Origin of the sequence: Salegentibacter salarius, assembly GCF_900168265.1 — a bacterium.
GTDB classification, from domain to species: Bacteria; Bacteroidota; Bacteroidia; order Flavobacteriales; family Flavobacteriaceae; genus Salegentibacter; species Salegentibacter salarius.
Window position 1 is genome coordinate 1 of record NZ_FVZF01000016.1, and the last position, 57,671, is coordinate 57,671.

The 57,671-nt window shown below is 37.5% G+C and carries 57 protein-coding genes and 1 tRNA gene (1 of these 58 running past the window's edge); 25 read left to right on the plus strand and 33 right to left on the minus strand.

Features of this window, described 5'->3' with window-relative positions:
- From B5440_RS15485 to B5440_RS09810, 5 genes are all read right to left on the minus strand, one after another.
- Positions 1–249 (minus strand): transposase (locus tag B5440_RS15485; protein WP_143533302.1); only part of this gene is annotated, 249 nt, incomplete at its 3' end.
- 192 nt (positions 250–441) lie between these two features.
- Positions 442–972, minus strand: coding sequence for a ferritin (locus B5440_RS09795; protein WP_070053511.1), 531 nt, complete (start codon positions 970–972; stop codon positions 442–444).
- 83 nt (positions 973–1,055) lie between these two features.
- On the minus strand, positions 1,056–1,370 hold the full coding sequence (locus tag B5440_RS09800; protein ID WP_070053510.1) for a hypothetical protein: 315 nt from the start codon (positions 1,368–1,370) through the stop codon (positions 1,056–1,058).
- 42 nt (positions 1,371–1,412) lie between these two features.
- A complete protein-coding gene (locus tag B5440_RS09805; protein ID WP_057482583.1) occupies positions 1,413–1,883 on the minus strand; it encodes an Lrp/AsnC ligand binding domain-containing protein in 471 nt (156 codons plus the stop codon).
- A gap of 53 nt (positions 1,884–1,936) precedes the next feature.
- Complete coding sequence (locus B5440_RS09810) at positions 1,937–3,310, minus strand: saccharopine dehydrogenase family protein (protein ID WP_070053509.1); 1,374 nt, start codon at positions 3,308–3,310, stop codon at positions 1,937–1,939.
- 68 nt (positions 3,311–3,378) lie between these two features.
- Between B5440_RS09810 and B5440_RS09815 the strand changes: the two genes are divergently transcribed.
- Complete coding sequence (locus B5440_RS09815) at positions 3,379–3,768, plus strand: DUF423 domain-containing protein (RefSeq protein WP_070053508.1); 390 nt, start codon at positions 3,379–3,381, stop codon at positions 3,766–3,768.
- Positions 3,769–3,844: 76 nt separating this feature from the next.
- The gene (gene pckA / locus B5440_RS09820; RefSeq protein ID WP_070053507.1) at positions 3,845–5,446 is read left to right on the plus strand and encodes a phosphoenolpyruvate carboxykinase (ATP); all 1,602 of its coding nucleotides are present in this window, start codon (positions 3,845–3,847) and stop codon (positions 5,444–5,446) included.
- A 126-nt stretch (positions 5,447–5,572) separates the two neighbouring features.
- On the opposite strand, the gene B5440_RS09825 is transcribed toward pckA, so the two are convergent.
- Together B5440_RS09825 and B5440_RS09830 are read right to left on the minus strand one after the other, a co-directional pair.
- Positions 5,573–6,319 carry a uroporphyrinogen-III synthase gene (locus B5440_RS09825; protein WP_070053506.1) on the minus strand — a complete coding sequence of 249 codons (747 nt, stop codon included), beginning with the start codon at positions 6,317–6,319 and terminating at the stop codon, positions 5,573–5,575.
- A 28-nt stretch (positions 6,320–6,347) separates the two neighbouring features.
- A complete protein-coding gene (locus B5440_RS09830; protein WP_317042158.1) occupies positions 6,348–7,025 on the minus strand; it encodes a DUF4271 domain-containing protein in 678 nt (225 codons plus the stop codon).
- Positions 7,026–7,110: 85 nt separating this feature from the next.
- Between B5440_RS09830 and B5440_RS09835 the strand changes: the two genes are divergently transcribed.
- Genes B5440_RS09835 through B5440_RS09845 form a run of 3 tightly spaced genes read left to right on the plus strand, consistent with a single transcriptional unit; the run spans position 7,111 to position 9,720 of the window.
- The gene (locus B5440_RS09835; protein WP_070053504.1) at positions 7,111–7,845 is read left to right on the plus strand and encodes a polyprenol monophosphomannose synthase; all 735 of its coding nucleotides are present in this window, start codon (positions 7,111–7,113) and stop codon (positions 7,843–7,845) included.
- The gene (locus tag B5440_RS09840) at positions 7,842–9,185 is read left to right on the plus strand and encodes a dihydroorotase (RefSeq protein ID WP_070053503.1); all 1,344 of its coding nucleotides are present in this window, start codon (positions 7,842–7,844) and stop codon (positions 9,183–9,185) included. The genes B5440_RS09835 and B5440_RS09840 overlap by 4 nt, the downstream gene beginning before the upstream one ends.
- Position 9,186: 1 nt before the next feature.
- Positions 9,187–9,720: a DUF4296 domain-containing protein gene (locus B5440_RS09845; protein ID WP_070053502.1), complete on the plus strand. Its 534-nt coding sequence runs from the start codon at positions 9,187–9,189 to the stop codon at positions 9,718–9,720.
- Here B5440_RS09845 and B5440_RS09850 read toward each other — a convergent pair.
- Positions 9,717–10,730, minus strand: a complete 1,014-nt coding sequence (locus B5440_RS09850) for an NAD-dependent epimerase/dehydratase family protein (RefSeq protein WP_070053501.1) — start codon at positions 10,728–10,730, stop codon at positions 9,717–9,719. The two genes, B5440_RS09845 and B5440_RS09850, sit on opposite strands and share 4 nt — an antisense overlap.
- A gap of 268 nt (positions 10,731–10,998) precedes the next feature.
- Between B5440_RS09850 and tyrS the strand changes: the two genes are divergently transcribed.
- A complete protein-coding gene (gene tyrS, locus B5440_RS09855) occupies positions 10,999–12,294 on the plus strand; it encodes a tyrosine--tRNA ligase (protein ID WP_070053500.1) in 1,296 nt (431 codons plus the stop codon).
- Between the two features lie 239 nt (positions 12,295–12,533).
- Here the strand turns inward: tyrS and B5440_RS09860 are convergent, their stop codons facing one another.
- The 4 genes from B5440_RS09860 to B5440_RS09875 form a co-directional block, all read right to left on the minus strand.
- Positions 12,534–13,511 (minus strand): LuxE/PaaK family acyltransferase, encoded by a 978-nt coding sequence (locus B5440_RS09860; RefSeq protein WP_070053499.1) that lies wholly within the window; start codon positions 13,509–13,511, stop codon positions 12,534–12,536.
- 57 nt (positions 13,512–13,568) lie between these two features.
- Positions 13,569–13,913 carry a T9SS type A sorting domain-containing protein gene (locus tag B5440_RS09865; RefSeq protein WP_070053498.1) on the minus strand — a complete coding sequence of 115 codons (345 nt, stop codon included), beginning with the start codon at positions 13,911–13,913 and terminating at the stop codon, positions 13,569–13,571.
- 153 nt (positions 13,914–14,066) lie between these two features.
- Positions 14,067–16,037, minus strand: coding sequence for a hypothetical protein (locus B5440_RS09870; RefSeq protein ID WP_070053497.1), 1,971 nt, complete (start codon positions 16,035–16,037; stop codon positions 14,067–14,069).
- A 51-nt stretch (positions 16,038–16,088) separates the two neighbouring features.
- Positions 16,089–18,890 carry a TonB-dependent receptor gene (locus B5440_RS09875; RefSeq protein ID WP_070053496.1) on the minus strand — a complete coding sequence of 934 codons (2,802 nt, stop codon included), beginning with the start codon at positions 18,888–18,890 and terminating at the stop codon, positions 16,089–16,091.
- Between the two features lie 175 nt (positions 18,891–19,065).
- Between B5440_RS09875 and B5440_RS09880 the strand changes: the two genes are divergently transcribed.
- Together B5440_RS09880 and B5440_RS09885 are read left to right on the plus strand one after the other, a co-directional pair.
- Positions 19,066–19,749, plus strand: a complete 684-nt coding sequence (locus B5440_RS09880) for a response regulator transcription factor (RefSeq protein WP_070053495.1) — start codon at positions 19,066–19,068, stop codon at positions 19,747–19,749.
- A gap of 110 nt (positions 19,750–19,859) precedes the next feature.
- Positions 19,860–20,819, plus strand: coding sequence for a sensor histidine kinase (locus B5440_RS09885; protein WP_394330409.1), 960 nt, complete (start codon positions 19,860–19,862; stop codon positions 20,817–20,819).
- On the opposite strand, the gene B5440_RS09890 is transcribed toward B5440_RS09885, so the two are convergent.
- Positions 20,766–21,824: a glycosyltransferase gene (locus tag B5440_RS09890; RefSeq protein WP_070053493.1), complete on the minus strand. Its 1,059-nt coding sequence runs from the start codon at positions 21,822–21,824 to the stop codon at positions 20,766–20,768. The genes B5440_RS09885 and B5440_RS09890 overlap by 54 nt on opposite strands.
- Before the next feature lie 68 nt (positions 21,825–21,892).
- On the opposite strand from B5440_RS09890, the gene trmB reads away from it, so the two are divergent.
- From trmB to B5440_RS09925, 7 genes are all read left to right on the plus strand, one after another.
- The gene (trmB, locus tag B5440_RS09895; protein ID WP_070053492.1) at positions 21,893–22,567 is read left to right on the plus strand and encodes a tRNA (guanosine(46)-N7)-methyltransferase TrmB; all 675 of its coding nucleotides are present in this window, start codon (positions 21,893–21,895) and stop codon (positions 22,565–22,567) included.
- Positions 22,568–22,574: 7 nt separating this feature from the next.
- A complete protein-coding gene (locus tag B5440_RS09900) occupies positions 22,575–23,198 on the plus strand; it encodes a LysE family translocator (protein ID WP_070053491.1) in 624 nt (207 codons plus the stop codon).
- 2 nt (positions 23,199–23,200) lie between these two features.
- Positions 23,201–23,530, plus strand: coding sequence for an MGMT family protein (locus B5440_RS09905; RefSeq protein ID WP_070053490.1), 330 nt, complete (start codon positions 23,201–23,203; stop codon positions 23,528–23,530).
- A 198-nt stretch (positions 23,531–23,728) separates the two neighbouring features.
- Positions 23,729–24,862 (plus strand): Mrp/NBP35 family ATP-binding protein, encoded by a 1,134-nt coding sequence (locus B5440_RS09910; protein ID WP_070053489.1) that lies wholly within the window; start codon positions 23,729–23,731, stop codon positions 24,860–24,862.
- A complete protein-coding gene (locus tag B5440_RS09915; RefSeq protein ID WP_070053488.1) occupies positions 24,863–25,105 on the plus strand; it encodes a NifU family protein in 243 nt (80 codons plus the stop codon).
- Between the two features lie 31 nt (positions 25,106–25,136).
- The gene (locus B5440_RS09920) at positions 25,137–26,198 is read left to right on the plus strand and encodes an NAD(P)/FAD-dependent oxidoreductase (protein WP_070053487.1); all 1,062 of its coding nucleotides are present in this window, start codon (positions 25,137–25,139) and stop codon (positions 26,196–26,198) included.
- 117 nt (positions 26,199–26,315) lie between these two features.
- A complete protein-coding gene (locus B5440_RS09925; protein ID WP_070053486.1) occupies positions 26,316–26,651 on the plus strand; it encodes a 2Fe-2S iron-sulfur cluster-binding protein in 336 nt (111 codons plus the stop codon).
- Positions 26,652–26,812: 161 nt separating this feature from the next.
- Here B5440_RS09925 and B5440_RS09930 read toward each other — a convergent pair whose 3' ends face one another.
- Positions 26,813–27,622, minus strand: coding sequence for a DUF3050 domain-containing protein (locus tag B5440_RS09930; protein ID WP_070053485.1), 810 nt, complete (start codon positions 27,620–27,622; stop codon positions 26,813–26,815).
- 99 nt (positions 27,623–27,721) lie between these two features.
- Between B5440_RS09930 and B5440_RS09935 the strand changes: the two genes are divergently transcribed.
- On the plus strand, positions 27,722–27,901 hold the full coding sequence (locus B5440_RS09935; protein ID WP_037318993.1) for a hypothetical protein: 180 nt from the start codon (positions 27,722–27,724) through the stop codon (positions 27,899–27,901).
- Between the two features lie 119 nt (positions 27,902–28,020).
- Here B5440_RS09935 and B5440_RS09940 read toward each other — a convergent pair whose 3' ends face one another.
- From B5440_RS09940 to rplM, 6 genes are all read right to left on the minus strand, one after another.
- Positions 28,021–29,199, minus strand: a complete 1,179-nt coding sequence (locus B5440_RS09940; protein WP_070053484.1) for an acyl-CoA dehydrogenase family protein — start codon at positions 29,197–29,199, stop codon at positions 28,021–28,023.
- Between the two features lie 56 nt (positions 29,200–29,255).
- The gene (locus B5440_RS09945) at positions 29,256–29,978 is read right to left on the minus strand and encodes a tRNA1(Val) (adenine(37)-N6)-methyltransferase (protein WP_070053483.1); all 723 of its coding nucleotides are present in this window, start codon (positions 29,976–29,978) and stop codon (positions 29,256–29,258) included.
- Positions 29,979–30,066: 88 nt separating this feature from the next.
- Positions 30,067–30,894, minus strand: a complete 828-nt coding sequence (tsf, locus tag B5440_RS09950) for a translation elongation factor Ts (RefSeq protein ID WP_070053482.1) — start codon at positions 30,892–30,894, stop codon at positions 30,067–30,069.
- Positions 30,895–30,982: 88 nt separating this feature from the next.
- A complete protein-coding gene (gene rpsB / locus B5440_RS09955; protein ID WP_070053481.1) occupies positions 30,983–31,876 on the minus strand; it encodes a 30S ribosomal protein S2 in 894 nt (297 codons plus the stop codon).
- Between the two features lie 166 nt (positions 31,877–32,042).
- On the minus strand, positions 32,043–32,429 hold the full coding sequence (gene rpsI, locus B5440_RS09960) for a 30S ribosomal protein S9 (RefSeq protein WP_057482614.1): 387 nt from the start codon (positions 32,427–32,429) through the stop codon (positions 32,043–32,045).
- Entirely contained in the window at positions 32,429–32,884 is a 456-nt protein-coding gene (gene rplM, locus B5440_RS09965) for a 50S ribosomal protein L13 (RefSeq protein WP_070053480.1), read from the minus strand. The genes rpsI and rplM overlap by 1 nt, the downstream gene beginning before the upstream one ends.
- 341 nt (positions 32,885–33,225) lie before the next feature.
- Here rplM and B5440_RS09970 point away from each other — a divergent pair, with 341 nt between their 5' ends.
- Positions 33,226–33,813 carry a DUF5004 domain-containing protein gene (locus B5440_RS09970; protein WP_100970630.1) on the plus strand — a complete coding sequence of 196 codons (588 nt, stop codon included), beginning with the start codon at positions 33,226–33,228 and terminating at the stop codon, positions 33,811–33,813.
- A 208-nt stretch (positions 33,814–34,021) separates the two neighbouring features.
- On the opposite strand, the gene polA is transcribed toward B5440_RS09970, so the two are convergent.
- From polA to B5440_RS09985, 3 genes are all read right to left on the minus strand, one after another.
- Positions 34,022–36,853, minus strand: coding sequence for a DNA polymerase I (gene polA, locus B5440_RS09975; protein WP_070053478.1), 2,832 nt, complete (start codon positions 36,851–36,853; stop codon positions 34,022–34,024).
- Positions 36,854–36,966: 113 nt separating this feature from the next.
- A complete protein-coding gene (gene fucP, locus B5440_RS09980) occupies positions 36,967–38,280 on the minus strand; it encodes an L-fucose:H+ symporter permease (protein WP_070053477.1) in 1,314 nt (437 codons plus the stop codon).
- On the minus strand, positions 38,281–39,252 hold the full coding sequence (locus B5440_RS09985) for a glycosylasparaginase (protein WP_070053476.1): 972 nt from the start codon (positions 39,250–39,252) through the stop codon (positions 38,281–38,283).
- 203 nt (positions 39,253–39,455) lie between these two features.
- On the opposite strand from B5440_RS09985, the gene B5440_RS09990 reads away from it, so the two are divergent.
- Entirely contained in the window at positions 39,456–40,682 is a 1,227-nt protein-coding gene (locus tag B5440_RS09990) for a metallophosphoesterase (RefSeq protein WP_070053475.1), read from the plus strand.
- Positions 40,683–40,808: 126 nt separating this feature from the next.
- Positions 40,809–41,105, plus strand: coding sequence for a thioredoxin family protein (locus B5440_RS09995; RefSeq protein ID WP_070053474.1), 297 nt, complete (start codon positions 40,809–40,811; stop codon positions 41,103–41,105).
- Here B5440_RS09995 and B5440_RS10000 read toward each other — a convergent pair.
- Both B5440_RS10000 and B5440_RS10005 read right to left on the minus strand, forming a co-directional pair.
- A complete protein-coding gene (locus B5440_RS10000; protein WP_070053473.1) occupies positions 41,102–41,734 on the minus strand; it encodes a polysaccharide deacetylase family protein in 633 nt (210 codons plus the stop codon). The two genes, B5440_RS09995 and B5440_RS10000, sit on opposite strands and share 4 nt — an antisense overlap.
- A 107-nt stretch (positions 41,735–41,841) precedes the next feature.
- Positions 41,842–45,141 (minus strand): DUF2723 domain-containing protein, encoded by a 3,300-nt coding sequence (locus B5440_RS10005; protein ID WP_070053472.1) that lies wholly within the window; start codon positions 45,139–45,141, stop codon positions 41,842–41,844.
- 236 nt (positions 45,142–45,377) lie between these two features.
- On the opposite strand from B5440_RS10005, the gene B5440_RS10010 reads away from it, so the two are divergent.
- Positions 45,378–45,450, plus strand: a tRNA-Gln gene (locus B5440_RS10010).
- Positions 45,451–45,612: 162 nt separating this feature from the next.
- Here B5440_RS10010 and B5440_RS10015 read toward each other — a convergent pair.
- Positions 45,613–46,371 (minus strand): DUF481 domain-containing protein, encoded by a 759-nt coding sequence (locus tag B5440_RS10015; protein WP_070053471.1) that lies wholly within the window; start codon positions 46,369–46,371, stop codon positions 45,613–45,615.
- A gap of 194 nt (positions 46,372–46,565) precedes the next feature.
- Between B5440_RS10015 and B5440_RS10020 the strand changes: the two genes are divergently transcribed.
- The 4 genes from B5440_RS10020 to B5440_RS10035 all read left to right on the plus strand — a co-directional run bounded on the left by B5440_RS10020 (position 46,566) and on the right by B5440_RS10035 (position 50,556).
- Positions 46,566–47,798, plus strand: coding sequence for a PAS domain-containing sensor histidine kinase (locus B5440_RS10020; protein ID WP_070053470.1), 1,233 nt, complete (start codon positions 46,566–46,568; stop codon positions 47,796–47,798).
- A gap of 39 nt (positions 47,799–47,837) precedes the next feature.
- Positions 47,838–48,869: a response regulator gene (locus B5440_RS10025; protein WP_070053469.1), complete on the plus strand. Its 1,032-nt coding sequence runs from the start codon at positions 47,838–47,840 to the stop codon at positions 48,867–48,869.
- 85 nt (positions 48,870–48,954) lie between these two features.
- Positions 48,955–49,698 (plus strand): universal stress protein, encoded by a 744-nt coding sequence (locus B5440_RS10030; protein WP_070053468.1) that lies wholly within the window; start codon positions 48,955–48,957, stop codon positions 49,696–49,698.
- Positions 49,699–49,989: 291 nt separating this feature from the next.
- Complete coding sequence (locus B5440_RS10035) at positions 49,990–50,556, plus strand: carbonic anhydrase (protein WP_070053467.1); 567 nt, start codon at positions 49,990–49,992, stop codon at positions 50,554–50,556.
- 175 nt (positions 50,557–50,731) lie between these two features.
- Here B5440_RS10035 and B5440_RS10040 read toward each other — a convergent pair whose 3' ends face one another.
- The 7 genes from B5440_RS10040 to B5440_RS10070 form a co-directional block, all read right to left on the minus strand.
- On the minus strand, positions 50,732–51,115 hold the full coding sequence (locus B5440_RS10040) for a group III truncated hemoglobin (protein WP_070053466.1): 384 nt from the start codon (positions 51,113–51,115) through the stop codon (positions 50,732–50,734).
- 9 nt (positions 51,116–51,124) lie between these two features.
- Positions 51,125–51,406: a hypothetical protein gene (locus tag B5440_RS10045; RefSeq protein WP_070053465.1), complete on the minus strand. Its 282-nt coding sequence runs from the start codon at positions 51,404–51,406 to the stop codon at positions 51,125–51,127.
- Positions 51,407–51,532: 126 nt separating this feature from the next.
- Positions 51,533–52,807: an acetyl-CoA hydrolase/transferase family protein gene (locus tag B5440_RS10050; RefSeq protein WP_070053464.1), complete on the minus strand. Its 1,275-nt coding sequence runs from the start codon at positions 52,805–52,807 to the stop codon at positions 51,533–51,535.
- 4 nt (positions 52,808–52,811) lie between these two features.
- Positions 52,812–53,390: a YceI family protein gene (locus B5440_RS10055; RefSeq protein ID WP_070053463.1), complete on the minus strand. Its 579-nt coding sequence runs from the start codon at positions 53,388–53,390 to the stop codon at positions 52,812–52,814.
- 217 nt (positions 53,391–53,607) lie between these two features.
- Positions 53,608–54,912 (minus strand): hypothetical protein, encoded by a 1,305-nt coding sequence (locus B5440_RS10060; RefSeq protein WP_070053462.1) that lies wholly within the window; start codon positions 54,910–54,912, stop codon positions 53,608–53,610.
- A 24-nt stretch (positions 54,913–54,936) separates the two neighbouring features.
- A complete protein-coding gene (locus B5440_RS10065; RefSeq protein WP_070053461.1) occupies positions 54,937–55,524 on the minus strand; it encodes a YceI family protein in 588 nt (195 codons plus the stop codon).
- A gap of 267 nt (positions 55,525–55,791) precedes the next feature.
- On the minus strand, positions 55,792–56,670 hold the full coding sequence (locus B5440_RS10070) for a cell division protein FtsX (RefSeq protein ID WP_070053460.1): 879 nt from the start codon (positions 56,668–56,670) through the stop codon (positions 55,792–55,794).
- 251 nt (positions 56,671–56,921) lie between these two features.
- Here B5440_RS10070 and B5440_RS10075 point away from each other — a divergent pair, with 251 nt between their 5' ends.
- Positions 56,922–57,671: the 5' portion of a ketopantoate reductase family protein gene (locus tag B5440_RS10075; protein ID WP_070053459.1), read on the plus strand. It continues 177 nt past the right edge of the window; 750 of the gene's 927 nt are visible here — the first part of the coding sequence; the start codon lies at positions 56,922–56,924; the stop codon falls past the right edge of the window.

Consider the following 57,671-nt stretch of genomic DNA (forward strand, 5'->3'; position numbering starts at 1 on the left):
CTCAATTTTACGAGAGGAATACATATTGCGAAGGTACGCATAGATGGTCACCTTGAGCAACATCCGGGGATGGTAACTGGAGGTACCTCCTCCTTTATAACTTCGCTCCAGGTCAGCGATGTCGATTTGATCAATAATCGTATTGACGATCCTAACGGGATGATGGGCAGGGACCAGATCATCATAACTGGGAGGTAAAAGACTTAACTGCGACTGGTCATAGGTCTTAAATACTGCTTTGGCTTTCATTACATGAAAATACTAAAAACCAGAAAATAATACAACAAAAAAGGCTGCCTTTTCAGACAGCCTCTTTTTATTTAGTATATATAATTAGAAAGCCTTTATTCGTCAAGCTGAACTAATTTCAGCTTCTAACATGTTTTGATAATGAACAACTTAGATTCTGAAACTAGTTCAGAATGACGTCTATTAAAGGTCTTATTCTGGACGTTTGTCTCTAATTTGTGGAATGCGTTCGTCCAGTAACTTAAGTCCTAGACCATCGGTTCCCATAAGGTCAAACAACTCAAGCGCACGGCGCATGGTTTGTTCTTCTTCCATTTGTTCCTGGATAAACCAGTGCAGAAAATACTCTGTAGTATAATCGTTTACCTTTCGGCATTTTCCTACCAGGTTATGTATTGATTTGGTGATAGCAATTTCCTGGTCTAAAGCAGTTTCAAATATTTCTTCCAAAGATTTAAAATCGTGGTTTACACCACCCACTTCAGGAGAAAAAGCAGTACCGCCGTTATCAGTAATGTATCTAAAGATCTTCATCATATGCTCTCTTTCTTCGGCAGCCTGTTCGTAGAAAAAATCTGCGCTATAAGAAAGGGCATTATGGTCACACCAGGATGCCATTGCTAAATAAGCTGATGAGGAGTGGGCTTCTTTTTCAATTTGCTTATTTAAAAGATCCATGACATCTACATGGATACTTAATTTTTGTCTTACTAAATCTTTCATGGGTCATTTTTTATAAAATTAGCCAAATAGCAAGTAAGAACCTAATTGTGAATTGAATTTAGAAGTAATCTAAAGTGAAGAAATTATACTGAAGTTGCTAACAGCGAATTGAGTTCGAGCATAGCAAAAGTTCCTGTGACGAATTCTTTAAGATCTATGCATTCTAAAGTATTGAACACAAAAAAATGCTGACGGTTACAAAGCATAAGCATTTCCATCCCGTGATTGTTTTGCCCGTTAAAATGTGCTTCCAGATCAATTTCTTTAACCTGTTGCCTAAAAGCCAGCAACTGGCAAAAACCAAGCTTAATGGTTTTATGCGGAAATTCAATGAAAAAGCATCTTTGCTTATCGCACTGATAAGAAATAAAGAATTGGGACTGGTGTAATACTTTCATCTTGTGGCAAAATTAATCCTTATTTAGAATAAATCCAAAGAATTAAATTTTGATTTGCCTTTTTATTTGTTGATTTAACGAAATAAAAGTTTCTGTTCGCGAAACACCTTCTATAGCCTGGATATTTTTGTTCAAAACATTCATTAAATGCTCGTTGTCTTTACATAAGATCTTTATAAAAATAGACCAGTTTCCAGTGGTGTAATGGCATTCTATAACTTCTGGGATTTGGCTAAGTTGCTTTACCGCTTGCGGGTTACTTACCGCTTTATCTAAATAAACCCCCACAAAGGCCATGGTTTTATAGCCAAGCAAGCGGGGGTTAATCATAAGTTTTGAGCCTTCAATTAAACCGGCCTTTTCCAATTTTCGTAAACGTTGATGAACTGCCGCCCCGGTAATCCCAATATTCCGGGCAATTTCAAGGATAGATTTCTTAGCATCTTCCATTAAGAAATTTAAAATGGTCTTATCTATACCATCTATAACTACATTTTCGTTTACAACTTTCATTGGGGGTGGTTTGTTTAATTAAAAAGCTAAAGTAGGGAATTGAATTCAAAAATTTAATTTCCTACTTCGCCAAACGGATTGTATCCTAAATATTCTGTTTCGTTTTCTTTAAAAATAATATCGTGTTCTTCTAATTCTTTCAGGATTGGTCCGTAAACTTCTTTCTTTATAGGAAGCTGAACGCCCGGTGTGGTTATTTCACCTTTTAAAATCTTTAAAGTGGCTATCGCTACAGGAAGTCCTACGGTTTTGGCCATAGCAGTTTCTTTTTGATCTTTCCCAATATGTACCATGGTGGCGTCTATCTGTTTTTTCTTGCCATTTAATTCGTAGCCGAATTTATGGTACATCACGATCATATCTTTATCGTCTGCAGCAAGGCTCCATTTATCCATTAATATTTTTTGAAGAGCCTGGGCAGGGGTAGCTTCTTTAATGCCAATCTTTTTATTTTGATTGAAGATATCCAGTTCTAAAAGCTTTTCCCACATAAGATCGTCCTGATCTATTTTTAGGTTATGCCGAAGTTTGAGCTCTACCGTATCGGTAGGAGAGTAGGGAAGAAACGAATTTACAAAATCGCGATAGCTCATATCTTCTGAATCTTTAATAGTAAAGCTATCATCTGTCATTCCCAACTGAACAAACATATTCCACGCGCGGCTGAAACCAACTCTTCTAATTGTACCACGATAAAGTGTAAGTACATCTTCCAGACCGTAAATACTCATATAATCCAATGAGTTTCTATTGGCGTAACCTTCAAATTTTCCATAACCTTCTACTTGTAAAAGCTCTGTTCTTCTAAAGAGTCTGTGATATGGAATGTATTTGTATTTTCCTTCCTGGATAAATTTGGCAACACCACCCTGGCCTGCAACGACCACATTTCTTGGGTTCCAGGTGAATTTGTAGTTCCAGAGGTTGGTATCACTTTCTGGGGCAACGAGCCCGCCGGTAAAAGATTCAAATAAGAGCATTTTCCCGCCTTTATCGCGAATTCTGTCTATTACTTGCATGGCGCTCATATGGTCAATGCCGGGATCTACCCCAATTTCATTCATAAAAATGAGTTCGTTTTTCTTTACTTCTTCATCTAAAGCTTTCATTTCTTTGCTGATGTAAGAAGCGGTTACCATATTTTTCTTGAATTTCACGCAGGCCTGGGCAACTTCAATATGAAACCTCGCCGGAAGCATGGAAATTACGATATCGGCATTTTTTACCGCGTTTTCCCTGCTTTCCGTAGTAAAAACATCCAGGTGAAATGCTTCGCAGCGGTCTTTATTTCCGCAGGCTTTTTTAGCATTTTCGAGATCAATATCTCCAATTTTTAAAAATAGATCTTCTGTCTCGGCTTTAGACAAAAGGTGGTCAATTAAGACGGAAGTAGATTTTCCCGCCCCGATTATTAAGATTTCTTTCATAAAATAAATTAGTTTTGTGTAGTGGTTAACGAATGTATTAAATCTTTAACTCATAAAAAATAACCTAAATGAATAGGAAGTTTTTAATAACCGGAGCGATTTTCGGACTTTTAGCAGTAATAATTGGTGCTTTTGGTGCACATGGCTTAAAACCATTATTAGATGAAGCGGCTCAAAATTCTTTTGAAACGGGGGCGAAATATCAAATGTATCACGCTTTATTGTTTCTTTTTGTAGGAAGTTTTAGGCTTGAGCCATTTCGCTTTCAAAAACCTGTTTTTTTCTTACTACTATTTGGAGTGATTTGCTTTTCTGGCTCAATATATCTGCTCGCTACTAATAATTTAACACCTATAGATTTTAGCGGAATTGCATTGGTTACCCCGCTGGGAGGTACGTTATTAATAGCGGGCTGGACTTTTTTACTGGTAGAATTCATAAAAATAAAGCGGAAATAATTTAAGAAAGTTTAGCAGTTTATCTGTATAAGATTTATAATTTTGTACCCATAAACAAACCACACACTTTAATTTTATGGACGTACATGCCCAAACTACGAAAACGATTTCGCTAGAAAATTACGGAATCAAAAACGCAAGGGTACATTACCAGTTATCTCCTGAAGAACTTCATTATGATACCATAGAGCATGGCCTTGGAACTGAGACGAAATCTGGCGCTTTAGCAATTAATACCGGCGAGTTTACCGGGAGATCTCCAAAAGATCGCTTTATAGTAAAAGATGAGGTAACCCGCGAGAAAGTTTGGTGGGGAGATATCAATATCCCTTTTGATTCAGATAAATTTGATAAGCTGTATACTAAGGTTGCAACATATCTATCTGGAAAAGAAATCTATGCACGAGATGCTTATGCTTGTGCTGAAGATAAATACCGCTTAAATATTAGGGTGGTAAACGAATATCCCTGGTCTAACATGTTTGCTTATAATATGTTTTTGAGACCCGAAGAAAAAGAGTTGAAGAACTTTAAGGAAGATTGGTTAATCCTGAATGCACCGGGTTTTAAAGCAGATCCTGAAGTAGACGGTACAAGACAGGAGAATTTTGCAATTCTTAATTTCAGCAAAAAAATTGCTCTAATTGGTGGAACCGGATATACTGGCGAGATCAAAAAAGGGATTTTTTCAGCTTTAAATTTTATACTTCCGGTAGATAGGGATACGCTGCCAATGCATTGCTCAGCGAATATTGGGGAAGATGGTGATACCGCGATATTTTTCGGGCTTTCCGGAACTGGTAAAACCACGCTCTCTGCAGATCCAAATAGAAAGCTTATTGGAGACGATGAGCACGGCTGGACTAAAGAAAATAAAATTTTTAATTTTGAAGGCGGTTGCTACGCCAAAGTGATAAACCTTACCGAAGAAAACGAACCCGATATTTACAGGGCTATTAAACCAGGCGCCATTTTAGAAAATGTTGTTTTGGATAGTGAAGGCAATGTAGATTTTGCTAATACCAGTATTACTCAAAATACCAGGGTGAGTTACCCAATAGATCATATAGATAATATAAAAGTGCCTTCGGTAGGTGAAAACCCAAAGAATATATTTTTCCTAACGGCTGATGCTTTTGGAGTTTTGCCTCCAATAAGCAAGCTTACACCAGGCCAGGCTGCGTATCATTTTATAAGTGGGTATACAGCTAAAGTTGCGGGTACAGAAGCTGGAATTGACGAGCCGGTACCAAGTTTTTCAGCTTGTTTCGGTGCTCCTTTTATGCCTTTGCATCCTACTAAATATGCCGAGATGTTAAGCGGAAAAATGAAAGAAGCCGGCGTAAACGTATGGTTAGTTAATACCGGTTGGACCGGCGGAGCTTATGGTACCGGGAACCGAATGAAACTTAAGTACACTCGTGCTATGATTAGTGCTGCTCTTAATGGAGAATTGAAAGACGTTGAATTTACCACTCACGAGGTGTTTGGCTTAAAAATGCCGGTAAATTGTCCGGATGTGCCTGCTGAAGTTTTAAACCCTAAAAAAACCTGGGAAGATAAAGCGGCTTACGATAAAAAAGCAGGAGAACTCTCCAGCTCCTTTAAAAAGAACTTTAAAAAGTTTGAAGAATATGCCAATGATGAAATTATGGCCGGCGGGCCAACTTCCTCATAGCATTGTTTTTAATTAGTTAATTGAATCAAAAAAATCCGGTGCAAATTGCACCGGATTTTTTATTTAAAAAATATAAATGGAAGGTAATCTTAATTCACAAAGTGAAGTTTAAAATGCTTCAATAGATTATTTTTTATTTTTTTCAGCAATATACTTTTGCAATGCCATCGTCATAGATGGAGTATCTGGTGTTGGCGCCTTTATGTTAACGGTTAGTCCGTGTTCTTTGGCTGCCTTTATAGTAGTGTTTCCAAACACAGCTATTTTAGTTTCTTTCTGCTCAAAATCTGGAAAATTCTCAAATAAAGATTTAATTCCGCTTGGGCTAAAGAAAACCAGGATATCATAAGTTACATCACGCAAGTGAGATAAATCGCTCACCACAGTTTTATAAAATGTAGCCTGCTTCCATTCAACACCTAGTTTGTTTAGGGTCTTAGGAACGTCTGGCTTCAGCATATCTGAAGACGGTAACAAAAACTTTTCGTTCTTATATTTCTTGATAAGCGGAGAAAGATCGGCAAAAGTTCTTTTCCCTACATAAATTTTCCGCTTGCGGTAAACTACATATTTTTGTAAATAATAAGCTACAGCTTCGCTCAAACAAAAATATTTAAGGGTGTCTGGCACCTTAAACCTCAATTCCTCGGCAATTCTAAAGAAATGATCTACAGCATTACGGCTGGTAAGAATAATAGCTGAATACTTAGTAAGATCTACTTTTTGCTGGCGTACTTCTTTAGAAGAAACACCTTCTACGTGGATAAAAGGGATGAAATCAATTTTTACTTTTTGTTTTTCCTCAAGCTCAAAATAAGGAGAGTTCTCTACTTTAGGCTCGGGCTGGGAAACCAAAATTGTTTTCACTTTCATATATCAATACTTTTATTTGATCCTTTTTTTAAATTGTAATTAGCTTGTACAAAATAATATAAGGGGCAATTTCGAGAGCGCAAAGGTACAAAATAAAATAAAACCAATTACCTGTAATAAGACTTTGATTTTTTCTGTAAATCAATAACAGGCTAAATATATTGGTTAGGACTAAAATACCCAATAGGCTATATAGGGTAAAGGCGGTAGGAGTAAAGGTATAGATGAATATTAAACTGGGAATTAACAAAATAAGTCCTATAAAATTGCGGTAACTTATTTTTTGGTATAGGTAAGAATCTATCTGTGCATCTAAATCAAAAACGTTCCCAACTATTTTTTCCAGGCCAAATTTAAGCAAGACAAAACTGGCATAAGCAGTTGCAATTCTTATAAATAGAAACACCGGTTCTAAGGAAGATTCTTCCCAGAAGAAATTAAAAACCAGGAAGAAAAGCAGGGAGAAAGAGATAAGATGAACAAAGAAAAGCAAAATGTTAAAAGGATGAAAAGCTTTGTTCTTCTTTCCTCTAAACATCATAAATTTGTTTGAAGTAAGCAGTGAAAGAAAATCTTCAAAACGCTGTGGATATGCGGTTTTCACAATGGCTAGTAACAGGAATGCACCCATTAAAGTCAGGGTGATCCAATCTAGTGAGCTAATATGTCTTTCTACAGCTTCCAGGGTAAGAATTTTTATGCAAATGTATAATTATTTTGAGGTTAAAACTTGAAGATTAAGCCGGGAAACGAAGATTTAAAATGCCTACATTTGTGCAAAAATTGGTAAGATGGTAAAGGGGATAGTCATTGTACCCACCTTTAATGAAATTGAAAACATTGAGCGACTAGTAAGAAATGTGTTTTCTCAACAAAAAGAATTTCATATTTTGGTGGTAGATGATAATTCTCCAGATGGTACCGCAACCCGTGTAAGAACATTACAAGCTGAATTTCACGATAATCTTTTTCTGGAAGAAAGAATTGGAAAGCTTGGTTTAGGAACAGCTTATATTCACGGTTTTAAATGGGCGCTGCAAAGGGATTACGAGTATGTTTTTGAGATGGATGCCGATTTTTCTCATAATCCCAACGATCTTGTGAGATTGTTTAATACCTGCAAAAGGAACGATGCCGATGTGGCTATAGGTTCTCGCTATGTTACGGGTGTAAATGTGATTAACTGGCCTATGAGCAGGGTTTTATTATCCTGGCTGGCATCTAAATACGTAAGATTTATTACCGGAATGGATATTCACGATACCACGGCCGGTTTTGTTTGTTATAAAAGAAAAGTGCTGGAGACAATAGACCTGGATAGTATTCAGTTTGTAGGTTATGCTTTCCAGATAGAAATGAAGTTTAAGGCATATTTGCTGAAATATAGATTAGAAGAAGTTCCCGTGATATTTACAGATAGAACCCGGGGAACTTCAAAAATGAGTAGCTCCATAATTTCTGAAGCTATTTTTGGGGTAATAATAATGAAGATTAAAAGTCTTTTTAAGCAGATTAAATTGAAATGAAGAAGGTCTTAATCAAGAACGCGAAGATTGTAAATGAGGGTAAAATTACTGAAGCTGATGTTTTTATTGAAGGCGGCATAATTGTAGAAATTGCCGAAAGCATTAGTGCTAAATCCCCAGATGTGCAAATCTTTGATGCCGAAGGCACACACTTGCTACCCGGCGTGATAGACGATCAGGTGCATTTTAGGGAACCAGGGCTTACCCATAAAGAAAATATAGAAATGGGTTCTCGCGCGGCAGTTGCCGGAGGGATCACTTCTTTTATAGAAATGCCTAATACCATTCCACAAACTACTACCATAGAAAAACTGGAAGAAAAATTTAAGCTGGCTGAAGCGAAATCTTACGCCAACTACTCTTTTATGTTTGGTGGTACTAATGATAACCTGGAAGAAATTCTAAAGGTAGACCCAAAAACTACGGCAGCTTTAAAACTATTTTTAGGTTCTTCTACCGGAAATATGCTGGTGGATGACGAAAAGGTTTTGGAACAGATCTTCTCTAAATCACCCCTGCTTATCGCGGTACATTGTGAAGATGAAGAAACGATACAAAAAAATCTTGAGGAATACACAGAGCGTTATGGCGATGATATTCCAATTGAAGAGCATCCAAATATAAGAAGCGAAGAAGCCTGCTATAAATCTTCTTCCCGTGCAGTGGCTTTAGCTAAAAAGACCGGCGCAAGATTGCATGTTTTTCACGTTTCTACAGAAAAGGAGCTGAGTTTATTCAGCAACAAGAAAAAGCTTAAAGATAAAAAGATCACTGCAGAGGTTTGTATTCACCACCTTTGGTTCAATGATTCTGATTATAAGAAAAAAGGCACTTTCATTAAATGGAATCCTGCGGTGAAAACCCAGAAAGATCAGGAAGCTTTAATGAAAGCTTTAAATAATGATTTGCTTGATGTGGTCGCTACAGATCACGCGCCGCATACTAAAGAAGAAAAGAAGAATGTATATACCAAAGCTCCAAGTGGAGGGCCATTAGTACAGCATTCCCTTGCCGCGATGTTACAATTCTATCACCAGGAAAAAATCTCTTTAGAGAAGATTGTAGAAAAAATGTGTCATAATCCTGCTATTTTATTCCAGATAAAAGATCGCGGATTTATTAGAGAAGGTTATAAAGCCGATTTGGTGCTGGTAGATCTAAACGCGCCCTGGTCGGTGCAACCAGATAATATTCAGTATAAATGTGGATGGTCTCCTTTTGAAGGCGTTACCTTCAAATCTCGAGTAACGCACACGTTTGTAAATGGAAATTTAGTATACAGGAACTTCAAGCATCAGCCGTTTGCAAAGGTGGCAGAGCGTTTGCAGTTTGATAGATAATATGTTTAAAAAATTCATTTTACTTTTTAGTATCAGTGTGACTTTTGTCGCGTGTCAGGATATTGAAAAATCTGAAAAGCCGGAAAATCTTATTCCTGAAGAGAAAATGGTAGATGTGATTACTGAAATTTCCCTGCTCCAATCAGCTAGAAATTTTAATAAGCGCATTTTTGAAAATACCGGTATTGAAGGTCAGGAATATGTTTTTGAGAAATATAATATAGACAGTCTTCAGTTTAAACGCAGCAACGATTATTACGCTGATAATTATGAAATTTATCAGCGTATTTATGACAGTGTGAAACATGGCTTTGAAAGAATGAAAGTTAAGCTGGATACCCTTCAAAAACAGGAGCAGCGCCTGAAGGACTCTATTGCTGAAGCTAAACGGGATTCTTTAGGTAAAGTGAAAGATTCTTTAAACCCTGAAGAGGAGCGGGAAATCGAAGAAATTTCAGATTCTATTATAAATGAAAAAGATTCGCTGGATAGGTTGGTGAATGATAGCCTTCCTGAACCAATGTCCAGGAATTAGGACCTGTCTTTTTTATAGAATTTAGCCGTTTCAGCAATTACTTTTTGCATTGGCGTAAACTCAAAACCTATACTTTTCTTGATTTTTTGATTATTATAGACCGCATGTTGGAATAAGGTATTTACCGTATTTCTTGTGATGTTTCTTTTTGCGCCAAAAAATCCACCAATTTTCTGAAAGAACCAGCCAAACCAAAGCATCCATTTTTTTAGGGATTTTTTGGGTTTTGGTTTACCCAATTCGGTTGCTGTTAATTCAAAAACAGTTTTAAAACTAAGATTTTCTGAAACTAAAATATAATCTTCATTTTCAATTTCAGTCTGCATAAGTTTTTGCATCACGTCTACTACATCTTTCACCCCCACAAACCCAGCAATTTTGGGGAAGTGATAATTCATTCCCTTATCAATTTTTGAGAAGATTTTGCCGGTACCTTCCTGCCAAAATCCGGGACCAATAATTACTCCCGGTTTTACAATTATGGTTGGAACTCCTTCCTGCGTACCTCGCCAGGTTTCAATTTCGGCACCATATTTAGAAATGGCATAGTCGCTGTGGTCGTCTTCAGGGTTCCACGTGCTACGTTCGTTAATTTCTTTGTTGTTTAAGCTTTTCCCAAGGGCGGCTACGCTACTTACATAACACAATTTCTCAACTTTAAAAGCAATACACAGGTTTACAATGTTTGCAGTACCTTCAATATTTATTTTTCTAAGTTTTTTATCATCTGTGGGATCAAAAGAAACTAGGGCTGCACAATGATAAACATATTGTATGTTTTTAAATGCTTTGTTGAGTTGAGGTATGTTGGTGATATCGGCTTCAAACCATTCAATTTGTTGGAATAAGCTTTTGGCTTCTTCAGTAGAAGTATAATAATTGAAAACGTGCTCAACCGCCGCGAGGTCGCTATTTTTTCGATGAAGGGCTCTAACTTTTTTGCCGGCTTTTAATAAATTCAGCAATAAATGTGAACCTACAAGTCCGGTGCCGCCTGTAACTAAAATCATGTGGTAAATATACCAAAACCACTTAGGAAAAATAAGAGTTTATGGTATCTTTACTCGATAGTTGAGATTTGATTCTCCGAAATTTTCCAAGAAATCAAAATATTATTTCGTAATAAGGCTTCGGGTACTTGCCCCGAGGTGATTTACTCGATAATCGAGATTTAATGCTCTGAGGCTTGCCTCGAAATCAAAATATTATTTCTATAAATGCCCCGTGAGCTTGCTCCGAGGTATTTTACTATTATTTTTGCTTAAAATTACTTGAATTATGAATAAGAACTTTGTAGAAGAATTAACCTGGAGAGGCATGTTGCACGATGTGATGCCGGGCACCGAGGAACATTTAAAAGAAGGAATGCGCGGCGCTTATGTAGGAATAGACCCAACGGCTGATTCCCTGCATATTGGTCACTTAGTGAGTGTGATGATGCTTAGACATTTTCAGCTTTGCGGGCATAAGCCTTTTGCTTTAATTGGCGGCGCTACGGGAATGATTGGTGATCCTTCAGGGAAATCTGCAGAACGAAATTTGCTTGACGAAAAAACTTTACGTCATAACCAGCAGTCTATAAAAAATCAACTTTCTAAATTTTTGGAATTCGGGAAGGAAGAAAAAAATGCTGCGGTAATGGTGAATAATTACGACTGGATGAAAAATTTCAGTTTCCTGGAATTTATTCGCGACGTAGGGAAGCATATTACCGTAAATTATATGATGGCCAAAGATTCGGTTAAGAAGCGTTTGTCTTCTGATGCTGCCGAGGGAATGTCTTTTACCGAATTCACCTACCAGTTAGTGCAAGGTTACGATTTTCTGCATTTGTTCAGGGAAAATGATTGTACCCTGCAAATGGGGGGAAGTGACCAGTGGGGGAATATCACCACCGGAACCGAAATGATTAGACGTGTGGCCAATGGAAAAGGTTATGCCTTAACCTGCCCGTTAATTACAAAAGCTGACGGTACTAAATTTGGGAAAACCGAAGGTGGAAATGTTTGGTTAGATCCTAAGCGCACCTCACCTTACAAATTCTACCAATACTGGTTAAACACCAGTGACGTTGATGCTGAGAAATATATTAAGATCTTTACCTTATTAAGTAAGGCCGAAATAGAAAAAATAGTTGAGGAGCATAAGGAAGCACCTCATTTACGTGCGCTTCAGAAAACTTTGGCTGAAGAAATTACCGTGATGGTACATTCACAAGAAGATTATGAAAACGCAGTAAAAGCTTCTGAAGTACTCTTTGGGAAAAGTACCGCTGATGATTTAAAATCTTTAGATGAAGCTACATTTTTAGATGTTTTTGAAGGCGTACCGCAAGCTGAAATTGCCAAAGCTGAAATAGAAAACGGTTTGGATATGATCGGAGCATTATCGGCTAAAACTAATTTCTTACAATCTAATGGCGAAGCCAGAAGAGCGCTTAAGGAAAATTCTGTTTCTGTAAATAAGGAAAAGGTAAAAGAAGATTACACTATTACTCCCAATGATCTTATTAATGATAAATATATAATTATTAATAAAGGAAAGAAGAATACTTATATTATTAGAACAGTGTAAAGGTTGTAGTTGATAAAATACAAAGCCCCGTAAACAGGACGTTTGCGGGGCTTGCAACTAACTAACCAATCTAATATGAAAAAATTTCACTTAGCCGTAAGAATCAATTCAATTTATTTAAATTTCGTCTTACATATACTAAGTCGATAGAACTCCTGATAATTTACAGGCTTTAGTATATTTTAACTATAAGATTCTGATTTTTAGGTTTTTATTAGCTAATGTTTAGTGAGTAATTGTTATAGGATTAAAAGATTGCATCCCCGAATATCGCTATTATCAAATCTTCCAAGAATTTCTGTGAAGTCATCATTTATTTTTCTCGCTAAATCTTGAGTTGCAATAAATGAACAAGAGTTAAAATTAGCCAGGTCTATCACGTTTATACCGCCAGTCTTGCGTTTCGGGAGATAATTCAAGGCTTCTTCAGGATCACGTATAAGGATTTTCATCCACGGCGGAGTTTCAAAAACTCCGTTGCCTTTAGAATAAGATTGAGAAAGCAACTCTGTCATTCCATATTCACTATGAATTTTGTCTACTCCGAATCCTTTAGTAAGAATTTGATGTAATTCTTCCCTGATCATTTCTTTTCGCCGGCCCTTCATTCCGCCGGTTTCCATAATTGTGGTGTTCTTTAAGTCGAAATTGTAAGTTTCCACTAGATCCAGTAGCGCGAATGAAACACCTAATAGTAAAATTTTCTTTCCGCTTTTGTCTAATTCTTTAAGTTGATGTTGTAAAGCTTCAAGGTCATTAAGGTAAAAGCCGCTTTCGGGGTGTTTGCTGCGCTTTATTAAGCTATCAGCCATATAAATTAGCGAGGAGCCCTGGCGTTCTAAATAAGAAGGTAGCAACGCTAAAATGACTATTTCTTCAGGATTTCCGTAGAAAATTTCGAAAGCCTTTAAAAAGCTTTCTTCATAGACATTTAGATCGGTCACGTAATGTTTGCTGGTAGCAGAACCGGTAGTGCCGCTGCTGGTAAAAATTATTTCAGGAGTGTTTTCGGAAGAAATAACTTTCTTCTTTTTAAAGAATTCTATAGGTAGAAATGGAATCTCTTCAACCCTGGAAACGTTTCTTGGGTTTCGATCTAACAATTGGCAAAATTCGCGGTAAACGGGGTTGTGTTGAAACTGATAAGAAAAAACTTCAAGAGTAATTTCATTAAAATCTTTCTGAGTAGAAATATTAAAAATTCTTTCAGCTAACATTCTTGTGGAAATTTAGAAAAGCGAAGTTAAGAAATCTAAGGCCTTAAGGATGTAAGTTTATCTTACCACCAACTTTCTTGTGGCGGTAGCTTTTTCTTCTTTAATTTTTAGAATATAGATCCCTGCGCTTAGGTTGGAAACATCAAGCTCTCTACCTCTTAATTTAGTGCGCTGAACAGGCTTTCCTAAAACATTATAAATCTGGATATCCTTTTCTTTATTTTGGGTAGTGCTAATATAAACTTTCCCGTTGGTAACCGGGTTTGGATAAATAGATAGGCCCTCTATGGGAATTTCGGTTTTATTCCCCGAGCTAGTAGTCTCCTGGGCATAAACTGCATTTGGCGCAGAGAATGTGAGGAAAACAGCTATTATGAAACTATAGAAGTAGTATTGCTTCATTCTTTTTTCTAGAGGTTTTTACAAACTTACGATAAAAATTCAAAAATCTTGCCAGATTTATTGTGCATTAAGTATTAATATTTTATTAAAAAAAGGCTGCCTGTGAGGGCAGCCTTTTTGAGCTAAATCATTGTTAAATAATACTTCTATAAATTACTGTACCCAGCTAAACATTTCAACATCTACAGTGGCTTCAGTTTCGTAAGAAGCTTCCAGGCTTGCGTTTTCTCCTTCAATTTGGATTGCAGAAAGATCTGTTCTTCCTTCCTCAGCTATATCAATAGCAGTGTCATAACCTGAAAGGGAAAGACCTGTTATTGTTGCTCCAGATTGTGCTTTAAATTGCAACGCAATTCCTCCGGTTTCTGAAACTGCAGTGAAATTCTCTACAGTAGGATTTCCATTTATCCCATCAGCTTCAATTGCGGTAGAAAAGTTTTCTATAGTGTGGTAAACATATGTATTTGTTACTGCGCCATTCCATCCTTCGGTCCAGTCTACAGCGTCGTCTTCATTGTTTTCTAAATAAAGATTGGTAGCTGATACCGATCCTCCATAAAATTCAACACCATCATCTAATCCATTAAGAATAGCGATGTTTTCTATGGTTGTTTCCGATCCAACTGCGTAAAGCGAAAGCCCATTGTATTGAGACTCTGAGTTTATTTGTGCACCGGCATCAGATAGAATAAGATACTCGATAGAACCTGAATTATCTTCAGAATTATCACCTCCGTAAATAATTCCTCCAACTTCAGCAGTTGCATCAATACCGGCTGTAGTTTCAGCATTTCCGGCAATTACAAGTCCGCCCCAGCTTCCGGCAACGCCAGAAGTAGAAGACATTACTACTGGATTGTCTTCTGTTCCCTGGATATCTATCATTGCTCCTTTTTGAACAACAATATAAATGCTGGTACCGTCTTCATTATCATCACTTCTTGCAGTTATTTTAGTTCCCGCAGGAATAGTTAAAGTTGCACCTTCTTCTACAGAAACCACACCGTTAATAATATATTCTGAATTTGCATCTAAAGCAAGGTCTGTATCAATAGTACCCGGAAGTACAGAAACATTTCCACGATTATCAACCCAGTCAAACATAGAAGGATCTACGGTTTGAGCTTCAGAATAATCCATATCCAAGTCAGCAGTAGCACCGTTTAATTGAATTCCAGAAAGATCTGTTCTGGTTTCTTCAGCGATATCTAAAGCGGTATCATAACCTGAAAGTGAAAGTCCATTAATAGTTGCGCCAGATTGCGCTTTAAATTGTAAAGCAACTCCACCGGTAGAAGAAACTGCGGTAAAGTTCTCGATAGTTGGATTTCCATCCACACCATCAGCTTCAATTGCGGTAGAGAAGTTTTCGATACTATGTAGTACGTAAGTATTGGTAACTGTACCGTTCCAACCTTCTGTCCAGTCTACAGCATCATCTTCGTTATTTTCTAAATAAAGGTTGGTAGCAGAAACAGAACCTCCGTAAAATTCAACTCCGTCATCAGAGCCGTTTAAGATCGCAATGTTTTCAATATGTGTTTCAGAACCAATTGCGTAAAGTGAAAGTCCATTGTATTGTGATTCTGAATTAATTTGGGCACCAGCATCAGAAAGCACCAGGTATTCTATAGAACCTGAATTGTCTTCGGGATTACTTCCTCCATAGATAATACCGCCAACTTCGGCAGTAGCATCAACACCAGCGGTTGTTTCAGCATCACCTGCAATCACAAGTCCGCCCCAGCTTCCGCGTTGGCTGTTAGAAGATCTCATAATTACCGGGGCAGAAGATGTTCCCTGGATATCTATCATCCCTCCTTTTTGAACTACAATGTAAACACCTGTAGCATCTTCATCGGTATCTGCAATAATCTCGGTTCCGGCAGGGATTGTTAAGGTAACTCCCGGTTCTACCGAATACACACCGGTAAGATTGTAGGTTTCGCTGGCATCTAAGGTGCGATCTTCCTCAACGCTACCGTTAAGAACGGTTCCTTCCGGGGTTGGGGTTGGATCGTCGTCATCCAGCCTTTCAAATTCATCATCAGAGCTACAGCTCGTGATAGTTACCCCGAGTGCCAGGGCTAAAGTTGGTAAAAATCTGCTTTTAAACATTTTCATAATTTAGGTTTTAATAAAATTGAATGGTTAATATTTATGATTGAATGGTTATTAAAATGAATAGTTTACTCCCAGGCTCAAGACTGCGCCTCTAGTATAAGATCTTACCGTTTGAGTGTTTTCAATACCGGTAGAACTTGGTCTAATATCCTGTACTCTTTCTATTTCAGGATTTAAAAGGTTTTGTCCACGGAACTGGAAATCCCAATGATCGCCTAAACTTTTGCTTACTATAAGATCTAGCGTTACAAAACCTTTTTCTACAATTTCGTCGTTGTAAAAAACATCACCCTGGTTCTGGGCTTCTGGAGCCCCAAGGGCATATATTTTATCTGAAGCGTAATTTCCTACTAAAGAAGCTCTAAACGGGTTTTCAGACTCTGTAGAAACATTTATCGAACCGTTAAAGATCCAATCTGAAGCTCCCTGTAAACCGATCTCGCTTTTATTGTTATATCTAAAAGTTCTGATGAAAGTTTCGCCATCAAATACTTCTCTTAGATCTTGTTTATGCCACATTCTTGAAGCGTTAAATGCTACTTCCAGGTCTAAACCTTCTGGAGTTTCATTATCAATTACATCAAGTCTAGTTTCAAGTTCTAATCCGTAGATATTTGCTTCTTCCCCGGCGTTGAAATAAGAGAAAACACCTGCCGCACCTCTATCCTGAACTTTATTGATAGGATCTTCAATATTCTTATAGAATCCGGTTAGGGAAATTAACTGGCCCGAAGATGGAAAAAGTTCATATTTTAAATCAAAATTCAGGTTGTTCGAAGCATCAAGATCTGGATTACCCCTGGTTACCTGTCCTGTTTGAGAAACATATTCAAAAGGAGCAATTTCTTTAAATTCAGGAAGGGTAATAGTTTTACTTGCCGAGAACCTGATATTTGAATTCTCGTTTGGAGAGAATTTTACGTTTACACTCGGGTAAATATTATTGTATGATTGATTGGAAAACTGTGGTAGGTTCGTAGGGTAGTTGTTTACGTCAAAATCTACATTAAGTTCGTCTTCCTGGAAACGTGCTCCAAGGTTAACATTCCAATTATCTTTCCCATAGTTAAAGTTTACAAAACCACCGTAAGACTGTAATTCTGCATTATAAAAATCCGGTGTAAGCTCGTTAATTTGCAAGTTCCCGCTTCTAAAATTATCTATTGTAAAAACGCTGGATAAATTGTCTAAAGTAGTTGGATTATAAGTGTTTGTTGGGCGCTCCACAACTCCAAAGAATCGGGAAACAAAGTCTCTTTGTTTATTTCGGTAGCTTCCACCAAAGTCTACAAAAATGTTCTTGGTATCGTCTTCATTTTCTTCGGAATTAGCGAAAATGATCTTGTCTTCAACATAAGCATTGATTTCGTTATCCTCAATTTTTTGAGAAGACTTTCTTTGCTGGTAGCCGCCCATTCTTCCTAATTGAATAAAATCTTCGCCATCGTAGTTCACTTCATTTCTTATACGGTTAGGTTCATCGGCATTAACAAGGTTGTAACCCAAGCCCCAATTCAATTCATTTTTATCTGAAATATTGTGTGTACCGTGTAACTGGTTTATCCATAAACGAGTTTGTTTAATATTCTGGTCCCGTACAAACTGGTTAAGGCCTTCGGCAGGTCCTGTTTCTTCAAAAACAACACCTTCACCATTTCTACCGGCTTCATAAACTTCATCAGTAAGTTTATTGATAAAAAGGCTGGTTGCTTTTATTTCGTGATCATCGTTAAACTCGTAGAGTACGTCTAACATCCCGGTAGTATTATCGGTTTGAGTAAAATTCTCTACATCGGTAAAATAATCGTAGCGGTTGTTGTTTCGGTATTCTGTAAATTCACCCTCACGATACTCAAATTTACGAGATTGTGAAGCCGTTAAAAGAACTTTTAGTTTTTCGCCGAATTTTTTTCCGGCTGTTAAAGCATATCTTCTGTTAATAGGGGCATCAGCAGTTTGTGGATCCCAGCTTTGGTTATAAAGAGTATATTCAATAGGAATATTTTGCTGATGAAAACCGAAATAGGCATTGTCTTGATTAGGGCTTACTTTAAAATTTGAAAATTGTCCTATTGCATTGGTGTTTACGCCAACTCTTATTCCCAGATCAAGTTCTTCGCTGCCTACCAACTCTCTGGATTCAATATCGATATTTCCTGAAGCCTGGTCTGCAGAATAAGAAGGTGAATAAGTCTTGCTTATTCCCACACTTTTAATAACTCGAGTTGGGAAAAGACCTAAATCTATATTCTTACGTTCTACATCGTCAGATGGAATTGGTAAACCGTTTAAAGTAGTGTATAGGTAACGATCGCCTAATCCTCTCACAAAAATATCTCCGGAAGCTTCACTGCTGGTAACCCCCGAAATTTTAGTGGTAGCGGTACCGGCATCAGAAACGCCTATTTTAGCTAATTCCTGGGCGCCAATACTTTCCTTTATTTGTATAGCGCTTTTTTGTTCCAGAAGTAAAGCTACTTCAGAATCTTGTCTTGAAACGGTAGAAATTACAACTTCGTCTAAAGCTGCAGCACTGGCTCCAAGACCGGTGTTTACTTCTGTAACTTGTCCCGCAACAACTTCAACATTGGGTATTGTTAAGGTTTCGTAACCTATAAAGCTAAATTCTACAGTATAAGTTCCGGGGTCAACATTTTTTAAGGAATATAACCCGTCAAAATCTGAAGTAGTTCCTTTGTTAGTTTCCTTAATAATTACATTGGCAAAAGGAAGAGGTTCGCCCTCCACTTCATTGTCAGATAATTTCCCGGCAATTGTACCGGTAGTCTCGTCTTGGGCTTGTACTGTTATGCTTAAAATAAGCAGGCTTAAGATAAATAAATAATTCTTCATCACTGTGTTTAGTTCTCTGGTGCAAATTAACGGCGGAAGTGTAAAGCCTCTGTTAAGCTGAAATTATGTGTTTATGATTATAATGTTAGCTTAAGGTTACTAAGGTATCTGAGGTTAAGAAAGTTCAAATTAATGGTTACTTTTACCTAATATTTATCAATTCAACTAAACCAAAATGAAAAAAAAGGACATTAAAATCTTACTGGTAGACGATGAGCCAGATATCCTGGAAATTGTTGGATATAACCTATCAGCTGAAGGATATCAGGTAATTACTGCAGATAATGGTGCAGATGCTGTGAAACTTGCTAAAAAGAAAAAGCCACAGCTTATTATCCTGGATGTGATGATGCCCGAAATGGATGGGATTGAAGCCTGTGCACAAATTAGAAAACTCCCTGAACTGGAGGAAACGATTATCGCTTTCCTTACCGCGCGTGGTGAAGATTACTCTCAAATGGCCGGTTTTGATGCGGGTGCCGATGATTATATTACCAAGCCTATTAAACCAAAAGTTTTGGTTAGTAAAGTAAAAGCTTTACTAAGAAGATTTAAAGATGATACGGCTACTTCTAATGTGGTAACAATTAAAGACCTTATTATTAATCGCGATGAGTATAAGGTGATTAAAAACGGAGAAGAAATAATTTTACCCAGAAAAGAATTTGAATTACTCTCCTTGTTGGCTTCAAAACCAGGAAAAGTTTTTAAAAGAGAAGATATTCTAGATAATGTTTGGGGCGCCGAGGTTGTAGTGGGTGGGCGTACCATAGATGTGCATATTAGAAAACTGCGGGAGAAAATTGGAGACGAATGTTTTAAAACTGTAAAAGGTGTAGGCTACAAGTTTGTTGTTTAATGGCGAAAAAATTTAAACGTTCATATAAGTTTGCAATAAAGACTGCGCTCTATATCACCGTCTTCTTAAGCGTGGTATTGGCCGGTTTTGCTCACTTTACTACCGGGCTTATGCTAAAACCATTTTTTGCGTTTGTCCTTATTACCTATTTTGTTTCTTTCTTTATTATTCAATACAGGGTAGAGCACTTTATTTACAAGCGAATTAAAAAGATCTACGATAATGTTTCGCTTTTAGATTCCACTACCTTAAGTCCCAGCCAGGTTACTACCGATATGGCTACGCTTACCCGCGAAGTTGAAAAATTCACCAAAGATAAAAAGCTGGAGATAGATACCCTTAAAGTTCGTGAAGCCTATAGAAAAGAATTTATGGGGAATGTTTCGCACGAGCTTAAAACTCCACTTTTTACCGTTCAGGGATATATTCTCACGCTGCTTGATGGCGCAATGAAAGACAAAGCGGTGCGAAAAAAGTATTTGCAGCGTGCCAGTAAAGGGGTAGAGCGGCTTATATATATTGTGCGAGATCTGGATATGATCACCAAGCTGGAAACCGGGGACCTTCATCTGGAAAAGGAAGATTTTAATATTGTGGAGCTAATTCAGAGTTCATTTGATCTTTTAGAAATGAAGGCTTCAAAGAAAAATATCACCTTAACTTTCGATATTGATTATGACGAACCTATTTGGGTGTATGGCGACAGGGATAGAATTCAGCAGGTATTAACCAATTTGATTGTTAATTCCATTAAATATGGGAAGGAAGACGGAACTACTGAAATTAGTATAGAAAACCTTATAAAAAATAAGGTGATTGTGCGGGTAACCGATAATGGAGAAGGAATAGAAAAAGAAAATCTGCCGCGTGTTTTTGAACGTTTTTACCGTGTAGATAAAAGTGGCTCCAGGAAAGAAGGAGGTTCCGGTTTAGGGCTTTCTATCGTAAAACATATTATTGAAGCCCACGATGAGAAAATTTACGTGGAAAGTGTTTTTGGAGTAGGTAGTGAATTTTCATTTACCCTTGAAAAGAGCAAAAATATCCCCGAAACTGACACTGAAATCTAGGCTGCTAAAGCCCGGAAAATCTTCCAGATTTTTAAGTTTTGAAATTTCAAAATCTTCTTGTTTGCAAAAAGGAGCTATTCCTAGTTTTTTAAAACGCCTGGCTAAATATTCCTGTTCATACTGGCCGGGAGTTGGTATAAGAAAGGCTTTTTTCTCTAGTTTGGCCAAATCCATAATGCTAGAATAGCCAGAACGGCAAATTATCGCCTCACTGCTTAGAATCACCTCTTGCAAGGCTTTAGAGGTTAGATAATTTTTGATCTTAAGATTTCTGTTTTTAGAAGAAATAGTGTTTTCAGCCATAATTCCTCTTACCAGAATTATTTTTTTATCTGAATTTTGAAAAGAGCTGAGCAATTTTTCTTCCAGCATAGTCCGTTGTGGTTCCGGGCCAGATAAGATCGCTGCGTAATCATACTTTTCTTGCTGAGGTATTTTATTAAACCGGCTAAGCGGCCCAATGTATTTTACGTTCGCGGGTGTTTCTTTTAAATGCCCCATAATCCCGCTTAGGTTATGGTTTCCAGGAGTGTCGGGAATCCAGCATTCATCGAATTTTGATATGTAATTTTGGTGCAGTTTGCTGCTTAAATAGGTGGTGTTTCCGCTTAGTACACTTAACTGGTGGGTTATAAAAACAGAGGGGATATTTTTATGCCGGCATCCAAACCGGTTATCAGAAATTATTCCGTTAAGGTGATGGGTTGTAACCAGGTCTTTAATTTTCTTTCTTTCCAGTCTTATCGCATTTAAAATGCCTGGAGTTTCCGTAAATAATTTCCATTTAAAAGAGCTTGCCGTTTTTCCGTAGGAAATATTATAGGAGGGAAGTTCAAAAGTTTTAATTGATGGAAATTCCTTTTTTAGCAATTCTAGTGCAGCACCATCTGAAGCTATAAAAACCTCAAAATTATGCTGCTGTAATTCTTCAATAATAGGTATAGACCTCGTAGCGTGGCCAAGCCCCCAGTTTAAAACCGTTACTAAAATTCGTTTCTTATGCATATATCAAATATATTATTAAGGGCCTGTGCGCTATTTTCTTTAGTTTTACCAAAATATTAAATTAAGGCGTGGGAAGTAAGAATAAATTAAGACGATTCAGGGAGAACGAAACATTTGAAAATGTGATACAACCCTCCCGGGAAGAGCTGGAGAAAGATCAATTCAGTTTAAAAGGAAATTGGAATAAAGATTTTTTTAAAAATGATAATCCTATAGTGCTGGAGTTAGGCTGTGGAAAAGGCGAATATACCATTGGTCTTTCTAAGCAGGACTCAACAAAGAATTTTATAGGGATAGATATTAAAGGCGCCAGGTTTTGGAGAGGTGCAAAAACTGCCATTGAAGAAGATCTGGAAAACGTAGCTTTTTTGAGAACTCAAATTGAATTAATAGATCGTGTCTTTGCTGAAAATGAAGTAGATGAGATCTGGATCACTTTTCCCGATCCGCAAATTAAATATAAGCGTACCAAGCATCGCTTAACCAATGCCGAATTCCTTCAAAAATATAAGCATATTTTAAAAGCTGAAGGGTTAGTAAACCTTAAAACCGATAGTGAATTTATGCACGGTTATACACTTGGCCTGCTCCACGGCGAAGGTCATGAGATTCTATATGCGCATCATGATATTTATAAAAATGAATATTCGCCAAAAGCAGTAAGGGAAATTCAAACTTTCTATGAAAAACAGTATCTTGACCAGGGAAAACCTATAACTTATATTCAATTTAGAATAAAATAAGTCCTTTTTGGAAGAAACAAAACTTTTTCTAATTACTTATTTCGCAGCCTTGCTTGGGGTAGTGCCACCAGGTTTGGTGAATATGACCGTGGCTAAAACCTGTGTTGAAAAGGGTAAGAAAAACGGACTTTACGTTGCGTTGGGAGCTACTATTGTAGTGATTATTCAGGCCACGGTGGCTGTTTTACTGGCTAAATATATATTCGGAAATGAATTTGTTCAGAATATTTTATTGCGAACTGGTCTGGTAATATTTATTCTCCTGGCGGTTTACTTTTATATTCAGGCAAAAAAGCGCGGCGGAATAGAGCATAAATCCCGAAAAGCAAATTCCAATAGTATTTTTAAAGGAATGCTTGTGGCAGCCCTAAATATTTTTCCCGTTCCTTATTTTGTTGCTATTGCGGGAGCCCTGAATATTGGGGTGGGTACCTCTTACGATTGGTCCCGAATTATCGCATTTATTCTTGCGGCCTCTATGGGAAGTTTCACTACGCTATATGTTTATGTGCTTTCTTTTGTTAGAATTGAAAAACAAGCCGAAGCATTTTCTAAATATTCCAATTACTTTATGACGGCCCTAATGCTTATCCTGGTAATTATAACACTTTTAAGAATCTATTACTCTTAGGTTTGGAAGAAAAGAACTTTTTTGAAAGGGTTTACGAAGTAGCGAGACAAATTCCAAAGGGAAAAGTAACTTCCTATGGTGCCATTGCGAAAAGTGTAGGAGCAGCAAAAAGTGCCAGGATGGTTGGTTATGCAATGAATTCGGCTAAAGATATGGACGATGTGCCGGCGCACCGTGTGGTAAATAGAAACGGACTCCTTACAGGGAAAAGTCATTTTGGAGATCACAGCGCAATGCAGCAAATGTTAGCTGCTGAAGGCATTAAAGTAGAAGGCAATAAAATTCAGGATTTTGAAAAACATTTTTGGGATCCGGTGAAGGAACTGAAATAAAATTTTAGGTATAAATTACTCCATAACTTCGCTTTATTCTTCTATAAATCAATTATGGGTAAATACTTCGTTTTCTTAGCTTTTACACTTATATTTGCGTTTAGAATGAATCTATATAAGCTGCCTGGTTTTTTGCGAAAAACCTCATTAATGCAGCTAAAAATATCCTGATATTCTCAGGAATATAAAATGTTTTAAATGAAGTTAGACAGGAAAGAAATATTAAAATCGCTGGAAACTATTTCTGTAGCCGGAGAAGGCAAAAATATGGTAGAAAGCGGTGCTATTCAAAATGTGATGACCTTTGGTGATGAGGTGGTTGTAGACCTTGTTTTGCAAAACCCCGCTTTGCATATAAAAAAGCGTGCAGAAGTGGATGTTATGAAAGCTATTCACGAACACGTAAATCAAAAGGCCAAGGTTAAAGTTAATATTAAAGTAGAATCGGCAGATAAGAAGCCGGAAATTAAAGGAAAATCTATTCCTGGAATTTCTAATATTATTGCCGTTGCCTCTGGAAAAGGAGGCGTTGGTAAATCTACAGTAACTGCTAATCTTGCGGTAACTTTATCTAAAATGGGCTTTAAAGTCGGGATTTTAGATGCCGATATTTATGGACCTTCTATCCCAATGATGTTTGATGTTGAGGCCGAAAAACCTCTTTCTGTAACTGTAGATGGGAAGTCTAAGATGAAGCCTATTGAAAACTACGGAGTAAAAATACTATCAATCGGGTTTTTTACCAAGCCTAATCAAGCTGTTGTTTGGCGTGGGCCAATGGCCGCCAAGGCATTAAATCAAATGATTTTTGATGCAGCCTGGGGCGAGTTGGATTTTCTTTTAATAGATCTTCCGCCGGGAACTGGTGATATCCATTTATCCATTATGCAATCGCTGCCAATTACCGGTTCGGTAGTAGTTAGTACGCCGCAAAATGTTGCTTTGGCCGATGCTAAAAAGGGAGTGGCAATGTTCCGCCAGGAAAGTATAAACGTGCCTGTTTTGGGAATAGTTGAGAATATGGCGTATTTTACTCCAGAAGAGCTTCCTGAAAATAAATATTATATCTTCGGAAAACAAGGAGCTAAAAACCTTGCTGAAGATATAGATACTCCATTCCTGGGAGAAATTCCATTAGTACAAAGTTTAAGGGAGTCTGGCGATATAGGTCGTCCTGCAGCTTTGCAAACGGCAACACCCTTAGAAACAGCTTTTGAGGATATTACCCGTAATATGGTTCAGGAAACAGTAAATAGAAACAAAAGTCTGCCTCCAACTGAAGCGATAAAGATCACTACAATGGCCGGATGCAGTGCAGTTAAAAAGAAATAAATGACGAGCGAAGAAGTAAAATTAAATGTAGAAAAAGCCCTCGATGAAATTCGTCCTTTTTTGGAAAGTGACGGGGGTAATATTTCTTTGATCTCTATAGAGAACGATCGGCTGGTTAAAGTTCGTCTGGAAGGCGCCTGTGTAGATTGCACAGTGAATCAAATGACGCTTAAATCTGGAGTAGAAATGACGATTAAAAAATATGCACCACAAATAGAAAGCGTGGTAAATATTCAAAAGTAAGCAGCGAGCTTACCACAAATTTGCACATAGCATGATTAAAACCGATATACTTATAATTGGCGCAGGGCCAACAGGCCTTTTTGCGGTTTTTGAAGCCGGATTATTAAAATTAAAATGCCATTTAATAGATGCGCTTCCACAATCGGGAGGGCAGTGTTCAGAGATCTATCCTAAAAAACCAATTTACGATATCCCCGGTTTTCCCGAGGTTTTGGCTGGAGATCTTGTAACTAACTTAATGGAACAGATAAAACCTTTTGAACCTGGATTTACGCTTGGCGAAAGAGCGCAAACCATAGACAAACAAGAGGATGGTAGTTTTATTGTAACCACCAATAAGGGAACAAAACATCACGCGCCGGTGGTAGTAATTGCCGGTGGTCTTGGAAGTTTTGAGCCTAGAAAACCGCCTATTGCAAACATTGCTAAGTTTGAAGATAAAGGTGTAGCTTATATTATTCGCGAGCCCGAGGTTTACCGTGATAAAAAAGTAGTAATTGCCGGTGGAGGTGATTCAGCCTTAGACTGGGCAATTTACCTGGCTGATATTGCTAAGGAAGTTTCCCTGGTTCACCGAAGAAAAGATTTCCGTGGCGCTTTAGATTCCGTAGAAAAGGTAGAAGAACTTTCAAAAATTGGAAAGATAAACCTTATTACCGATGCTGAGGTAACCGATCTTCAGGGAGAAGATGAGCTGGAAAATGTTGTGATTACTCACAAAGCTTCTGCTTCAGAAAAGGAAATAAAGCAAACCGATTATTTTATTCCTTTATTTGGGCTTTCGCCTAAATTGGGTCCTATCGCAGATTGGGGTCTGGAAATAGAGAAAAACGCTATTAAGGTTGATAATGCTTACGATTATCAAACCAATATTCCCGGGGTTTACGCCATTGGGGATGTAAACACCTACCCGGGAAAATTAAAGTTGATTCTTTGCGGTTTTCACGAAGCGGCCATTATGTGCCAAAGTGCTTACCAGCGTATTTTCCCAGATAAGAAATATGTGATGAAGTACACTACCGTTAGTGGAGTGAGCGGATTTGATGGTAGCAAAAAGGAAGCTAAAAAAGAAGTAGTAAAAAGTATAAATTAAAACAGAAAAATTCAGTTGTAGGGTCGTTAATCTGAACTTGTTTCATGTTCTAAGAGCTTAGATTCTGAAACAAGTTCAGAATGACGTACCATCTTGAATATTCTTTTATTAGAAGATATGTCTGATATAAAAATAACCATTATAGACCGGGAAGGGGAAGCCCACGTGGTAGATGCTCCAACAGATATGAATATGAATCTTATGGAAGTGGTTCGCTCTTACGAACTTGCTGCCGAAGGAACCATTGGTATTTGTGGTGGAATGGCGATGTGTGCTTCCTGCCAATGCTATATTTTAAATTTTGAGCATATGTTGCCGGAGCAAAGTATTGAAGAGGAAGACATGCTGGATCAGGCATTTTTTGTGCAAGATAACAGCCGTCTTAGCTGCCAGATTCCAATTACTGAAGAATTAGATGGTTTAGAAGTAAAACTGGCACCTGAAGCTCCTTAATTCTTCTATCGAATGGATAGTGATCGTCATCCTGAATTCATTTCAGGATCTAGGTTGTTAAATCTTTTGAACTTCTAGCTCAGGATAGGGGATTAGCAATATTAAACAAACCCCCAGGTTTTCAAAACCTTTGAGGTTTATTTTTTTGTAGAAAGATTTCTTTAAATCGTTTGCAGGCTTTTAGAATCTATATTCTCTGAAATCTCTTCTTCAATGCCTTGCCAAAGTTCTAACCGGGCATCAAGCGCTTCTTCTGCGGTGCGTTTTACTTCCTCCCATTTCTCCTCATCATTTCCACAGAGTTCTTCTACCATTTTAAAGGCCATAGGCCCGTGCTCGTCACCATCCAGTTCTATATGACGATCAAAATAATATTTAAATAGACTTAAATCTTCTTTTGGAAAATTCTGCTGTATATTTTCTATGATAGACGTGAACATTCCGGGAATGAGTCCTTCGCGCCCGAAGGTAAAGGCTGAGGCAATTTTATGAGGTTTTTCTTCTGAAATTACTTCAAAGGTATTTTTTAGAAATATCTTAATATTAAGCGGGAGTTTGGTAGCTGCAATCAATAAAAAAATATCGGTGCCGTGGTGAACCTGGAGTAGAAAGTCTTTGATCCTGCCGGTATCGGCGCCACTTTTTTCCATTGCATCCAGGTACATTTCAAAATGGCTTTGATGATCGCCGAAGTAATTCACATCGGTTTCTTCAGCAAGTACTATTTCATTGATTAAATAACGAGTTTCAGGATTGCCTACAGGCACCCAGGGATTGATAGTTTTGGTAAGTTTTTCCTGTAAAGCGGTAAGTAAAGACATGAAATCCCACACAGCAAAAACATGATGCTCCATAAAGATTTGAAGGTGCTTTGGAGTCGTTATTTTTTGATATAAAGAATGATCTAAAAGTTGGTTTATTTTAGGCTGTAGCGCCTTATTTACCTCGTTTATTTTATTTTTATCTCCCATTTTGCAAAAATAAGATTCTCTTTAGGATTTATAAAATTTAAACATTCATTTAAAACTGAATTAACGCTCAATTTCAGCTTTTTGAAGTATATTCAAAATATGGCGAAACAGTTTTTAAATTCATATAATGTCATTGTTTTTTATTCAAATAAATCAAAAGATTATTTGCAAATAGACGGTGTTGTGGCTAAAAATCCCAAACCTCTTAAAAAAGAATGCTGTGAAAAATATAAAAAGGGCAAACGCTGTAAACGCTGCCCTTGTTTTGATTTGTTGTAATGATTGAGATTATTTCGCGTCATCCTGAACTTGTTTCAGGATCTAATATGTTGTGTTTTAACAAGCTTAGATGCTGAAATGAATTCAGCATGACGATTTGTATTTAGTAAAATGTCTTTTTATTGAAAAGCTGGGATCCCGGTAATATCCATTCCCGTAATTAACAGGTGAATATCGTGTGTGCCTTCATAAGTAATTACACTTTCCAGGTTCATCATATGGCGCATAATGCTGTATTCTCCGGTAATTCCCATTCCGCCTAGAATTTGTCTTGCTTCCCGGGCTATTTTTATAGCCATTTCCACATTATTTCTTTTGGCCATAGAGATTTGAGCGGAAGTTGCTTTTCCTTCGTTTTTAAGAACACCCAGTCTCCACGCCATAAGCTGCGCTTTGGTGATCTCGGTGATCATTTCTGCTAATTTTTTCTGCTGAAGTTGTGTGCCGGCAATTGGTTTGTCAAATTGCACTCGCTCTTTTGCATAGCGCAAAGCGGTATCATAACAATCCATTGCTGCGCCAATAGCTCCCCAGGCAATTCCGTAGCGGGCAGAATCAAGACAACCTAATGGAGCGCCAAGTCCGCTTTTATTTGGCATTAGGTTTTCTTTTGGCACCTTTACATTATCAAAAATAAGTTCGCCGGTTGCGCTGGCTCGAAGTGACCATTTATTATGAGTTTCAGGAGTAGAAAAGCCTTCCATTCCTCTTTCTACGATAAGTCCGTGAATACGGCCGTTTTCATCTTTTGCCCACACTACTGCAATATCTGCAAAAGGTGCATTAGAGATCCACATTTTAGCCCCATTTAGTAAATAATGATCGCCTTTATCTTTAAAGTTGGTGGTCATCCCGCCGGGATTAGAACCGTGATCTGGCTCGGTAAGCCCAAAACATCCCATAAATTCTCCCGAGGCTAATTTTGGTAAGTATTTTTTGCGTTGTTCTTCGGTACCGTACTTATAAATAGGAAACATTACCAGGGAGCTTTGAACAGATGCGGTAGAGCGAACCCCACTGTCACCTCGTTCAATTTCCTGCATGATAAGTCCGTATGAGATTTGATCCAGACCGGCACCTCCATATTCTTCCGGGATATAAGGGCCAAAAGCTCCAATTTCAGCTAAACCGCTAATTATAGATTTAGGGAATTCTGCTTTTTGAGCAGCATCTTCAATTATTGGAGAAATTTCGCGTTTCACCCATTCTCTGGCGGCATCGCGAACTATCTTATGTTCATCGGTAAGCAGCTCATCAATATTATAATAATCTGGAGCCTGGAAGTTATCTGTTCTCATTTGTGTGGTGTTTTACACAAATGTAACTAAGCTTTTTAAAGCAAACAATTTTAAGATTATAATTTAAGATAGAAGTCTTTTACAAGCTTTTTATAAGCATCTGTATAATTATGCCGTGAAATTTCAATGATTAGTTCATTTTCTTTAAGCTGCTCCTTTTTGAAATTGAAGCTCAGTAAACTTCTTTTTATTGCTGATGTTTCATTTCCGCGCACCCTGGTGATTTTCTTCGGAAAAAGCCCAAATTCACTGGCCAGGCTTATAAAATTTGTTTCTTCTTTATGCGGAATAATCGTATTGAATTCCCCATCCGGATGAAGTAATTTTGAAACACCTTCAAGTAATTCTGAAAAAGGCAGGGCTTCAGCAAAACGGGCTTTATTTCTACTTGCGCTTTCTGAAGTATAATCTTCAGCATAAAATGGCGGATTTGAAATAATTAGCTCGTACTTGTCTTCATCCTGCATTTCTTCTACATATTCATCAAAAGCGGCGTGATAGCAAAATAGCCTGTCTCCCCATTGGCTTTGTTCAAAATTGTCTACAGCTTGTTCGTAAGCATCCTCGTCAATTTCTAAAGCATCAATAAGAAGGGCAGGGGAGCGTTGTGCGAGCATTAATGCAATTAAACCGGTTCCTGTGCCAATATCAAGAATACTGTCTGGTTGATGCTCCAGGGAAGCCCAGGCACCTAGTAAAACGCCGTCGGTGCCAATTTTCATGGCGCAGCGATCTTGTTCTATCTTGAATTCTTTAAACTGAAATGCTTTTTCTGACATTTGATAAAATTAAAAAAACCGCTCCAGATTAATGAAGCGGTTTTAGATTTATTGGGATTTCCGCCTGCGCGGAAATGACAAATTTTAATTACTCTCCTAAAGCAACTCTTTTGAAACCTACAACAGTAAGATCTGAATCTACAGATTTTACGTAGTCTGCAACGCTCTGTTTTCCGTCTTTGATAAACGCCTGGTTAACCAAAGTATTGTCTTTAAAGTAACGCTGAATTTTTCCTTTTGCTATTTTGTCTAGCATTTCTTCAGGTTTACCTTCCTGGCGAAGCGTATCTTTGGCGATCTCTACTTCTTTATCTATGGTTTCCTGGTCTACACCTTCTTCGTTAAGTGCGATAGGGTTCATAGCGGCAGCTTGCATAGAAACGTTTTTTGCAGCTTCATCTGCACCTTCAACATTCTTAGAAAGACCGGTGATTACAGCAATTTTGTTTCCTGCGTGAATATAAGAACCTACAAACGGAGCTTCTAAAGTTTTAAAAGCACCAATTTCTATTTTCTCACCAATTACACCAGTTTGCTCAGTTAATTTATCTTCAACTGAAATCCCGTTGTAATCTGCTTTAAGCAATTCTTCTTTTGAAGAAACAGTAAGTGCGATATCTGCGAAATTGTTTGCCATTTTTACGAAATCATCGTTTTTAGCAACAAAGTCGGTTTCACAGTTAAGAGAGATGATAATACCTTTGGTGTTATCGTCGTTTACCTTAGCAATTGCAGCACCTTCGGCTGAATCTCTATCGGCTCTCTTAGCAGCAACTTTTTGACCTTTTTTACGAAGTACTTCAATAGCCTTGTCAAAATCACCATCTGCCTCTACAAGTGCTTTTTTACAATCCATCATACCGGCACCGGTAGCTTTTCTTAATTTGTTTACTTCTGCGGCGGTTATCTTAGCCATAGTATTGTTTTTTATTTAAAAAAGTCGCTTAGAGACCAACTGTTAGGAAAGAAACTAAACGACTTTTTGAATGTTATAAAATGTTATTTTATTCTTCTTCGTTAGATGAAGCTTTGTCTAAAGTTTCTTTCTTAGACTCAAGTTTTACATCTTTCTTAGCTTCTTTCATTGCCTTTTTATCTTCAGCATCTTTAGAAGGAGCTTCAGCTTCTGGTTGCTTTACAGCAGCTTTTGGTGCTTTTGGCTCTTTTTCTTCTTTGTCAGCTTTCTCTTTTTTAGATTCTTTAGAAGCTTTTCTTTCAGTAAGGCCGTCTACAATAGAATCTGCAACATAAGAAACCACTTTGTTGATAGACTTTGAAGCATCGTCATTAGATGGAATTACGTACTCAACCTCACGAGGATCTGAGTTTGTATCTACCATAGCGAAAATTGGAATGTTTAATTTTTGAGCTTCTTTAATAGCAATGTGTTCACGAGTAATATCAACAACAAAAAGTGCTCCTGGAAGTCTGCTCATATCAGAAATAGAACCAAGGTTCTTTTCTAATTTAGCTCTTAAACGATCTACCTGAAGACGTTCTTTTTTAGAAAGTGTATTAAAGGTACCATCTTTCTTCATTCTATCAATAGAGGCCATTTTCTTAACGGCTCTACGAATAGTTACAAAGTTGGTAAGCATACCACCGGGCCAACGCTCGGTAATGTATGGCATATTTGCTTTTTCAGCTTGTTCGGCTACTATTTCTTTAGCTTGTTTCTTGGTAGCTACGAAAAGTATTTTTCTACCGCTGGCTGCAATTTTTGCAAGGGCATCACCTGCCTCCTGCATTTTAGCAGCACTCTTATATAAGTTGATGATGTGAATCCCATTGCGCTCCATATAGATATATGGGGCCATATTTGGGTTCCATCTTCTTGTAAGGTGTCCAAAATGTACACCTGCATCAAGTAATTCTTTTACTTCTACTTTGTTTGCCATTTTTGTAATAGTTTACGTTCTGTTGAAGATAGCAACAAGTAAGTGGCTGTTTTTATAAACACGGCCTTACCTGTTTAGATGCTAAACTAACTTCCGCTGGCAGCGGAATAACAACAAAAATCTTTTTAATATTAAATGAACTTTGGAATATAAATTCCAATAAAAATTAACGTTTAGAGAACTGAAATTTCTTACGAGCTTTCTTCTGTCCAAACTTCTTACGCTCTACCATTCTTGGGTCTCTGGTCATTAAACCTTCTGGCTTTAAAACCGCTCTGTTCTCTGCATCCAGTTCTACCATTGCTCTTGCAAGTGCAAGACGAATAGCTTCTGCCTGTCCTGTAATACCACCACCGTAAACATTTGCTCTTACGTCAAAGTTATCGTCATTACCGGTAAGGTTAAGGGCCTGGTTTACTTTGTAAAGTAAAGGACCTGTGGTAAAGTAGTCTTTAAGGTCTTTTTTGTTTACGCTAAATTTTCCGCTTCCTTCAGAAACATAAACACGCGCAACCGCCGTTTTTCTACGGCCAATTTTGTGAATAACCTCCATTACTTAAGATCGTTTAAGTTAATAGTTTTAGGCTTTTGTGCAGTGTGATCGTGTTCTGATCCTGCGTAAACCTTTAAATTTCTAAATAGGTCTGCTCCAAGTTTGTTCTTTGGTAACATTCCTTTTACTGATTTTTCGATAAGTCTCTCTGGATTCTTTTCGAATAATTCAGCTGCTGTTAGACTTTTTTGTCCACCCGGGTAGCCGGTGTGACGAATGTATTCTTTCGAATCCCATTTCTTACCGGTTAAGTTGATCTTTTCTGCATTGGTAACGATTACGTTATCACCACAATCAACGTGCGGGGTGAAGTTAGGTTTGTGCTTACCTCTTAGTAGCTTGGCTACTTTAGAAGCTAGTCGGCCCAACGTCTGTCCTTCAGCATCTACGTGTACCCATTCTTTGGTCACGGTAGCCTTGTTGGCTGATACTGTTTTGTAGCTTAATGTGTCCACACTAATTAAATTTACTTATTATTAAACATTCCATTCCCATTCCCAGCATAAATCATGTCGGGAAATCGGGGTGCAAATGTACAATTATAAATTCATATAGCAAATCCGAAATTAATTAATTTATTTTGAGGGATATAGCTGCGGAACATAATTTCATAAATGAATAAAATCTTTTCAATTTTAGGTTATAAGTTTCCCTTTGCGGCTTATTTCCTACCTATTCCTATTATCTTAAATCGATAAAACGCACATAATGAATGTTAAACGGTAATTTTTATGTTAATAAAGTCATAAAAATCTTTAAATACTCCTTAGCTTTGTCCTCTCAAATTGATTTAGCTATGAAAAACCTACTTAGATTAAAAAGCCTCTTTATATTAGGAATTATCTTTAGTATAGCATCTTGTGAGCCTAACCAGGATCATGTTGCCGAAACTGAGGTGAATAATTTAAATGCTACTGCTAACATTTCTACAGAAGATCTTGAAGGCGAATGGATACTTTCAGCAATGCAAACAGATACTGTGGTAGATCTTAATAACGATGGAGTGTTTAATTCCAATATTTTATTAGAAACTAATTGTTTCCAGGATATGGGAGTAACTTACAATGCAGATGGAAGTATGACTACTACGAATTCTAAACTTGATTTTAAAGCCGGTGTTAGTAATGATGATTTTAAATGCCTTTCAGGAAGAACAGATACCGGGAGCTGGGATGTTGAAAATGTAAATAACGACGAACGTCTTATTATTACGATGACTATTGATGGAACTACTCGTACCCACAGCAGAATTTTAGAAAGAACTGCCAATACGTTTGCTTTCGAAATCAGCAAATTTGAATCTGAACAATATTATGGAAATCCGGACGGGACGGATGCCGAAGAGGTTACCGTTTTATCTTTAGAATATACAAGAGTGAACTAACCTAACCAATCTTTTTAGTGTTAGATAGAAAAACCTCGCAACCAAAGTTGCGAGGTTTTTTGTTTTACTCGATAATCGAGATTAAATGCTCCGAGGCTTGCCTCGAAATCAAATTATATTTTCCAATTATAATGCTTCGGGAGCTTGCTCTGAAGTTGTTTACTAAAGATTGCTTCATTCGTGCCTCCATGGCAATGACGGAGAAATTCTAATGCGCTTCCAGCCAGTTATTGCCTTCTCCTAATTCTACATCTAAAGGAACTTCCAGTTTGTAGGCGTTCTCCATTTCAAACTGAATCATTTTCTTTACTTCTTCAACTTCGTCTTTATGGGCGTCAAAAACCAATTCATCATGCACCTGGAGTAACATTTTGGTTTTAAACTTGCCTTCTGTAAGTTTTCGGTAAATATTAATCATTGCCAATTTAATAATATCTGCTGCGCTACCCTGTATTGGTGCATTAACCGCGTTCCTTTCTGCAGCGCCACGCACTACGGCATTTTGTGAATTGATATCTTTCAAATATCGCCTTCTGCCTAAAATGGTTTCCACATAACCGTTCTCCCTGGCAAAAGCGACCTGGTCTGCAATGTATCCGGTTAATTTAGGATAGGTTTTATAATAGGTGTCTATAAGTTCTTTTGCTTCGGCACGAGATAAATTGGTCTGATTGCTTAAACCGAAAGCTGAAACGCCATAAATAATTCCAAAGTTCACAGTTTTAGCATTGCTTCTTTGCTCGCGGGTTACTTCATCTATATTTACATTAAAAACCTGGGCGGCGGTAGAAGCGTGAATATCTTTGCCTTCTTTAAAGGCTTTTATCATATTATCTTCTTCGCTAAGCGCCGCGATAATTCGCAATTCAATTTGAGAATAATCGGCAGCGAGTAGAATATGATTTTCGTCCCGCGGAACAAAAGCTTTTCTCACCTGGCGACCACGCTCGGTTCTAATTGGTATATTTTGAAGGTTAGGATTGTTGGAACTCAATCTGCCCGTAGCTGCAATAGTTTGTACATAATCGGTATGAATTCTGCCGGTAGCTTTCTGTACCTGGTTTGGTAAAGAATCTACATAAGTATTTTGGAGTTTTACCAAAGCACGATACATTAAAACATCTTCCACGATCTTATGCTCTTTAACTAAAACCGAGAGTACATCTTCGCTGGTTGAGTATTGTCCTGTTTTGGTCTTTTTGGGTTTCTTAACCAATTCCATTTTTTCAAACAGGATAAGTCCTAATTGTTTTGGGGAGCTGATCTTAAATTCTTCTCCTGCTTCTTTATATATACTTTGTTCCAGTTCCTTAATATCGCTATCCAGAGCATCAGAAAGGGATTTTAGGAAATTTTCGTCTAATTTTATGCCTTCCAGTTCCATTGCGGCAAGCACTCTAACCAGCGGAATTTCAATTTCATCAAAAAGCTTTCGGGTTTCTGCTTCTTTTAATTCCTGCTCAAAGAATTTTTTAAGCTGAAGGGTGACATCGGCATCTTCAACGCCATATTCGGTCTGCTCTTCAACCGGAACCTCTCGCATCGACTTTTGATTCTTTCCTTTTTTTCCTATTAATTCTGAAATAGGTTGCGGGGTATAATTAAGGTAAGTTTCGGCAAGTATATCCATATTATGACGCATATCTGGATTGATCAGGTAATGCGCGATCATGGTATCGAAAAGCTTTCCTTTTATTTTAATATTATATTTAGCTAAAACCTTAATATCATATTTAAGGTTCTGACCAATTTTTTCAATCTTTTCATCTTCAAAAAACGGTCTTAGCTCCTCAATAAGTTGCTGTGCTTCATCACGCTGTTCAGGAAAAGCCAGGTAAAAACCTTTTCCGGTTTCCCAGGAAAAAGCGATTCCAACCAGTTCTGCTTCCAGGGCGTTTAAGCTTGTTGTCTCGGTATCAACACAAACGCTTTTTTGTTTCATTAAATTCTTAAGAAACACTTCCCTGGCCATTTTAGTATTCAGGCTCTGGTATACGTGCGGAGTATCTTTTAAGGATTTCCTTCCGCCTGTGCTAGCTTCAATTTTTTCTGAATTATCACCGCCAAACAAAGAAAACTGTCCTTCCCCGGCTGTATTGGAAACTTTTTTGGCTGATGGAGAATTAGTGACCTGAGTTTGTTGTTGGTCTTCTTCGCCGCTAAATAATTTTATAAATTGGTCTTTAAGTCTTCTAAACTCAAGTTCATCAAAAATCTCCTGAACCTTCTCGGCATCTGGTTGAGAGAGTTCGTAATCTTCAGCGTGAAATTTCACATCACAATCGGTAAGAATGGCCGCGAGCTTTTTAGAAAGAATTCCCTGCTCGGCGTGGCTTTCTACCTTTTCCTTCATTTTTCCCTTTAACTGGTCGGTATTGGCCAGTAATTCTTCCATACTTCCAAATTGCTTCAGGAATTTTTTAGCGGTTTTTTCACCTACACCGGGAAGTCCGGGGATATTATCTACGGCGTCGCCCATCATTCCCAGGAAATCTATCACCTGCTCGGGACGTTCTACTCCAAATTTCTTCTGAACTTCAGGAATACCCCAAATTTCAATTCCGTTACCCATTCTGGCCGGGCGGTACATAAAAATATTTTCGGTTACCAATTGGGCAAAATCCTTATCCGGGGTTACCATAAAAACCTGGTAGTTTTCTTTCTCGGCTTGTTGGGCAAGGGTGCCAATAATATCATCGGCTTCACATCCGGGTAGTACAACTACGGGAATATGCATAGCATTTAAGATATCCTGAATAATAGGAATTGCATCTTTTATAGGTTCCGGGGTAGCATCGCGATTAGCTTTGTATTCAGCGAACATTTCTGTTCTTACCTGGCTGCCTTCTTTATCGAAACAAACGGCAAGATGATCTGGTTTTTCACGTCTAATTACATCGAAAAGGGAATTCATAAAACCCATTATCGCTGAAGTGTCAAAACCTTTAGAATTAATCCTGGGGTTTTTAATAAAAGCGTAATAACCTCTAAAAATCAGGGCATAGGCATCAACAAGAAACAGGCGTTTTTGAGCAGACATATATTTTGGAATATTATTTTTTCTGAATATCCCAAAACTACAAAGATATTATCATACAGGCTTTAGGCGTTCTTAAAAACTTGTCTATTAAAAAATCTAAGCAATTAAGAGAATTAGGCTGCTGCTACTTTTCTTCTTTTATTGCTGTATGCATAATAAAATATGTAAGCGTAGCAAGCCATTACCAGAATCAACGCTACATTAAAATTGAATGAATCGGTTAAGTATCCATATGCCGGCGGAATTATTGCACCACCTACAATCATAGTACATAATACTCCAGATCCTTGCGCTTTATCATCGCCTAATCCGTCTAAAGCAAGGCTAAAAATTGTGGGGAACATAATGGAGTTAAACAATCCTACCGCGATAATGGTCCACATAGCAGCCAGGCCAACCGAGAAATTTGAGATTAAGATCATACCAATCGCACCGATGGCAAAAATGCTTAAGATTTTTGCAGGATTAAAAATTGAGGTGAGGTAAGAACCAATAAATCTCCCAATCATTGCTCCTGTCCAGTAGAAGGTCACGAAAACTCCCACTACGGCCATATCGCTGGAAGCTGAAACACCTGTGGTCAAGATCCATTCGGCAATGGTTCGCATAAAGGAAGTTTCCCTTACCGTAGCGGCAAGATCAAGGCTCAAGAAATAATTCACCATATAACTTCCCAGTGCAACTTCAGCTCCCACATAGCAAAATAAACCAATGGCGCCTAGAATAAGATTTCTATTTTTTAAGACTTTTCGATAGTCATTGGAGGCCTCTTTGTCACCAACTTTTGGAAGTTTTACAAAAAAGAAAACCAGAGCGATTATAACTATAAAAGCTGCAATCCCTAGAAATGGGGTTTGCACTGCTGCAGCCTCAGCTACTAAATAACTTTCCTGAGCAGGAGTATCCAGAGCTTCAATTTCAGCGCTTGTTTTTACTTTATCCTGAAGAATAAAAAGTGCGCCTAAAGCCGGTGCAATAGCGGTTCCGAGGGAATTAAAAGCCTGTGAAAGGTTCAATCTACTGGAAGCGGTTTTTTCAGGACCAAGAATGGTTACATATGGGTTGGCAGCTACCTGAAGAATAGTGATCCCGGCAGCAAGCGTAAAATAACCTAACATGAAAATTCCGAAGACGCGATAGGAAGCAGCGGGATAGAAAAGGAGACAACCCAGTGCCATTGTACCTAAACCAAGAATAATTCCTCGTTTATATCCAATTTTTGATAAAATATAGCCTGCCGGAATGGAGAGTAAGAAATAGGCCCCAAAAAAGGCGAATTGCACCATCCCTGCCTGGAAATATGAAAGCGTGAAAACCTCTCGAAGTCTTGGAATAAGTGAATCTACAAGAACGGTGATAAATCCCCAAAGGAAGAAAAGTATGGTTACAAAGATAAATGCGGTGCGATAAGATTTTTTCTGTTCCATTTACAAATAAGATTGACTGGGGTTGTTGGTGTTTTTGTTGTCTTGGTATTTAGCATACGAAAAGCCTTCGTGAATGCAATATGAACCTATTTCCCCATTTTTATTTAAAGCTATAAATGCAGCTTGAAAATCTTTGTAATTCGGGTTTTGTTTAATAATTCGCTGCACGGCAATTTCACAGGCTTCCTGCGGGCTTTTACCCTGGCGCATTAATTCTACGATAAGAAAACTGCTTACACTCTTCATAATTGCTTCGCCCATTCCGGTAGCAACTGCGCCCCCAATTTCATTGTCAAGATACAGGCCGGCACCTATAATAGGAGAATCCCCAACCCGGCCATTCATCTTATATGCCAGGCCAGATGTAGTGCAAGCGCCAGCAATATCACCTTTTTCGTCAAGGCAAAGCATCCCAATGGTATCGTGATTCTCAATATTGATGATAGGTTTATATTCTTTTTTCTCCAGCCATTTTTTCCAGTTTTCTTCAGATTCTTTAGTCAGTAAATTTTTCCGCTTAAATCCCTGCTGAATAGCAAACTGCAAAGCGCCTTCTCCGGCTAACATTACGTGCGGGGTTTCTTCCATAACCTTCCTGGCTACCGAAACCGGGTGCTCAATTTCTTTTAAATAAACTACGCTGCCACAGTCTCCTGAAGGTGACATTATGCAGGCATCTAAAGTGACGTTACCCTCCTTGTCTGGTGCGCCGCCATTTCCTACGGTAGTATTTTTTAGATTGGCTTCCTCAACTCTTACACCTTGTTCGGCTGCATCTAAGGCTGAAGCTCCTTTGTAAAGAAGCTCACCGGCAGTTTTGCTGGCTTCGTGAAAATTCCAGGTGGCCACACAAATAGGAGTGGGTTTTTCCTGTTTTTTAAAGGTGGAAGCATTTAAATTATGGGTAACAGGTAATAGGCTAAGGCCGGCACCAGAGATCCCGGCAGCTTTTATAAAATTCCTTCGTTTCATCACTAGATTGATTATAATTGAAAAGCCCTGAAAAATACTTCTTATTGAGAGTATAGTCAAATTTTATAGCTAAACAACATTTCTGGCACTATTTAGGTTCAGATTATTTCAGGGTTTAGGCTTGTGACAGGCGTTAAATTAAACCTAAACCAAATTTATAAAGTGATGATTAAAAGTATATTCGCAAAAATTTAGGATTGCTCATGCGTTGGATAATTTTCATAGTTTTTTTCTTATTAATTGAGATTTATGCCTACCAGGCATTAAAAACCATAACCCGAAATTACTGGGTGGTAATCCTGTATTTTGTGGTTACCCTTGCGGTATTTACTAACTTTCTTTATCAATGGTTAACACCGGTGGAAGGGAGCGTTCTCACAGGGGCACGAGGCTACGCTTTTGGCTTTTTACTTTCGGTAATGCTTTTTAAACTTATTCTAACCTTAATAATGTTTGGGGAAGATATTTTTAGATTGGGAGCCGGTGGATTTGAGAAATTATTTTCTGCAAAAGGAGATTTTTCACTGCCATCCAGGAGAAAATTTTTAAGTCAGTTAGCCATGGGAATAGCTGCCATTCCACTAGCTTCGGTTTTATATGGAATGTACCAGGGCAGGTATAATTTCAGGGTACTTAATTATACACTTTATTTTGATGATCTACCTGAAGCTTTTGATGGTTACCGGCTAGCGCAAATTAGTGACATTCATAGCGGAAGTTTTGATAATGAAAAAAAGATAAAATACGGGGTAGATCTTCTAAATGAACAGGAAACCGATATGGTGGTTTTTACTGGAGATTTGGTGAATAACGAAGCTTCAGAAATGGAACCCTGGAAGGAATTATTTGGGCAAATAAAGGCTAAAGACGGTGTTTATTCTATCCTTGGAAATCACGATTATGGAGATTATAAAAGCTGGAGTTCTCCTGAAGCGAAAAAACAAAATTTAGACACCCTAAAAGATACTCACGCCATAATGGGCTGGAAGCTTTTGCTAAATGAGCACAAACTTATTGAGCGCAATGGAGAAAAGATCGCTTTAGTAGGAGTGGAAAATTGGGGTGCCGGCGGATTTAAAAAAGATGGAGACCTCGATAAAGCAGGAGCAGGTTTAAACGAAAAAGATTTTAAAGTATTACTGAGTCACGATCCTTCTTACTGGCAGGAAAAGATTAAAAATGATAAAAAGAATTATCATTTAACGCTTAGCGGGCATACCCACGGAATGCAGTTTGGGATTGAAATTCCCGGTTGGTTCAAGTGGAGTCCAGTGCAGTACCGTTACCAAAATTGGGCTGGAATATATGAGGAATTTGGTCGTTATATTAATGTAAATCGCGGCTTTGGTTATTTGGCTTTTCCCGGAAGAGTGGGAATTTGGCCAGAAATAAGCGTAATTGAACTCAAAAAAGGCCTAAAACCTGCATAATCTGCAGAATTTACTATATTTGAGTTAGTGATTTCTCCGGAAAATTAACCAGGTGAGTTTAGAGATTATTAACCTCGTTTTAAAAAATGAAATTGAGGGTGAAATTTAATTTAAAGAAAAAGCTACATGTCAAAATTTGGTGAACTAATAGATCTCAATATTCCGGTGTTGTTGGATTTTTATACCGAATGGAACGAGGATTCGAAAACTATGAACCCGGTTTTGCGGGAAGTTGCCGCCTCCATGGGTAACAAGGTGAAGGTGATAAAAATAGATGTAGATAAAAATTCTCAGCTCGCAGAAGCGCTTAGGGTAAAGACTTTACCTACGCTTATGATCTATAAATCTGGGGAGATGAAGTGGCGCCAAAGCGGTGAGCAGGATGCTGCAACTCTTGTAGGTATTCTTAAAGAGTATGTTTAAAGAGCTTTAAAATCAAAGCCTTTTTCGGCGTAATAATCCAATACTTTTGGTAGCGTAAATTTTAGACTTTCTGAAGCTTTAATACTGTCGTGAAAAACAATAGTGCTTCCTGCTGAAGCATTTTTCAGCACATTGCTTAAACATTTATCTTTAGATATCCTGGTATCAAAATCTCCACTTATTACGTCCCACATCACTATTGTGTAATTCTGCTTTACAAGTTTTGCAGCCTGTGAGTTTTTAATCTTTCCGAAAGGAGGTCTAAAGAGTTTGGTTTTTTGAGGACTAAATTTTTCAATTTCTTTTTCTGCTAAAAGCGTGTTTTCAATATATTTTTCTTCGGAAGTTTTCCACCCGTTTAAATGATTAAATGTGTGGTTGGCTACCTTATGTTTTTCTTTTATTATTTGCTGAAATACTTCGGGATGTTTTCTAATATTATCTCCTATACAAAAGAAAGTGGCTTTTGCATTATACTGTTTTAAAATATCTAAAACCCAGGGCGTGATCTCAGGAATTGGGCCATCATCAAAGGTGAGATAAATGGTTTTTTCGGCTTTAATTTTGGTGATTCTATTTGGGTAGAGTTTTTTTAGAAGAAGAGGATATTTGATGAAAAACGGGTTCATATTCAGGCACCAGGTTTTATAACAGTGGGTTCAAGATACAGTTTTAAACTAAAAAACCTGTAAAGCGATATGGCCTTACAGGTTTGTTTTTACAATTCTAATAGTTTTTATTCCGAAGAATCTATTCTAAGTGAATTATTTCCTCCATTTAATTCGGAATTCATTCCTTCTTCAATGAGTGTTTCTTCTGGATCTGCAGGAGTTATTTCTTCTTCTTCTTCTCCATAAAAATGGCGAAACATTTCCAGGTGTTCATTAAACTCATCGGCTTTTTCTTCTAGAATTTCTTCATCCTGATGCACTACAAGTAAATCTACCAGAGCTCTATAGCGTTCAATATTAGATACAATTTCGTTAAAATAACGGTATTGCCTATCTATATCCCAGCTGCTATAATACTCTAAATTTTCTTTATAATGCGTGGCGATCTTCTCCCAGATTTCCCGGGCTTTTTCGGGTTCACCAACTTCATAATAACCGGTAACATAAGGCTCCAGTAAAGCGTAGTAATTATAATGTTCTACCGGCATATTCTCCATTGCTAGATCAAGTACTTTTTTAGCTCGCGTGGTATCTTGCTCGTTTAACAGGTTTTCTACCAGCCTGGCCAGGTTACTCCTGTAGGTAATAGAATTTCTGCGAGTTTCAGGATCATGGTAAATATCGTCTGATCCCATATTACCCCAATCCCAGTTCATCACAATATCATACATTTTATCGGTATTGATACGTCCCATATCGTAAGGATTTCTAGGATCTACCGGAGTTTTTATTGGTACTAATTTATAAGCAACTCCTTCTAACTGAAGATATTCTTTCATCCAGAGATAGTCTTCGTCTTTAAAGCTTCCGCCGGAGAAATAAATTGGCCTTTCCCAATTATTGTTAGCAAGAATATCCAGCATCATCAAGGTGTTTTTGTAAATAACCTGGGTGTCGAGGTTAATAGCAATTTCATCTACAATTTGATCTGCAAAACGTTCATCTACAATTCCATTTTCCAAAACAGTTTCTTTATCTACCGGAATACTTACATTTTTTGTAGGGAAAGTATTTATCATCTGTCCGCTTTGTAACTCGGCTTGAGTTCTTGGATCATCATTCTGAATATAATTTAACCAGGTTTTAAGCGGAATGGTATCCTTAGTCACCTCTTTAGCAAACACAGCATCATTAACACCGTTGTAATCTTCATTTTCAAACTGTGAAGGAATTGGATCACTCTCAAATGCTTTTCGCTTCATTTGGTCTATGTACCAATCTGTAGCAAAAAGACTGGTATTTACAATCCTCACATCGGTGCGGTAGCGCTCAATTTGCTGTACATACCATAGCGCAAAAGTATCATTATCACCAATGGTGAAAATTATACCATTTTCATCTATAGAATCCAGGTACATTTTAGCCATAGTAAGTGTAGTATCTCTACCGCTACGGTCATGATCGTCCCAATTTTCGGAAGCTAAAAGCACCGGCACCGCAAGTATTGAAGCAGCAATTACAATTGGCGCCGCAAGCTTTGGTTTTAGGAATTTCTTAGCCCAATCAAAGAGGGCATAGGCTCCGAAACCAATCCAAATCGCAAAAACGTAGAAGGAACCTACCAGGGCATAATCACGCTCACGTGGCTCAAAAGGTCTTTCGTTAAGGTATATTTTTAGAGCGATTCCTGTAAAAAGGAAAAACACGAGTAATACCCAGAAATTATTTTTATCTCGTTTAAACTGAAAAACGAGTCCTATTAAACCTAAAATTAGGGGTAAGAAATAATAAGTATTTCTCGCTTTATTATTTTTAACATCGCTGGGAAGATTGTCCTGAGGGCCAACATGCATCTCGTCTATAAAATCGATACCGCTGATCCAATTCCCGTTCATATCGGTATATTTCCCCTGGTTGTCGTCCTGGCGTCCAACAAAATTCCACATAAAATAACGCCAGTACATATACCCGATCTGGTATTCTAATAAATAGCCAATATTAGAAGCAAAAGATGGTTTTTCTACGTTCAGATATTCCCCAAATTGCCGTAAGAAATTATGGTAATCGCTATTATCCAGTTCTCCCTGCGCATAACGGTTTTGGAATTCGTTTACTGCGCTAACCAGCCTTTCTTCTCCCTGGTATTCCTGTTTTATGGTAAAATCCAGCGGACCGGTAAAATCCATATAGTTTGCCGCGTGTTGCGAACTCCACATTCTTGGTAAGAATGCTTTATGGGAGTCATCCAGGTTTTGCCTGGCATTCTTATAATCGTTTACAATAATATATTTTCCTGCTTCTTCGTCCTTTTCGTATTTCGGTTTGGCATCAGAGTAAGGATTGTCTTCATCTAAACCTGCATACATTTCTGAAAACTGCGGGCCGTAAAATAAATGTGTTTCCCCGTATTGTTCCCGATTGTAATAGGCTAGTAATTCACGAGCATTGTCGGGGCTGTTTTCATTAATAACTGTAGGGGCGTTAGATCTTATAGGAAGCATTACCCAACTTGAAAATCCTATTAGAATAAATAGAATGCAAAGAAATAAGGTGTTTAGCTGAAAATAATTTTTCTTTCGGGTATAATTAATTCCGAAGTAAAAGATGGCCACAATCACTAAAAGCGCGATCACGGTACCGGTGTTAAACGGTAGGCCAAGCGAATTAGTAAAGAACAATTCTGAAGCGGCAAAGAAAGTAAGCGTGTAAGGCAGAAGTAGTTTAAAGATGAACATCAAAACTGCCACTACTACGATATTCGCTATAATAAAATTCTTAACCGTAACTTTTTTATAATTTTTGAAGAAGTATAAAAAGCCGATAGCTGGAATAGTAAGCAGTCCCAAAAAGTGGACTCCAAAAGACAAGCCTACGACCAATGAGATTAGAATTAGCCATCGGTTTCCACGAGGTTTAAACATATCGCGTTCCCAAAGCAACCCTAAATAGAAGAGTAGGGCCATAAGGCAGGCCGCCATAGCATAAACTTCAGCCTCTACGGCGCTAAACCAAAAACTATCGGTATAGGTAAACGCTAAAGATCCAACAAGAGCGCTACCCAGAACAGCCATTTTATTGGCGGGTTTAAGTTTTTCTACGGGTCCTGCGATCTTTAAAACCAGTAAACTTATAGACCAGAACATGAAAAGTACGGCAAAAGCACTGGCGGCCCCAGACATAAAGTTTACCATTAGCGCAACCTGCGAATTATCTGGTGCGAAGGTGGAAAAGAATGCGCCCAGCATCTGGTATAAAGGCGCTCCCGGAGGGTGGCCTACTTCAAGATTTGCGGAAGTTGCAATATATTCTCCTGCATCCCAAAAGCTTGCTGTTGGTTCCAGGGTTAGGGTGTAAGTAGTAAGTGCAATTAAAAATACCAGCCATCCTAATATTTTATTCCACTTCCTGAAGCTAAAATCTGTCATTTTTGAGTAAAATTGAATCTTATGTGGCGAATTTAATAATAAAAATAAGAATGTTTTACTAACGGACTTTAAAACGAAATATTTTCTGAAAAGACTGAAAATAAAGCTGTTTTACAAACTTTGTTTTTCGAGAATTTGAAGCAAAATTTAGCCGGGAAAAAAATACTCTTCATTTTTTAAAGAAAAAGTTTGCGCAATAGAAACTTTGTTTTAAATTTGCATCCGCATTACAGCAATGGCCTATGGTGTAACTGGCAACACGTCTGGTTTTGGTCCAGAAGAGTCTAGGTTCGAGCCCTAGTAGGCCAACAAAAATTAACCGAATTCTGAAAAGAGTTCGGTTTTTTTGTTTTTGTAATAATTTGCCCGGAACCTATTTTAAAAAAGTGCGTCACTGCGAGGAGGCGTTAGCCGAGGTGGCAATCCATCATTAAGCTTTATTCTTTCGTTAAGACTAACAGAAAAATTCAACTAAAGATTAAATCCTACCCCAATTTGTAATTGTGAAGTGTATTCTTTGGTATTTAACGGAGTTTTACTGTCAAAATAATAATCGTAGATCATAAAAACCTTAAACCAGCTTGCCAGGGGAATATCCAGCCTGAATTGTTCCAAAATTCTGTAATCTTCCAAATTTCTGTAAAGTGGCTGATAGTAAACGGTATTGGTGATAGAAAATCTATTAGATTTTGAGAGATACGAAATTGATAAGTAGGTGCTATTTCTATGATTGTAATTTGTTGAGCCGGCTCTGTCGCTATATTCTACCTCGTACAAATAGCTATTTCCCAAATAACCTGTAAAATATTCCCGGTCCATCCATTTCATCCTTAAACCGGCTCCAACCAGATTTCTTTGTTCTACCACCAAAAGCTGATTGTATTGTCCCTGTAGAAAAGCTTCCAGCCTCAATAGGTTACTGAACTTGTAATTGAATCTTGTATGTAGAAACCAGGAGTTCTGCAAATTTCCTTCTTCAGCATCTATTAATTTGTAATTCCCTAAAAAGAGATAGATTTTCTTTAAATCTTTAGATTTTAATTGCGTGGTAAGCGTTCCGTTTAGTTGATTCACCGCCAGCCCATCATTATTAGAATGGTTAAACGCAAAATCGGCATTCAATACAAAACGGGAAGAATCGGTTTGAAGTCTTTTAGTTTCTATGTTTACCAACTGGGCGTTTGCAAATATTGGGCAGAGTAAAAGGAGAAAAAGGAATCTTTTGAACATTAGGTTTATTTGGTGTTCAAAGATAAAAACTAAGACTATATGTAAAAAGACAGATTTCTAAATCCTTAATTTTAGCTGAATTGTAAAAATACCAGCTGTTTCTTCTAGTTTCTTAAAAAAATTAAAATCTTGTTTTCTTAATAATTCGTTCAACACTTTGTAATTTAGTTTCCATAAATCCTAACCAATAAATTGTGGCTTTAGAATTTTTTAAAGAAAACGAACAAGTATTTAATCTTTTATTCGAAGCGGCTTCAGAAGGGGTTGTGGTAGTAGATAGTCAACAAATAATCGTTACCGCAAACAAGGCTGCCCTGGAGATGTTCGGGTACCAAAAAGAAGAGCTTGTAGGAGCAAACCTCAACATCCTTATTCCTAAACAATATAAAGCCAACCATCATGAACATTTTGATAAGTTCATGGAGCATAGCGAAAAGAGGCAGATGGGTCACGGAAGGGATCTTTTTGGAGTGAAAAAGAACGGAACTCAATTTCCTGTTGAAGCAGGATTGAATCCGTTTAAGGTAGACGGGGAGCGCTTTGTAATGTCTTTAATCGTAGATATTACGATTAGAAAAGAAAATCAGCGTCAAATTAGAGAATTGAATGCTGAACTGGAGGATAAAATTAAAATAAGAACCCGGGAACTTAGCAAGACGGTTGATGACCTGGAGAAGGAAATTTCAAAAAGGAAAGAGGCTGAAAAACGAATTAAACTGGCCTTAAAACAGGAAAAAGAACTCAATGAATTAAAAACGAAATTCCTCTCCCTGGTTTCACACGAATTTAAAACCCCGCTAAGCGGAATACTTACTTCGGCCACTTTAGCCGAAAAATATACCCAAACCGAACAGCAGGAAAAACGTACCAAGCACCTTACCACAATCAAAAACAAGGTGCATTATCTCAATAATATTCTGAACGATTTCCTTTCGCTGGAACGCCTGGAATCTGGCAATGTAAATTATAAATACACGGCATTTAGTCTTAATAAATTAGTGAACGAGGTAATTTACAATGCCAATGTAACGCTTAAATATGGCCAGGAAATAGAGTATGATAATGATATGGAAGATGTTACCCTGTATCAGGATGAAAAGATACTGGAACTTATTCTTTCAAATTTAATTGGGAATTCCATTAAATATTCTCCGGAAGATTCCACGATATTTTTTAGAATATTTCCGAAGGATAAAAAGATTATTTTTGAAGTAGAGGACGAAGGAATGGGAATTCCGCAGAAAGACCAGAAGCATATCTTTGAGCGTTATTTTAGGGCAGAAAATGCCCTGCTAAACCAGGGAACTGGGATTGGACTCAATATTGTAAAGGTGCACGTAGAAAATATGGGCGGCACCATATTTTTTGAAAGTGTAGAAAATAAAGGCACTAAATTTACCGTAACATTACCTAACCAAAATAGATAGTCGCCAGTTTATATTGGTGAGCATTGAAAATAGTTTGAAATGAGGAAAATACTTTTAATTGAAGACGATGTAACCGTTAGGGAGAATACAGCTGAATTGCTTGAGCTCTCAAATTATGAAGTAGTAACCGCGCCCGATGGAAAAAAAGGCGTAGATAAAGCCAAAGAAGAAATTCCAGATATTATTGTTTGCGATATCATGATGCCAGAGCTAGATGGCTACGATGTGCTCACAAGGTTATCTGAAGACTCAACCACTAAAGGAATTCCTTTTATTTTTCTTTCAGCAAAAACCGAGCATAAAGATGTAAGAAGAGGGATGGATCTTGGGGCAGACGATTACCTAACCAAACCTTTTGAAGAAGAAGATCTTTTAAGTGCTATTGAAAGCAGGTTGGCGAAGGTGGAAATTATCCAGGCACAGAAAAATGAAGATGATGGAGAATCTGTGCAGAATTTGTCTGCTTTTAGGGAAATGATGAAGAACCGGGAACAAATACAGTTTAAAGCCGGGGAGAATATTTATAAAGAAGGGAAATCTTCGCTTCATTTTTATATGGTAGGCCGCGGCGTTGTAAAAGCTCATAAATTTGATAGCCGAGGGAAAGAAATGATCACTGAATTGTATAAAGAAGATGACTTTTTTGGAAACCTTAGCTTTAATAAGAATACGGCTTACGGGGAGTATGCCACAGCTTTAGAAGACAGTTTGCTTTACGTGGTTTCTAAAGATAATTTGCGTGATATTCTAAAGAACAACAGCAATATTAGCATGGAATTGCTGCAGGAAATGGGCGACCATTTAATGGGTGTAAAAGAGCAATTAATGGAAATTGCCTATGCTTCGGTGAGAAGGAAAACAGCACGTACCATTTTACTGTTTGCTCATAAAATAAAGAAAAACCCTTTGCACAGCATAAGGATCTCCCGGGCCGACCTGGCGGGAGTTGCAGGAATAGCTTCAGAAACCTTAATTAGAACCCTTTCAGATTTTAAAAAAGAAGGACTTATAGAGATTGAAGGGCGAAATGTTAAGCTCTTAGACGCCGAAAAACTGGAGCGTATTAGTTAATTTTTCGAAGACCTGACGGGAATCATATTTGGGATTGATCTTTCAAACTATTTTTGGCCAAAATTAGCGCTGAAATTTCAAGCCCATGAATGTTTTAATACTTACAGACTTTTCTGCTCAGGCTTATAATGCTGCCAGGTATGCCTTAAACTCTACGTCAGGGCCTTCCAATTTCTATGTGCTCCATGCCTCAAATGGGGAAGCTGCACAAGTGGATGAGGCTCTTTCAGAAATGGTAGGCAAACTTAAGAAGCAACCTGCGGCAAAGGAGCATTGTTTTTCAGCTCTTCCTTTTTCCGATAATCTTATTAACGCCACCCGAAAAGCTGTTATAGAAAAGCGGATTGATCTAATTGTGATGGGAGCTTCAGGAAAAAACACTTCTAATTTTCAGGGGCTTGGAGGTAATACTTGTAATGTGGTGAAGAAAGTGAAATGCCCGGTGTTGGTGGTGCCAAATTGCGATTTTAAGCAGTGGGAACAATTATATCTTCCTTTAGATTTACGTTTTCCGGTAAATACCCAGGCTTTACAGTTACTGCAAAAACTGCCGGTAACAGAAAATGTAGCGCTGAATGTTTGGGAATTCGATCTAAACAATTCGGGAGCAAATATTGAAGATTTTAGATCGGTTAATTATGAGCTGCATCGCCAAACCTTAAAAAAAGAATCAGATTTCCTGGATAAGTTTTGGCCAGAAGCGAATGCTAAAGCCAATCTAATTGTATTTTTTGCCCGTCAACTTCATATTACAGAAAAGCTTTTAAACAGGCTTTCTACAGTAGGAACAAGGAAGCAAAACCTTCCTGTGCTAATACTTCACGGATAATCTTCTAAATTTTGGTTAAAGTTTACTCTTTTCCTATTAAAATCTATCCTTTAAGCGCTTGTGTTTTTGCTAAATATAGCAGAAAACCCTATGTTTAGGGTTCAATCTAAAGAGGGTATCTGAAAGGTTTTATTTCTGTCAAGCTGAACTTGTTTCAGCTTCTAACATGTTTTGAACAATAACAACTTAGATTCTGAAATATCCCGATGTTTCGGGACAGAATGACGATTTCATTTTTTTTCAGACAGCTTTTTTATTTATAAGAAAATAATAAATTTTAAAAAAGAAATTATGAATAAAGACGAAGTATTAAATAGATTAAAAGAAGGCAATAAGCGTTTTACTGAAGATAAAAAGGAAGGAAAATTACAGGATAAATCCCGAAGAGAAGAATTAACCGGCGGGCAGTCACCTTACGCCATTGTATTGAGCTGTGCCGATAGCCGTGTAGTGCCAGAACTTGCTTTTGATACCGGCCTTGGAGAATTATTTACTGTGCGTGTAGCCGGAAATATTGCAAATAGCTCTTCTATTGCCAGTATGGAATATGCGGTAGCAAATTTAGGTACCGAAATTATTGTGGTAATGGGTCACGAAAGCTGTGGTGCTGTTACTGCTGCTATGAAAGGTGGCGATAATGGATATAATTTAAACCACCTTGTTTCTCATATAGCACCTGCAATAGCTGCTTCAGGGAAAGATGCTCCAGTTAATGATGTAGTGAAGAAGAATGCGCAATTAACTGCTGAAGAGCTTAAAACTCGCTCTACGATTATTAAAGATGCAGCCGATAGCGGAAAAGTGAAAATCGTACCGGCTTATTACAATTTAGATTCCGGGAAAGTAGATTTTCTATAAAGAGATATATTCCATAACAAAAGCTCTAATGGTATTAATCTTTAGGGCTTTTTTTGTTCAGTTTAAATGAAAAAAACGTCATCCTGAACTTGTTTCAGGATCTAAGTCGTTTGAATCGAAAGATATTAGAAGCTGAAACCAGTTCAGCTTGACGAAATTAACCTTTTTATATAATCTATTTTCTTGCCTGAAAGATCTTTAAATATAAATGGGAAGACATTTTACGGGCATTGTTTTTAGCCCGGTTGGCTAGTTCGCCCTCAAATAATTCGTCTATGGTTTCAAACCATAGGTTGAGCCATATCCCAAAATGATAGGAAGAGATTTGCTGGTTGTTTTCCTGGTCTACCTTTACATGAACCTTTTGCGGGTTCCCTTTGTACAGAGCCTTAAAAAAGAGGTTACTTTCCCAAAAATCGGTTAACTTCTCGAGATGTGCATCCCAATCCTGTATAACCTCATTAAAAAAATGACCAATTTCAGGGTTTTGCCTTACTTTTTTATAGAACCCGGAAACAAGTAAAAAAACATCTTCCCGGGTTTTAATATCACCTGACATACAAAGGATTTAAAAAATATTTATAAGAATAAAGGTAGCGGAAATAGCAAGGCTTATCAACAATGCATTAAAAACAACTTTCGGTTTAAACTGAGCTAGAATTACAGTGTTGAAACCCATACAGGCTACCACTACAATAAATAGTTGAAACATATCTAAAAAGCTGTGTCCGTTCATTAAAATTAGCATAGCCGCTACAGATCCTAAACAACTGGAAGCTATAATTCCCATTGCTGAATATCCCAAACTCATCTCTTCAAAATCGACTAGTAAATTCTTGTAAAGTTTCATGATTTTTAATTCTGGCGTAAAATTAAAGTGTCAACAGAAGTTTTCTTATGAGTAAAATCATAATGAGCAAAAAAAGCCTGAAGAAAATTGAGTTTCTTCAGGCTTTAAAATCATTAAATAGTTTCTTTATCTAAACTGGGTGTATGATTCCTTTTCCAGTTGTTCCCTATGATCTGGATGTGCTATGGAAATAAGTTCTTTTGCTCTTTGCCTAAGGTTTTTTCCGTAGAGATTTACAACGCCGTATTCTGTAGCTATATAATGCACGTGTGCCCTGGTAGTAGTTACGCCGGCACCTTCCTTTAAAAAAGGGACTATTTTAGAAATCCCGTTTTTAGTAATGGATGGCATAGCGATAATAGGTTTGCCGCCTTCAGAAAGAGCTGCACCTCTTATAAAATCCATTTGGCCACCAACTCCAGAGAATTGATATTTCCCAATGGTATCGGCGCAAACCTGGCCGGTTAGATCTATTTCTATAGCCGAGTTTATTGCGGTGACCTTAGGGTTCCTCCGAATAATTGCGGTATCATTAGTATATGCAGCTTCTTTAAAATGAACTATTGGATTATCGTCTATAAAATCATATAATTCTGGCGAACCTATTGCAAAACAGGTAACCAGTTTTCCGGTTTTTATCTCTTTATTCCTTCCGGTTATTACTCCAGATTTAACAAGGGGTAAAATGCCATCAGAAAACATTTCGGTATGGATTCCCAGGTTTTTATGATTTTTTAAATTGTTTAAAACCACGTTGGGAATTCCGCCAATTCCCATTTGCAGGGTGGCACCGTCTTCAATTAAGCTGGCTACGTGTTTTCCAATTTCCTGTTCAATTTGCGTAGGAGTGGCTATTGAGGTGGCAAAAATAGGTTCATCTACTTCTATGGCCGCATCAATTTGGTTGCTATGAATAATCCCGTCTCCGTGAGTTCTTGGAACTTTTGGGTTTATTTGCGCAATTACTTTTTTCGCTGTTTGAATAGCGGGTAAAGTGATATCTACCGAAGTTCCAAGTGAGCAATAGCCGTGTTTATCTGGTGGTGATACCTGGATGAATGCAACGTCTAATGGGAGAAGATTTCTTCGGAAGAGATTATGTATTTCACTTAAGAAAATGGGGATATAGGCTCCTTTATTAGAATTAACCGCGCTCCTTACATTGCCGGCAACAAAGCAACTATTTATGCTAAAAGCTTTCGAATAAGGTTCTTCGGTATATTTTGCGTTACCTTCCGTATGAATTTGAAGAATTTCTACATCTGCTAACTCATTATAGCGATCGCATAAGGCATCAATTAATTTAATTGGGGTCATTGCTGAACCCTGAATAAAAATACGATTACCGGAATTTACTATAGCAACGGCTTGCTGTGCAGATAATATCTTTGGATTTTTCACAATTCTAAGTTTGAATATTCAGATTAAAATTGATCTCAATCTCTTCATCTAATACAATTAATCCGAAAATTTTACTGGGCGCTTCCAGATTAAAATCTTTAATATTTAGCTGTAGTTTTCCATCAAAACAAAGCTGTTTATCCCGGGTGATCTCCACGGGGAATTGGTAATCTTTATTTATTCCTGCGATATTAAAAGTTAAGGTAACCAGGGCGTTTCCTTCCCGGCTCATATCTATTTCCTTAAGTTTCAATAGAATTTTTGAATGTTCTTCAGTTTTTAGAAGATCATGGAAATCTTTGTTTATTTTTCGGTTTCCGCAGTCAAAATTCACATTTTTTAGGGGTAACACGCTGTTTTTGAAAAGCATGATATTTGCTTTTTCTGAATAATGGACTGTAAAATTTTCATCTTTAAAACGAAGCGTATTAAAGTCACATTCAAAGTCATTGATATTGGTAGTCCCAGAAATACTAAGATTACTGTTGGGTAGAATTGTAATTTCCCTGGTTTCAAAATCAGCTTGTGCTATCCCAGGAATAGCAAGAAATAGTGTGAAGAAAAATAGAAAATAAGTTTTCATACTGATTGAATTAGGGCATTTATATAAATATAAGCAATAGATTTTACTCGATAATCGAGATTGAATGCTCCGAGGCTTTCCTCGAAATCAAATTATATTTTCAATAATCATCTTCCCGAGCTTGCTTCGAAGTAGTTTATTCAAAAATTGCTCCAAACAGAAAATAAAAAGCCCCGGCGAATCTCTTAGAGATAACATCCGGGGCTCAACATTCAACTTAAAAACTAATCGCTGCTTCTAGCGTAATTCCGTTGAATTGACCTCCATTGTTTATGTCTCCTACAGGATAGTCATTGTACTCCTGGTTAACATATTCCAGTTTAGCAAGAATGTTCTTTGTCATAAACCAACCTGCACCTAATTGGAAACGGTTTACGCTAATATCAGTGCTGCTGTCAAGTTCACCGTCTACTGTACTGTAACGACCTCCCAGGTAGAAATCTTCATCTGCACCAAATCTGTAGATAAGTTCACCTGCATAGTGGTTGTATGTTCTTGTATCAGTATCGTTTTTGTCCTGTCCACTAATAGTTTCAATGATTCCGAAGAATTCAAGTCCACCATACTTAATAAATGGGTTGATCATTACAGATGTCATCTCATTGTTGAAAGATGTGTTGATACGTCCGGCTCTAAAACCAGGTCCGTTTCCATCAACATCAGTCATTACGTTGTAGTAACGAGTACCGGCACGGTCACCTGTGTAAAGGTAGTTGCCACGTCCGTAGTTGTGTCCACTATAAAGAAGAGATCCAGTTAATCTAAATCTGAAATCTTCATTAAATTGATTATCATATCCTAATTTTGCAAGGAAAGAAGGATCTGTCTCACCGTCACCAGCAGTAGACTGGTTTAGTTTACCATTTGTAAATCCAACCATACCTAACCAAGGCCCGTTGAACATATATACTTCAGCACCAACTTCGGTAGTGAAACTGTCCATTAAATAGTTTCCTACAAATGGGTTGTGAAGTGAGTGAGCGTTGTCTGTTCTTCTAAAGTGAGCATCACCGTAGTTGTTTTCCATGTGTCCAATCTTGATTCTCATGTGATCCATAAGACCTTCAGCGAATCCTTCATTTATGAAGTCTAATTTATCTATCTGGATATAACCACCTTTTACCCAAGCTTCAGAGTGGTGTTGAGAAGATAGATAAGTTCTTAAGTGCATCCTCACACCGTCATAAAGTAATACATCAAGGTCTAGGTTAGCAGTAGCCAGGTTGAAGTTTCCTTCAAGGTTTTGAAGTTCAGCTGCGTCAGATTCGTGATCTAAAGACTGGAACTGGATGGTAGAAGCACCACCAACTCTTACCTGTACTCCGTCAAATTCAGTTTCAGTATCTTTTTTAGCTTCAAAATCGTTGATACCGCGTTGGTCTCTTTCTCTAAAGTTAGGAAGATCTCTGTCCCATATAGTTTTGTTCTCTACATCCACATCTACGTCTACGTCTTGTGCCTGTGCCTGAAAGCCTGCGGCCATCATTAGAGCAATTCCGAAATATTTGATTGAATTTTTCATTGTAATAGTTTTTAAATTGAATAGTTATTTAGAAAATGTTGATTTGAATTTAATAGTTAGTTCTTCTCCTGTGGTAATTGTTCCAAACATAGCAGTAGGAGGGTCTACTTTGTAATGAGTCATATTGATATCCTGTTTTCCGTTAATTTCAAGTTTATTTCCATTAAGTTTTACTGTAAATTCTACGGGAACTTGTTTAGAAACTCCTGAGATTTTTAGTGTGGCAAGACCGTTCACTTTATAGGAGTCGCTTCCCTGAGCTTCAATCTTTTTAACTTCGTCCAGTTTAAATTCAATATTTTTATATTCGCTAGTGTTAAGCGCTTTATAAGCATTTTTGTCCATTCCACCTTTTCCGCTATCTAAACTCTCAGCAGGAACGGTAACCTGTAAGCTAGAAATTCCTGTAAGCTTCCCATCTTCGGTAGTGATTGTGGCGCCTCCTTTTTTAGAGTTTGCCTTCATTTCCCAATCGTGGATATTAGAAGTTCCTTCAACAATAATTTCTGAAGAATTATCCATTCTAAAATTTTGGCCAACCATGCTTCCTGCGGTTAGCAGCATAAAAAATACGCCTGTGAGTATTAGTTGATATGATTTTAAAACTTTCATGCTATTAGGTTTTTAAGTTTGGTACAAAGTTGGGGTAGAAATGCAGCAGAATTTATGACGAGAGTCAGGTTTGAGAATATTTCTTACCAGGACTATTTTGGGCCATACTAAAAGGAATTATAGTATTTACAGAGGTTTGTAGCGGCTAAAACGTTTTCGAAATACCAAAATAAAAGAATATTTCTGCTGAAAAAACAGTAAAATAGGCTAGAAATTATATCGAGATAATTCTATTTCTGAAGAAAAAGGGGAATAAAAACTCGCTTTTTAGTAATAAAGCTCGTCGGTTTTTAGGTTTAGGAACCTGGAAGTGGCGAAAAATGTACTTAACCAGGTAATTAATATGCCTAAAAGAAAAATTCCTATAAAAAGCCCTGCAAGTAGTTTTACATCTGAAGTTAGGGCAAGTTGAGGAAAACTATTGTTAAGGTAATAAAGGGCGCCGGCCATTCCAATAAGGGCTATTATGGCTCCAATTATTCCCAGTTTTACACTTTGCCAGATAAATGGCCTGCGAATAAATCCTTTGGTGGCACCCACCATTTGCATGGTTTTTATAATAAATCGTTTGGAATATACAGAAAGCCTAATAGAACTGTTGATAAGCAATACTGCAATAAATGTGAAAACTCCACTGGCAATAAGTACCCAGAAACTGATTTTCTTTACATTTTCGTTTAGAAGTGCGATAAGCGGTTTATCGTAAACCACCTCATCTACAAAATTTTTGGAAGTTAGATCGGCTGCAATTTCATCTACCTGTTCGCCAGAGACAAAATCGGCATTCATATAAACATCTATAGAATTCTGTAAAGGATTATAGCCCAAAAACTCCATAAAATCTTCGCCTATTTCCTTGCTATGCGCCTCGGCTGCTTCTTCTTTAGAAACATAGGTGGTAGATTTGGTATAATCTGCCATCGCCAGGCTTTTCTTGAGTTGTTCTATTTCAACATCTTTGGCGTTATCTTTTAAATATACCGTAAGCGCAATTTGTTCTTTAAAATGGTCGGCCACCTTTTTGGTGTTTAAAACCAGCAATCCCAGCATTCCCAATAAAAAAAGTACTAAAGCAATACTAATCACTACCGAAAAATAAGAAGATACCAGGCGGCGTTTCTGGTATTTTTCAAAGGATGTGCTCATAGGGCGATTTCAGATTTTTTGTAAAAATAAAAAAGATAAGCTTGCAATATCTTTAAAACGTTTAAAGTTTAAAAAAATTAGCGAAGTTTTAAATTTTTTATTCAGGAATAGGAAACTACCATAAGGTATCTGTGAAAAATTATTCGTCAAGCTGAACTTGTTTCAGCTTCTAATATGTTCATTAACTTAGATGCAGAAAAATATTTAGAGTTTAAAGATACTTCTAATTTCATTTTGAAAAGCAGAATACTATGAAAATACTAATCTTCGGAATTGGGGGCGTTGGTGGTTATTTTGGTGGAAAACTTGCCCAGGCTGGATTTAACGTAACCATGATTGCCCGCGGGAAACACCTGGAAGAAATTAAAGAAAACGGACTTGAAGTTGAAAGTATCAATGGTGACTTTACGGTGCAACCAAACCTCGCTACCGATAATTTAGCTGAAGTTCCTACTCCAGATTTGGTGATTTTAGGGGTTAAATCCTGGCAAATCCAGGAAGTAGCAAATAAGTTGAAGCCAATAATTTCGCCCGAAACAATGATTTTACCTTTACAGAATGGCGCCAATAATGTAGAAAAACTTTTGGAAATTCTACCGAAGCGAAACATTTTGGCCGGGCTTTGCCATATTGTAAGTTTTGTAGAAAAGCCCGGAAAGATAAAACACGTTTCTTTTGAACCCAGAATCACTTTCGGGGAAATTGATAATTCTAATTCAGAAAGAATTCAGCGATTAAAAACGGTTTTTGGAAAAGCTGAGATCACTAATTTTAATCCTGAAAATATTCAGCTGGAGATTTGGAAAAAGTTCCTTTTTATTACTACTATTAGTGGCCTTGGTGGGTTAACACGGGTTTCTATAGATAAAATTAGGGAAAGCAAATATTTATATGATCTACTGCTAAAAACCGCTCAGGAAATTAAATTGATAGCTAATGCTAAAGATATTCCGTTAGCCGAAGAACATTTGGAAAAAGCCTTTGAAATTATTCAAAATCAA

What these genes read in the sequence shown, in the direction of transcription:
- B5440_RS09875 (WP_070053496.1), bottom strand. Translation starts at nt 18,890, where the DNA reads ATGAAGAATTATTTATTTATCTTAAGCCTGCTTATTTTAAGCATAACA.
- B5440_RS09840 (WP_070053503.1), top strand. Translation starts at nt 7,842, where the DNA reads ATGAAGAAGGTCTTAATCAAGAACGCGAAGATTGTAAATGAGGGTAAA.
- B5440_RS09815 (WP_070053508.1), top strand. Translation starts at nt 3,379, where the DNA reads ATGAATAGGAAGTTTTTAATAACCGGAGCGATTTTCGGACTTTTAGCA.
- B5440_RS09945 (WP_070053483.1), bottom strand. Translation starts at nt 29,978, where the DNA reads ATGTCAGAAAAAGCATTTCAGTTTAAAGAATTCAAGATAGAACAAGAT.
- B5440_RS09810 (WP_070053509.1), bottom strand. Translation starts at nt 3,310, where the DNA reads ATGAAAGAAATCTTAATAATCGGGGCGGGAAAATCTACTTCCGTCTTA.
- rpsB (WP_070053481.1), bottom strand. Translation starts at nt 31,876, where the DNA reads ATGGCAAACAAAGTAGAAGTAAAAGAATTACTTGATGCAGGTGTACAT.
- B5440_RS10025 (WP_070053469.1), top strand. Translation starts at nt 47,838, where the DNA reads ATGAGGAAAATACTTTTAATTGAAGACGATGTAACCGTTAGGGAGAAT.
- B5440_RS09995 (WP_070053474.1), top strand. Translation starts at nt 40,809, where the DNA reads ATGTCAAAATTTGGTGAACTAATAGATCTCAATATTCCGGTGTTGTTG.
- B5440_RS09910 (WP_070053489.1), top strand. Translation starts at nt 23,729, where the DNA reads ATGAAGTTAGACAGGAAAGAAATATTAAAATCGCTGGAAACTATTTCT.
- fucP (WP_070053477.1), bottom strand. Translation starts at nt 38,280, where the DNA reads ATGGAACAGAAAAAATCTTATCGCACCGCATTTATCTTTGTAACCATA.
- B5440_RS09920 (WP_070053487.1), top strand. Translation starts at nt 25,137, where the DNA reads ATGATTAAAACCGATATACTTATAATTGGCGCAGGGCCAACAGGCCTT.
- B5440_RS10015 (WP_070053471.1), bottom strand. Translation starts at nt 46,371, where the DNA reads ATGTTCAAAAGATTCCTTTTTCTCCTTTTACTCTGCCCAATATTTGCA.
- B5440_RS09890 (WP_070053493.1), bottom strand. Translation starts at nt 21,824, where the DNA reads ATGCATAAGAAACGAATTTTAGTAACGGTTTTAAACTGGGGGCTTGGC.
- B5440_RS10005 (WP_070053472.1), bottom strand. Translation starts at nt 45,141, where the DNA reads ATGACAGATTTTAGCTTCAGGAAGTGGAATAAAATATTAGGATGGCTG.
- pckA (WP_070053507.1), top strand. Translation starts at nt 3,845, where the DNA reads ATGGACGTACATGCCCAAACTACGAAAACGATTTCGCTAGAAAATTAC.
- B5440_RS10060 (WP_070053462.1), bottom strand. Translation starts at nt 54,912, where the DNA reads ATGAAAAATTCAATCAAATATTTCGGAATTGCTCTAATGATGGCCGCA.
- B5440_RS09850 (WP_070053501.1), bottom strand. Translation starts at nt 10,730, where the DNA reads ATGATTTTAGTTACAGGCGGCACCGGACTTGTAGGTTCACATTTATTG.
- B5440_RS09825 (WP_070053506.1), bottom strand. Translation starts at nt 6,319, where the DNA reads ATGAAAGTGAAAACAATTTTGGTTTCCCAGCCCGAGCCTAAAGTAGAG.
- B5440_RS09990 (WP_070053475.1), top strand. Translation starts at nt 39,456, where the DNA reads ATGCGTTGGATAATTTTCATAGTTTTTTTCTTATTAATTGAGATTTAT.
- B5440_RS10045 (WP_070053465.1), bottom strand. Translation starts at nt 51,406, where the DNA reads ATGAAACTTTACAAGAATTTACTAGTCGATTTTGAAGAGATGAGTTTG.
- B5440_RS10055 (WP_070053463.1), bottom strand. Translation starts at nt 53,390, where the DNA reads ATGAAAACTTATTTTCTATTTTTCTTCACACTATTTCTTGCTATTCCT.
- B5440_RS09925 (WP_070053486.1), top strand. Translation starts at nt 26,316, where the DNA reads ATGTCTGATATAAAAATAACCATTATAGACCGGGAAGGGGAAGCCCAC.
- B5440_RS09940 (WP_070053484.1), bottom strand. Translation starts at nt 29,199, where the DNA reads ATGAGAACAGATAACTTCCAGGCTCCAGATTATTATAATATTGATGAG.
- polA (WP_070053478.1), bottom strand. Translation starts at nt 36,853, where the DNA reads ATGTCTGCTCAAAAACGCCTGTTTCTTGTTGATGCCTATGCCCTGATT.
- B5440_RS10065 (WP_070053461.1), bottom strand. Translation starts at nt 55,524, where the DNA reads ATGAAAGTTTTAAAATCATATCAACTAATACTCACAGGCGTATTTTTT.
- B5440_RS09835 (WP_070053504.1), top strand. Translation starts at nt 7,111, where the DNA reads ATGGTAAAGGGGATAGTCATTGTACCCACCTTTAATGAAATTGAAAAC.
- B5440_RS09930 (WP_070053485.1), bottom strand. Translation starts at nt 27,622, where the DNA reads ATGGGAGATAAAAATAAAATAAACGAGGTAAATAAGGCGCTACAGCCT.
- B5440_RS09860 (WP_070053499.1), bottom strand. Translation starts at nt 13,511, where the DNA reads ATGTTAGCTGAAAGAATTTTTAATATTTCTACTCAGAAAGATTTTAAT.
- B5440_RS09870 (WP_070053497.1), bottom strand. Translation starts at nt 16,037, where the DNA reads ATGAAAATGTTTAAAAGCAGATTTTTACCAACTTTAGCCCTGGCACTC.
- B5440_RS09805 (WP_057482583.1), bottom strand. Translation starts at nt 1,883, where the DNA reads ATGAAAGTTGTAAACGAAAATGTAGTTATAGATGGTATAGATAAGACC.
- B5440_RS09795 (WP_070053511.1), bottom strand. Translation starts at nt 972, where the DNA reads ATGAAAGATTTAGTAAGACAAAAATTAAGTATCCATGTAGATGTCATG.
- B5440_RS09865 (WP_070053498.1), bottom strand. Translation starts at nt 13,913, where the DNA reads ATGAAGCAATACTACTTCTATAGTTTCATAATAGCTGTTTTCCTCACA.
- B5440_RS09800 (WP_070053510.1), bottom strand. Translation starts at nt 1,370, where the DNA reads ATGAAAGTATTACACCAGTCCCAATTCTTTATTTCTTATCAGTGCGAT.
- tsf (WP_070053482.1), bottom strand. Translation starts at nt 30,894, where the DNA reads ATGGCTAAGATAACCGCCGCAGAAGTAAACAAATTAAGAAAAGCTACC.
- B5440_RS09885 (WP_394330409.1), top strand. Translation starts at nt 19,860, where the DNA reads ATGCTAAAACCATTTTTTGCGTTTGTCCTTATTACCTATTTTGTTTCT.
- B5440_RS10000 (WP_070053473.1), bottom strand. Translation starts at nt 41,734, where the DNA reads ATGAACCCGTTTTTCATCAAATATCCTCTTCTTCTAAAAAAACTCTAC.
- B5440_RS09845 (WP_070053502.1), top strand. Translation starts at nt 9,187, where the DNA reads ATGTTTAAAAAATTCATTTTACTTTTTAGTATCAGTGTGACTTTTGTC.
- tyrS (WP_070053500.1), top strand. Translation starts at nt 10,999, where the DNA reads ATGAATAAGAACTTTGTAGAAGAATTAACCTGGAGAGGCATGTTGCAC.
- B5440_RS09985 (WP_070053476.1), bottom strand. Translation starts at nt 39,252, where the DNA reads ATGAAACGAAGGAATTTTATAAAAGCTGCCGGGATCTCTGGTGCCGGC.
- B5440_RS10040 (WP_070053466.1), bottom strand. Translation starts at nt 51,115, where the DNA reads ATGTCAGGTGATATTAAAACCCGGGAAGATGTTTTTTTACTTGTTTCC.
- rpsI (WP_057482614.1), bottom strand. Translation starts at nt 32,429, where the DNA reads ATGGAGGTTATTCACAAAATTGGCCGTAGAAAAACGGCGGTTGCGCGT.
- B5440_RS09935 (WP_037318993.1), top strand. Translation starts at nt 27,722, where the DNA reads ATGGCGAAACAGTTTTTAAATTCATATAATGTCATTGTTTTTTATTCA.
- B5440_RS10035 (WP_070053467.1), top strand. Translation starts at nt 49,990, where the DNA reads ATGAATAAAGACGAAGTATTAAATAGATTAAAAGAAGGCAATAAGCGT.
- B5440_RS09880 (WP_070053495.1), top strand. Translation starts at nt 19,066, where the DNA reads ATGAAAAAAAAGGACATTAAAATCTTACTGGTAGACGATGAGCCAGAT.
- B5440_RS09970 (WP_100970630.1), top strand. Translation starts at nt 33,226, where the DNA reads ATGAAAAACCTACTTAGATTAAAAAGCCTCTTTATATTAGGAATTATC.
- B5440_RS10070 (WP_070053460.1), bottom strand. Translation starts at nt 56,670, where the DNA reads ATGAGCACATCCTTTGAAAAATACCAGAAACGCCGCCTGGTATCTTCT.
- B5440_RS09915 (WP_070053488.1), top strand. Translation starts at nt 24,863, where the DNA reads ATGACGAGCGAAGAAGTAAAATTAAATGTAGAAAAAGCCCTCGATGAA.
- B5440_RS10030 (WP_070053468.1), top strand. Translation starts at nt 48,955, where the DNA reads ATGAATGTTTTAATACTTACAGACTTTTCTGCTCAGGCTTATAATGCT.